The sequence below is a fragment of the Fibrobacter sp. UWH5 genome (assembly GCF_900142505.1).
Lineage (GTDB): Bacteria > Fibrobacterota > Fibrobacteria > Fibrobacterales > Fibrobacteraceae > Fibrobacter.
On record NZ_FRBB01000001.1, the window covers coordinates 634,388 to 687,022 of the forward strand.

The 52,635-nt window shown below is 50.6% G+C and carries 39 protein-coding genes, 3 tRNA genes, 1 other RNA gene and 1 pseudogene (1 of these 44 running past the window's edge); 22 read left to right on the forward strand and 22 right to left on the reverse strand.

Annotation, left to right across the window (positions count from 1 at the left end; all coding sequences use genetic code 11):
- Positions 1 to 21, reverse strand: the beginning of a protein-coding gene (locus BUB38_RS02660; RefSeq protein ID WP_139258169.1) for a hypothetical protein. 561 nt of this gene lie to the left of the window's left edge; 21 of the gene's 582 nt are visible here — the first part of the coding sequence; its start codon is at positions 19 to 21; its stop codon lies beyond the left edge, outside the window.
- 227 nt (positions 22 to 248) lie between these two features.
- Between BUB38_RS02660 and BUB38_RS02665 the strand changes: the two genes are divergently transcribed.
- The 7 genes from BUB38_RS02665 to BUB38_RS02695 all read left to right on the forward strand — a co-directional run bounded on the left by BUB38_RS02665 (position 249) and on the right by BUB38_RS02695 (position 8,806).
- Entirely contained in the window at positions 249 to 686 is a 438-nt protein-coding gene (locus BUB38_RS02665; protein ID WP_073156600.1) for a hypothetical protein, read from the forward strand.
- A 3-nt stretch (positions 687 to 689) separates the two neighbouring features.
- Entirely contained in the window at positions 690 to 1,763 is a 1,074-nt protein-coding gene (locus BUB38_RS02670) for an NAD-dependent epimerase/dehydratase family protein (RefSeq protein WP_254794856.1), read from the forward strand.
- Entirely contained in the window at positions 1,763 to 2,590 is an 828-nt protein-coding gene (locus tag BUB38_RS02675) for a glycosyltransferase family 2 protein (RefSeq protein ID WP_073156602.1), read from the forward strand. The genes BUB38_RS02670 and BUB38_RS02675 overlap by 1 nt, the downstream gene beginning before the upstream one ends.
- Before the next feature lie 514 nt (positions 2,591 to 3,104).
- Entirely contained in the window at positions 3,105 to 4,016 is a 912-nt protein-coding gene (locus BUB38_RS02680; protein WP_073156605.1) for an AAA family ATPase, read from the forward strand.
- A 345-nt stretch (positions 4,017 to 4,361) separates the two neighbouring features.
- On the forward strand, positions 4,362 to 5,582 hold the full coding sequence (locus BUB38_RS02685) for a DUF58 domain-containing protein (protein ID WP_073156607.1): 1,221 nt from the start codon (positions 4,362 to 4,364) through the stop codon (positions 5,580 to 5,582).
- A complete protein-coding gene (locus tag BUB38_RS02690) occupies positions 5,579 to 7,606 on the forward strand; it encodes a DUF4129 domain-containing transglutaminase family protein (RefSeq protein ID WP_139258171.1) in 2,028 nt (675 codons plus the stop codon). The genes BUB38_RS02685 and BUB38_RS02690 overlap by 4 nt, the downstream gene beginning before the upstream one ends.
- Before the next feature lie 54 nt (positions 7,607 to 7,660).
- On the forward strand, positions 7,661 to 8,806 hold the full coding sequence (locus BUB38_RS02695; RefSeq protein WP_073156612.1) for a phosphoglycerate mutase family protein: 1,146 nt from the start codon (positions 7,661 to 7,663) through the stop codon (positions 8,804 to 8,806).
- A 169-nt stretch (positions 8,807 to 8,975) separates the two neighbouring features.
- Here BUB38_RS02695 and putP read toward each other — a convergent pair whose 3' ends face one another.
- On the reverse strand, positions 8,976 to 10,517 hold the full coding sequence (gene putP / locus BUB38_RS02700; protein ID WP_073156614.1) for a sodium/proline symporter PutP: 1,542 nt from the start codon (positions 10,515 to 10,517) through the stop codon (positions 8,976 to 8,978).
- Positions 10,518 to 10,604: 87 nt separating this feature from the next.
- Between putP and tsaA the strand changes: the two genes are divergently transcribed.
- A complete protein-coding gene (tsaA, locus tag BUB38_RS02705) occupies positions 10,605 to 11,339 on the forward strand; it encodes a tRNA (N6-threonylcarbamoyladenosine(37)-N6)-methyltransferase TrmO (RefSeq protein WP_073156617.1) in 735 nt (244 codons plus the stop codon).
- Between the two features lie 18 nt (positions 11,340 to 11,357).
- Here the strand turns inward: tsaA and BUB38_RS02710 are convergent, their stop codons facing one another.
- A complete protein-coding gene (locus BUB38_RS02710) occupies positions 11,358 to 11,675 on the reverse strand; it encodes a T9SS type A sorting domain-containing protein (RefSeq protein ID WP_158236587.1) in 318 nt (105 codons plus the stop codon).
- A gap of 235 nt (positions 11,676 to 11,910) precedes the next feature.
- On the opposite strand from BUB38_RS02710, the gene BUB38_RS02715 reads away from it, so the two are divergent.
- Positions 11,911 to 12,441 carry a hypothetical protein gene (locus BUB38_RS02715; RefSeq protein ID WP_073156622.1) on the forward strand — a complete coding sequence of 177 codons (531 nt, stop codon included), beginning with the start codon at positions 11,911 to 11,913 and terminating at the stop codon, positions 12,439 to 12,441.
- 74 nt (positions 12,442 to 12,515) lie between these two features.
- Here the strand turns inward: BUB38_RS02715 and BUB38_RS02720 are convergent, their stop codons facing one another.
- The 3 genes from BUB38_RS02720 to BUB38_RS02730 all read right to left on the reverse strand — a co-directional run bounded on the left by BUB38_RS02720 (position 12,516) and on the right by BUB38_RS02730 (position 16,963).
- Positions 12,516 to 15,128: a VPS10 domain-containing protein gene (locus tag BUB38_RS02720; RefSeq protein ID WP_073156625.1), complete on the reverse strand. Its 2,613-nt coding sequence runs from the start codon at positions 15,126 to 15,128 to the stop codon at positions 12,516 to 12,518.
- A 160-nt stretch (positions 15,129 to 15,288) separates the two neighbouring features.
- Positions 15,289 to 16,050, reverse strand: coding sequence for a hypothetical protein (locus tag BUB38_RS02725; protein ID WP_254794857.1), 762 nt, complete (start codon positions 16,048 to 16,050; stop codon positions 15,289 to 15,291).
- A 283-nt stretch (positions 16,051 to 16,333) separates the two neighbouring features.
- Positions 16,334 to 16,963 carry a lytic transglycosylase domain-containing protein gene (locus BUB38_RS02730; protein ID WP_073156630.1) on the reverse strand — a complete coding sequence of 210 codons (630 nt, stop codon included), beginning with the start codon at positions 16,961 to 16,963 and terminating at the stop codon, positions 16,334 to 16,336.
- 298 nt (positions 16,964 to 17,261) lie between these two features.
- On the opposite strand from BUB38_RS02730, the gene rpsO reads away from it, so the two are divergent.
- The 5 genes from rpsO to BUB38_RS02755 all read left to right on the forward strand — a co-directional run bounded on the left by rpsO (position 17,262) and on the right by BUB38_RS02755 (position 24,919).
- Positions 17,262 to 17,534 (forward strand): 30S ribosomal protein S15, encoded by a 273-nt coding sequence (gene rpsO / locus BUB38_RS02735; protein WP_073156633.1) that lies wholly within the window; start codon positions 17,262 to 17,264, stop codon positions 17,532 to 17,534.
- 62 nt (positions 17,535 to 17,596) lie between these two features.
- A complete protein-coding gene (gene pnp / locus BUB38_RS02740) occupies positions 17,597 to 19,834 on the forward strand; it encodes a polyribonucleotide nucleotidyltransferase (RefSeq protein WP_371328336.1) in 2,238 nt (745 codons plus the stop codon).
- Between the two features lie 212 nt (positions 19,835 to 20,046).
- Positions 20,047 to 21,738, forward strand: a complete 1,692-nt coding sequence (locus BUB38_RS02745; protein ID WP_073156639.1) for an HD domain-containing phosphohydrolase — start codon at positions 20,047 to 20,049, stop codon at positions 21,736 to 21,738.
- A gap of 133 nt (positions 21,739 to 21,871) precedes the next feature.
- A complete protein-coding gene (ispG, locus tag BUB38_RS02750) occupies positions 21,872 to 23,623 on the forward strand; it encodes a (E)-4-hydroxy-3-methylbut-2-enyl-diphosphate synthase (protein ID WP_073156641.1) in 1,752 nt (583 codons plus the stop codon).
- 129 nt (positions 23,624 to 23,752) lie between these two features.
- Positions 23,753 to 24,919, forward strand: coding sequence for a phosphoglycerate dehydrogenase (locus BUB38_RS02755; protein ID WP_073156644.1), 1,167 nt, complete (start codon positions 23,753 to 23,755; stop codon positions 24,917 to 24,919).
- A 741-nt stretch (positions 24,920 to 25,660) separates the two neighbouring features.
- Here BUB38_RS02755 and BUB38_RS02760 read toward each other — a convergent pair.
- Positions 25,661 to 27,430, reverse strand: a complete 1,770-nt coding sequence (locus BUB38_RS02760) for an AMP-dependent synthetase/ligase (protein WP_073156647.1) — start codon at positions 27,428 to 27,430, stop codon at positions 25,661 to 25,663.
- A gap of 256 nt (positions 27,431 to 27,686) precedes the next feature.
- Here BUB38_RS02760 and BUB38_RS02765 point away from each other — a divergent pair, with 256 nt between their 5' ends.
- Positions 27,687 to 30,260, forward strand: a complete 2,574-nt coding sequence (locus tag BUB38_RS02765; RefSeq protein ID WP_073156650.1) for a pectate lyase family protein — start codon at positions 27,687 to 27,689, stop codon at positions 30,258 to 30,260.
- A 226-nt stretch (positions 30,261 to 30,486) separates the two neighbouring features.
- Here BUB38_RS02765 and BUB38_RS02770 read toward each other — a convergent pair whose 3' ends face one another.
- Positions 30,487 to 31,926 carry an NAD(P)-dependent oxidoreductase gene (locus BUB38_RS02770; protein ID WP_254794858.1) on the reverse strand — a complete coding sequence of 480 codons (1,440 nt, stop codon included), beginning with the start codon at positions 31,924 to 31,926 and terminating at the stop codon, positions 30,487 to 30,489.
- 107 nt (positions 31,927 to 32,033) lie between these two features.
- Entirely contained in the window at positions 32,034 to 33,170 is a 1,137-nt protein-coding gene (gene tgt, locus BUB38_RS02775) for a tRNA guanosine(34) transglycosylase Tgt (RefSeq protein ID WP_073156654.1), read from the reverse strand.
- Between the two features lie 217 nt (positions 33,171 to 33,387).
- Here tgt and BUB38_RS02780 point away from each other — a divergent pair, with 217 nt between their 5' ends.
- Positions 33,388 to 35,667: a family 43 glycosylhydrolase gene (locus tag BUB38_RS02780; protein ID WP_112132552.1), complete on the forward strand. Its 2,280-nt coding sequence runs from the start codon at positions 33,388 to 33,390 to the stop codon at positions 35,665 to 35,667.
- 261 nt (positions 35,668 to 35,928) lie between these two features.
- On the opposite strand, the gene BUB38_RS02785 is transcribed toward BUB38_RS02780, so the two are convergent.
- The 4 genes from BUB38_RS02785 to BUB38_RS02800 form a co-directional block, all read right to left on the reverse strand.
- Positions 35,929 to 36,012, reverse strand: a tRNA-Leu gene (locus BUB38_RS02785).
- A gap of 166 nt (positions 36,013 to 36,178) precedes the next feature.
- Positions 36,179 to 36,262 (reverse strand) — tRNA-Leu (locus BUB38_RS02790).
- Positions 36,263 to 36,343: 81 nt separating this feature from the next.
- Positions 36,344 to 37,708 carry a UDP-N-acetylmuramoyl-L-alanine--D-glutamate ligase gene (gene murD, locus BUB38_RS02795; RefSeq protein ID WP_073156657.1) on the reverse strand — a complete coding sequence of 455 codons (1,365 nt, stop codon included), beginning with the start codon at positions 37,706 to 37,708 and terminating at the stop codon, positions 36,344 to 36,346.
- 171 nt (positions 37,709 to 37,879) lie between these two features.
- Positions 37,880 to 38,110, reverse strand: coding sequence for a hypothetical protein (locus tag BUB38_RS02800; protein ID WP_073233760.1), 231 nt, complete (start codon positions 38,108 to 38,110; stop codon positions 37,880 to 37,882).
- Positions 38,111 to 38,516: 406 nt separating this feature from the next.
- Here BUB38_RS02800 and BUB38_RS02805 point away from each other — a divergent pair, with 406 nt between their 5' ends.
- Positions 38,517 to 39,098 (forward strand): hypothetical protein, encoded by a 582-nt coding sequence (locus BUB38_RS02805; RefSeq protein ID WP_073156662.1) that lies wholly within the window; start codon positions 38,517 to 38,519, stop codon positions 39,096 to 39,098.
- Positions 39,099 to 39,148: 50 nt separating this feature from the next.
- Here BUB38_RS02805 and BUB38_RS02810 read toward each other — a convergent pair.
- From BUB38_RS02810 to BUB38_RS02825, 4 genes are all read right to left on the reverse strand, one after another.
- Positions 39,149 to 39,232, reverse strand: a tRNA-Leu gene (locus tag BUB38_RS02810).
- Between the two features lie 66 nt (positions 39,233 to 39,298).
- Complete coding sequence (secG, locus tag BUB38_RS02815; protein ID WP_083538013.1) at positions 39,299 to 39,682, reverse strand: preprotein translocase subunit SecG; 384 nt, start codon at positions 39,680 to 39,682, stop codon at positions 39,299 to 39,301.
- Between the two features lie 46 nt (positions 39,683 to 39,728).
- Positions 39,729 to 40,490 (reverse strand): triose-phosphate isomerase, encoded by a 762-nt coding sequence (gene tpiA, locus BUB38_RS02820; RefSeq protein ID WP_073156664.1) that lies wholly within the window; start codon positions 40,488 to 40,490, stop codon positions 39,729 to 39,731.
- A 120-nt stretch (positions 40,491 to 40,610) separates the two neighbouring features.
- Positions 40,611 to 41,051 (reverse strand): hypothetical protein, encoded by a 441-nt coding sequence (locus BUB38_RS02825; protein ID WP_073156667.1) that lies wholly within the window; start codon positions 41,049 to 41,051, stop codon positions 40,611 to 40,613.
- A 128-nt stretch (positions 41,052 to 41,179) separates the two neighbouring features.
- On the opposite strand from BUB38_RS02825, the gene BUB38_RS02830 reads away from it, so the two are divergent.
- Positions 41,180 to 42,172, forward strand: a complete 993-nt coding sequence (locus tag BUB38_RS02830; protein ID WP_073156670.1) for a hypothetical protein — start codon at positions 41,180 to 41,182, stop codon at positions 42,170 to 42,172.
- Here the strand turns inward: BUB38_RS02830 and BUB38_RS02835 are convergent.
- The 3 genes from BUB38_RS02835 to BUB38_RS02845 form a co-directional block, all read right to left on the reverse strand.
- Positions 42,092 to 42,856: a hypothetical protein gene (locus tag BUB38_RS02835; protein WP_139258174.1), complete on the reverse strand. Its 765-nt coding sequence runs from the start codon at positions 42,854 to 42,856 to the stop codon at positions 42,092 to 42,094. The genes BUB38_RS02830 and BUB38_RS02835 overlap by 81 nt on opposite strands.
- Positions 42,857 to 42,988: 132 nt before the next feature.
- Positions 42,989 to 44,095 (reverse strand): recombinase RecA, encoded by a 1,107-nt coding sequence (gene recA / locus BUB38_RS02840; protein WP_073156676.1) that lies wholly within the window; start codon positions 44,093 to 44,095, stop codon positions 42,989 to 42,991.
- A 41-nt stretch (positions 44,096 to 44,136) separates the two neighbouring features.
- Positions 44,137 to 44,658 carry a CinA family protein gene (locus BUB38_RS02845; protein ID WP_199505699.1) on the reverse strand — a complete coding sequence of 174 codons (522 nt, stop codon included), beginning with the start codon at positions 44,656 to 44,658 and terminating at the stop codon, positions 44,137 to 44,139.
- A 171-nt stretch (positions 44,659 to 44,829) separates the two neighbouring features.
- Between BUB38_RS02845 and BUB38_RS02850 the strand changes: the two genes are divergently transcribed.
- Positions 44,830 to 45,831 carry a DUF5683 domain-containing protein gene (locus tag BUB38_RS02850; RefSeq protein WP_139258176.1) on the forward strand — a complete coding sequence of 334 codons (1,002 nt, stop codon included), beginning with the start codon at positions 44,830 to 44,832 and terminating at the stop codon, positions 45,829 to 45,831.
- Between the two features lie 33 nt (positions 45,832 to 45,864).
- Here BUB38_RS02850 and BUB38_RS02855 read toward each other — a convergent pair whose 3' ends face one another.
- The gene (locus BUB38_RS02855; RefSeq protein WP_073156681.1) at positions 45,865 to 46,482 is read right to left on the reverse strand and encodes a histidine phosphatase family protein; all 618 of its coding nucleotides are present in this window, start codon (positions 46,480 to 46,482) and stop codon (positions 45,865 to 45,867) included.
- 180 nt (positions 46,483 to 46,662) lie between these two features.
- Positions 46,663 to 46,759: signal recognition particle sRNA small type (gene ffs / locus BUB38_RS02860), an RNA gene on the reverse strand.
- Between the two features lie 163 nt (positions 46,760 to 46,922).
- On the opposite strand from ffs, the gene BUB38_RS02865 reads away from it, so the two are divergent.
- The 3 genes and pseudogenes from BUB38_RS02865 to BUB38_RS15935 form a co-directional block, all read left to right on the forward strand.
- On the forward strand, positions 46,923 to 51,542 hold the full coding sequence (locus BUB38_RS02865; protein ID WP_073156683.1) for a cadherin repeat domain-containing protein: 4,620 nt from the start codon (positions 46,923 to 46,925) through the stop codon (positions 51,540 to 51,542).
- A gap of 190 nt (positions 51,543 to 51,732) precedes the next feature.
- Entirely contained in the window at positions 51,733 to 51,909 is a 177-nt protein-coding gene (locus BUB38_RS16220) for a hypothetical protein (protein WP_175547629.1), read from the forward strand.
- A 118-nt stretch (positions 51,910 to 52,027) separates the two neighbouring features.
- Positions 52,028 to 52,635, forward strand: a pseudogene (locus BUB38_RS15935) (hypothetical protein); the annotation flags it as partial.

The window sequence follows — 52,635 nt, forward strand, 5'->3', positions numbered from 1 at the left end:
CAAACCGAAAGCTTCATACAAGGAGTCAAGACCTGCAAAGTAAGGCCTGGGGCGTAAACCGCTTCGTTGAAGCCGATTTCGCCGCACCCCAAAAAAAATAATGAAATTAGAACGATTTGCAAAAATGCAATCTTCATAACCTCAACACCTAACAATTATAGGACGGTAATATAGCATCTTTTTATGGTATTATAGTTCTTGAAGGCATTCAAATTTTATATATTCCGTTTAGTAATTGGAGGTTTTTTATGAAATTTTCCCGTGTGATTTCCCTGGCCGCTCTGTTTGCTGCATCTTTCGGCTTTGTCGCCTGTGATGATTCCTCTTCTGCTTCTAGCGACGAAAAGGCTGGCTACGACTGCTCCGTTAAAGGCGGCGTAAAGGTCGTCTACCCGGCCGGTGGCGAAAAGTTCAAGATGGGCGAAACCATTACCGTTATTTACGGCTCCGACATTCAGGGAACGGGTTTCCGTTTCGTGTACAAGGTCGACAAGGATGACCTGGGCGACGATATGTTCGAAGAATCCATGGGCCCGGAACATCCGGATGGCAAGACTTGCTACGAACAGAAGGTTGTTCTCGATAGCAATTATTCTGAACCTTCCGATGAAGCTATCATCCGCGTGATTCCTTACGAAAATACCAGTAAGGCCGGTAATTCCGGTACTTTCAAGGTTTCTAAGTAATCCTTGAGAATCCCGCACTTAAATCCTAAAGACAATTCGATCACCGTGGCCATTGTCGGCTGCGGTGGTTTTATTGGTAGTCACCTGCTTAAAGCTGTGCTGCAGCGTACCTGCTGGCGGGTGTTTGCCGTAGACCTTGAATCTTACAGGATCCAGCAGCACTTGGCTGACCCGCGGGTGGAATTCTACTGCGGCGATCTGGCGAACCCTTCCGTGGTGCAGCGCATTGCGCAGTTCCCCGTGGTGGTGAACTTGGCTGCCATTTGCGTGCCTAGCCGTTATATGTCCGAGGCGACAACCGTCATTCGCAGCAATTACGATCACCCGGCCCGCCTGGCCGACGCCTGCGCCAAGAGCGGGTCCTGGCTAATCCATTTTTCTACCTCCGAAATTTATGGAAAGACCGCGGCGGATTCCGGCCTGCTGGAAGAAGATTCTGCAGACCTTGTCTTTGGGTCGGTGGCTGCAAGTCGCTGGAGCTACGCTACCGCAAAACTTCTGGCGGAACGCTATATGGCAGGGCTTACGAACCTGCAATGGACCGTGGTGCGCCCCTTCAACTTTGTTGGCCCCTACATGGATTTTATGCCCGGCGTCGATGGGGAAGGAATCCCCCGGGTGCTGGCGAATTTTTCTACGGCCCTGGTGCGGGGCGAACCCATTAAGCTTGTGAATGGCGGACTTGCCCGACGGACCTTTACCTCGGTTCATGACGCCATTGATTTTATCTTCTGCCTCTTTGAAAATCCTGCGGCTGCAAAGGGCCAGGCCTTTAACGTTGGAAATCCTGACAACGAAATTTCCATTGCGGAACTGGCACGGATCATGACCGAAATCTATGCCGATGTAAAGCACATTCCCGTAGAAGAAATCCCTGGGGCACAGATTGTGGACGGCGTTGAATACTATGGCGTTGGCTACGAAGATTCCCTCCGCCGCATGCCCAGTGTCGAAAAGGCGGAACGGCTGGTAGGCTTTAAGGCTTCGACACCCTTGCGTGAAGTCTTGCGGGAATCGCTGACCTGGTTTGCGGAACATTACAGCACTTCGGATTGCCTTGAAAAGTTGGCGGAATAATGCCCGCGGAATTCAACACCTTTATTTTTGTGCCGGCCTACAATGTGGAAAAGACCTTGGCCGGTGTGCTGGATAAAATTCCCCAAAGCGTGTGGCGCAAATCCAGGATTCTTGTGATAGATGATGGATCGCAGGACGGGACCCGCAAACAGTTTGATAAATATGTAGAAGGTTTTCGGGAAGGTCCCGCTGAAAAATCGCAGGAAGGAACTGTTGAAAAATCTCGGAACGGTTCCGCCCCCCGCCTCGAATATTTTCGTTTTGAAAAGAACAGCGGCTATGGCGCTGTCGTCAAAAAGGGCTTAAGCGAAGGACTCTCCTCGGGCGCCAAGTTCATCGTCTGCCTTCACGGCGACGGACAGTACCCCGCTGATTTGCTGGACCAGTTTCTAGACCATCTGGAAAATTTCAGAACCGTAGATGGCCACGGTAACGAGTCTGCGCTCGCTCTATTGCAGGGCTCTCGCCACGCAGTGACCGGTGGCGCCAAGGCTGGGAACATGCCCCTGCACAAGAGAATTGGCGGAGCCTTCTTGACCGCCCTAGAAAATCTGGTGTTCCGTCAGAAGCTGACTGATCGCCACAGCGGATTCATTCTCTACTCCGCCGACTTCTTGCGCACCGTGGAACTATCTCGCCTGAGCCCCTCCTTTGACATCGACCTGGAGCTGATTTCCATTGCGGATGCCCGAGGCTTTGCCATAGGTGAACTTCCCATTCCCACTGTTTACGCCGAAGAAAAATCCAACCTGAACGTAGTGACCTACGGCCTTCGCTGTTTAAGACAAATTGCTAGAAGATTTTGCTTTACGTTAAAAGTGAAATGAAAATTCTATACCCATTGCGTTAAAAAAAATCTTTTTTGTATTTTCCTCATACCTCATACCTCATACCTCATACCTCATACCTCATACCTCATATCTCATACCTCATACTTCATACCTCATATCTCATACCTCATACCTCATACCTCATAACTCATACCACATACCACATACCACATACCACATACCACATACCTCATACCACATACCTCATATCTCATACCTCATACCTCATACCTCATAACTCATACCTCGTACCTCATATCTCATATCTCATACCTCATAACTCATAACTCATACCTCATACCTCATACCTCATACCTCGTACCTCATACCTCATACCTCATACCTCATACTTCATACCTCATAACTCATACCTCATAACTCATACCTCATACCTCATACCTCATATCACATACCTCATACCTCATAACTGGTATCTGATTCTCGCGCATGAATTCTCATTTATTTTTCCCCTGGTTAGCGCTTTTCTCTCTGACTTACATATATTTAAAGTATGATTAAGTCTTTGATTTCTGCTTTAAATGGGGTGTTGCTGGGGAAGTCCGATACGGTGGAACTTCTAGTGATGGCATTGCTGGCCGATGGCCATGTGCTGATTGAAGATGTGCCGGGTACGGGTAAGACGACTTTGAGTAAGGCCCTGGCGGCGGCTGTGGGGGCGGAATTTTCCCGAATCCAGTTTACGCCGGACTTGTTGCCTGCCGATGTGACGGGTGGCGCGGTTTATAATGCCAAGACCGGTGAATTTGATATTAAGAAGGGTCCGGTTTTTACCCAGGTTTTGCTGGCCGACGAAATTAACCGTGCGTCGCCACGAACTCAGTCTTCGCTTTTGGAAGCCATGGAAGAACGTCAGGTTTCGCTGGAAGGTGAACGCCACAAGTTGCCGGAATTATTCATGGTTCTGGCCACCGAAAATCCGGTGGAATTCCACGGGGTGTTCCCTTTGCCCGAGGCTCAGATGGATCGTTTTATGGTTCGCATTTCTGTAGGTTACCCCACCGAAGAAACGGAGCTTGATATTCTGCGCAGCCATCGTGAAGGTCGGCCTGTAGACAAGGTGGTGGCGGTGACTTCGCCGGTGGATATTCTCGAAGCCCGCAAACAGGTTTTCAAGATTCATATTGATGAGGCGTTGGAACGTTATGTCGTTTCTCTTGTGCAGGCGACTCGTAGTGACGGGGGCGTACGTCTGGCGGCAAGTCCTCGCGCTGGTTTGAACTTGGTCCGAATGGCTCAGGCCTGTGCCTTTGTGGCTGGTCGCGATTTCGTGAATCCCGATGATATTCAGCGGGTGTTCTTCCCGGTCATGGAACATCGCGTGTTTGCCAAGGACAGCGCCAATCCAGAAGCCTGCAAGAACATCCTGCAAAGCATCCTGAAAAAAGTTAAAGTACCGAAGTGAGGTTAGTAATGAGTGATGAGCTGCGAGTGATGAGCAGTGAGCTAAAAGTAAGGCGCCTTTGGCGCGACTATAAAAAACTCATAGCTCACAACTGAAAACTCACCGCTGGTAAGGGCGCCTTTGGCGCAACAATGATAACTCATAACTCATATTTGGTTTCTGATATCTTGATTTGCTAGATCCTTCGACTTCGTCGCTTTGCGACTACGCTCAGGATGACACTCTCCCCTTCCTACCACCTACCGTCTACTGTCTACCGTCTACTCCCTACTCCCTACTCCCATGTCTTTCTTCTCCTGGTTTGTTCGTAGTGTTCCTCGTGCGCCTCGGCGGGCGGGTGTTCTGATGCACGCGTTCTACCTGTGGCAGGAATATTTTACTCCGGCGGGGAAGGCGGCTGCCGCATTGATGCCCTTGTCTATGGCGGTGGGCATGGTCCCTGGATTCTGGGCGGCCTGGGTGTTTTGCGGTCTGGATTTCTTGCTGTTCCTGGGAATGATTCTTTCCCTGTTCTGTTCCAGCAAGCTGAATTACGTTTCTATGGAAAATGTGGTGGTGACTCCCGCTTACGAGGGGGAGGTGGCTACCATCTGGGCCGATGTGGGCGTTGGGGGCGAAGATGCCATAAATGCCATCGGTCGTAAGCGTTCTTCTAATCTGCTGTTGCGATTGTTTGGTCGCGGAGGCGGATCTGCTGATCGTCTGGATTCGGTGCAGTTGGCATCTTACCGTATGGACCCGAGCTTGACTTGGCTTGAATCCGAGATGGTTCAGATTAATGCCGCTGACGGTTTTAAGAAACTGGAATGCAAAATTCAGACGAAGAACCGCGGCGCTTTTCCGCTGAAAAAGATTGCGGCCAACGTTCCCGAAATCATGGGACTTTTGCAGTGGCCTTTTGAATATCGCGGTTCTGCGGAATTGCTGGTTTATCCGAATCCTATAAAGGTGGGTGAATTCCCGTTCTTAACCTCGGGGGCTAGCGGCATGGTGTTTGCCCCGCTGTTGATGTCTTGCCTAAATCGCGGAATGAATTTTGTGGGCGTCCGCGAGTACCGGGAAGGAGATGCTCTTCGAGACTTGCACCACAAGGCTTTTGCCCGCTACGGCAAGCCCTTTACCAAGGAATTTGAAACGGAACGCGGGGCCGGTGCCATTCTGGTTCTGGATACGGCAGCTCCCTCCTTTGGAGAACGTCAGCATCTGGAATTTGCCATCCGCTTGACGGCGGGAATTGGCCTGTGGCTTCTGGAACGGAACATCCTTGGGCGATTCTTTATTGACGATGAAGAAATTCCGCTGGCTGGTAGTGGTGCCGCCCAAGGGGAACGTCGCAAGAACTTGATGGACGCGCTGGCCCGAATTCCTGCGGCGAACTTGATTTCGGCGAGAAAGCCAGGACCTTGGTCTCCTGCGGCACGGCCCATGGATCCGGTGCTTCGGGTGGGACTGTACGCCAAGGAAGAACCTCTGGTCCACAAGCATATTGTGGTGGGCCGTGATCCATCTTCGGATAAGTGCCTGTTCGTGGAGCCCGCTTCCATAAAGTCGGGGGTGTCGCTGTGAAAAAAGAAATAGTAGACATCCGTTATGTAGCCAAATGCTTGTTCTTGATGACAGCCTCCTTTAACTTGGGGCATACTTTCGAGGCGACTTGGCTGGGCCTGCTTTTTGCGATTTACTTTGCCGTGACGGGATTCTTGAACGCCACCAGCCGCAGGGAATTTTCCAAGCGCCCCAAGTACAACAAGATTCCTGCCTATGGGGCCATTGTGCCGCTGGCCTTGTATTGGGTGGTGACTCCCGGTGTGGAGAACGGTGTGAACCCCATGATGATTTTCTTGCCGGGATTGTATTTGCTGTTCTTGGCGGCGTTGCAGGAACGCAGTCGCGGTAATGGCGGCTTTGAAGCTTTCGTGGCTTTTGACGGTGTGGCGGCCTTGCTGTTTGGCATGTTCATGGTGCCTAAGGGTTGGGCTGTTGCTGGTATTGTAGGGTTGCTGCTTTGCCTGTTTGCCTACAGCCGACGGGGAACGGCCTGGTACAAGTATCTTTTGTTTGTGCTGCTGGTGGTTGCCTTGGGCGGAATCGCTTTTGGCGGGTGGCGTTATTGGCGGGCGCATCGCTACGAAAAAGGGGCGCGGTGGGCCGAGGATTATTACCAGCGTGAACGGGTCATGGGCTTTGACCAGGTGGCGGCACTGGGAAGTTTTGGCAGCAATTACAACGGCAAGTATAATAGTCAGGTGGTGCTCCGCGTGTGGGATTCGTTGCCTTCCAATTATCTGAAGGCGGCCAGTTACGAAAAGTACGTGGCGGGAATCTGGAAACTTCCTACGGAACAAGTAAAGACTTTGACGCCGGCCTATTACCAGGTGGACTACGCGGTGATGGAAGTGATGGATTCTGTTACTTCGATGGGGGAGACTCCGGCAGGTTCCGCTAACCATGGAGTACGACAGGTTTGGGTACAGTCCTCCGTAAAGAATTTTGGTTTTGTATTTGCTCCCTATGGTGCGGTGGGCTATGCCGCAAAGGACGTGGATTCATTACAGTATTTTGCCGGGGGCATGGTCCGCGGGCTAGATCAGAACGGCAAACGTTCGGACTGGTACTACTTCGTTTGCGATGCTCAGGAGAATGGAGATGCTCAAGGCGTTGGTGGCTCCCAGAGAAATTGCGTCATCCCGGATTCCCTGCTGGCGTACAGCGAAGGGGACCTGCATGTTGGTGCCCGCTATGAAGCGCTTATGGATTCCGTAGTGGCCGAAATGGGACTGGTCCGTGGCGACAGCATTTCCGGTGAAAATTCCGATGCAGAAAATCTTCAGCGTGTTCTGGCTTATTTCAAGAATCATTTTACTTATTCTTTGCAGATTCCGGGACTGGAACGTTGGCGCAGTGGCGGGAATGTGACCCGGGATCCTCTGTCTGTTTTCTGGCATGCCAAGCAGGGCTTCTGTGAATACTACGCTACCTTGGCGGCTCTCGCTTTGCGCCGCGTTGGAATTCCTGCCCGCTATGCTACCGGCTTTGCTCACCCCGAAGTGGTGGAGGGCCGCCCCTATGCGGTGTTCCGTCGTAAGCATGCCCATTCCTGGGTCGAAGTTTTTGTGGATGGTCATTGGGCTATTTTTGACCCCACGCCTCCTATGTTTTCTCCCTTGGGCACCGAGTCTAGCTGGTTCAGCGTAAAGTGGGAAGGAATCCGCGGTCGCGCCGCCCGTATCATGCATTTCTTAAAGGAAGGTGAATGGAGACGTTCCGTAGACAGCTGGCAGAACTACACCCAGAGCTTTATAGATAGCGGAATCCCTTACCTGCTTCTCGTTTTATTGTCAGCGTTCCTTGTTGCGATCAAAACCCGTGGAGCCCTTAGGGCTCGTCAAAAGCGAATCGTGTCTACGTCGGCCAAGGCGATTCTCTGGGCAAAAAAGTTGGATGCAGCCGAAAAGGAACTGGCTCGTGCAGGCTTCCACCGAGAACCTGGTGAAACGGTGGGCGACTTTTTGAGGCGTGTAGAAGGGCACGAACCTGCCGATGCTGTGGAAATATTGCGGGAATACGAAAGGAATCGCTGGTGTTCGTAGACCCTTTCCTAAAATTTACTTGTCATTTTGGCCCTTTTTGTTAGATTAGAGTCTATGAAAAAACAATTCCTGATTTTGCCTGTCCTGTGCTCATCCCTGTTCTGGGCTTGTGGCGACAGTAGTTCTGCAACAGAACCTTCTAACGATCCTAATCCTCCTGCATCAGAAATCCTTTCTTCCGATTCCGGCATGTCTCCTGAACCGGGTGCGCAGTCTTCGGCCTCTGCCGATCCGTCTGATCCGACTGTTGACCCCACAGTGGATCCGTCTAATCCTACTTTGGATCCGTCTCAGCCTGAATCTTCTAGCGGTGTTGAAGGTCCGACGGAGAATCCCAATGCGGACCCCTATGCTGTTGGAACCGATATCGATGAACCCTCTTATGTACCCGAGGGCTGCGAAGTCAAACCTCTTGACAATGGCATGGGTAACGGCGTCTATTGCCTGGATTCTCTTGGAACGCCCCCTTTTAAGGGAACGATCTTTGCTGATCCCGATGCCGACGTGGCATACGATCCGGCCAATCCGGACCTGACGACTTTCACTAGTGTAGAAAAGGTGTTCAAGGCCCTGCAGCCCGATGAAAAGGTGGTCTTTGTTCTGCGCCATGCCGAACGTAATTCCAGTTCTGGAAAAACTTCTCACCTGACGGAATTCGGTATTTTCTCTGCTCAGTCCGTGGGCCAGAAAATCGCAAGCGATGATCCGGCCTACTACGCTCATTCTGAATATGTCCGTACCCGCGAAACGTTGGAGAATATCGCCAAGGGTCGTGGTGAAACTGGATTCAACCACGATGCTTATGGCGTGTTGAATGGAGGCTGGTTCATCAAGAATGACTCCGCTTTCAATGCTTATGCAGCCTTGTCTACCGATGGAAACTATGTGGCTACAACGGACTGGGCTTTCAATGGCGGTTATGAAGATGCCTTCTATGACCTGGACTCTCGTGCCAAGCAGTTCATTGATGAATTCCTGGTGGGCGTGATTTCCAAGAAGGCTCGTGTAAGCGTGGTGAATACCCACGACATGTTCCTGGCTCCTTTGACAATTTATGCCTCTGGCCGTCAGATTGACCTTAGATACTACGAAAATCGCAGCTGGATTACTTACCTGGCCGGTATTGCCGTGGTAATCGGTGCCGATGGTTCTGTAAAGGTTCTTCCTGTGAAGGGTCTGGATTCTGGAAAGACGACTTAGTTCTGTTAATCTAGAACGTTAGACTATAAAAAAAGAAACCCGGACTTAAAAAGTCTGGGTTTCTTTTTGCTGAAGATTAAATTGAATTCTGCAAATCTTCATTCCGATTTTTTCGGAATCTCACAACATGAGAAATCCATATCTCATATCGTGTATCTGATATCTAATCTTACAGCTTCATATCGCTCAAGCGGGTGTGTTCCACCTGGTCGAATTCGTCCTGGATTTCCTTGGAGGGGGCCTTGGTCAAAAGGCTTACCACGATGATGGTAACCATGCTGAATACAAAGCCCGGAACCAGTTCGTAAATCTGGAAGATTTCACCGCTGAGGCCGGAGAGGTAGAACTTCCAGACGAAGGTGGTGATACCGCCAACCAGCATACCGGCAACGGCTGCGGGCAGGGTGGTGCGCTTCCAGAAGAGGGCCAACAGAACCAGCGGACCGAAGGTTGCACCGAAGCCACCCCAGGCGAAGCTGACCAGACTCATGACCACGTCAAGGAAGCTCTTGCCTTCCTTAGCGGCACCAGCGGAAGGTGCGCCCTGGAGTGCCACGAGAACAGCGATAATTGCGATAACGGCAACCACAACGCGGCTCACCCACATCAGTTCCTTGTTGGAGGCGTTCTTGCGGAAGATGTGCTTGTACATGTCGTTACTGAAAGCGGAAGCAGAAACCAGGAGCTGGGAGTCTGCGGTACTCATGATAGCGGCGAGAATGGCGGCCATGAGGATAGAGGCGATAGCCGGATGGCAGAGGGCCTGGCAGAGGACCATGAAGATTCTTTCAGGGTCCTGGACAGTGAGACCGTTAGCGCTTACATAATAGCGGCCAAGGAGACCGATCATGATCACAGCACCGAGGCAGATGATGACCCAAGTCATGGCGATGCGGCGAGAATGCTTGATTTCTTCAGCGTTCTTGATGGACATGAAACGGACCAGGATGTGGGGCATACCGAAGTAGCCGAGACCCCAGGCCAGGCTGGAAATCAGGGAGATGAAACCGATGGCCTTGCCGGTAGAGGCGTTGGTGAAGAGGCTCATGAGGTAGGGATTCTGTACGTTCACTGCATCCATGGTTGCAGCGAAGCCGCCACCGGAAACGCAGATGATGGTGGGAATCACCAGCACGGCAATGAGCATCATGGAAGCCTGGATGAAGTCGGTCCAGCAAACAGCGAAGAAGCCGCCCATGAAGGTGTAGCTAACAACCACGACGGCACCGATGATAAGGCCGGTGGTGTAGTCAAGACCGAAGATGGTGCCGAAGAGCTTTGCGGAAGCCACGAAGCCGGAAACGGTGTAGAACAGGAAGAATGCCAGGATGAAGAAGGATGCGATCACGCGGATGATGCCCTTCTTGTCGCGGAAACGGTTAGAGAGGAAGTCGGGGAGGGTAATGGAGTCGCCGCAGAAGTGAGAGTACTTGCGGAGACGGCGACCAACGATCTTCCAGTTGAAATAGGTACCGATTACCAGACCGATACCGATCCAAGCTTCGGAAAAACCGCTGAGGTAGATGGCGCCGGGGAGACCCATGAGCATCCAGCCACTCATATCGGAAGCCTGGGCGGACATAGCCACCACCCACTTGTTCATGCCACGATCGCCCAGGTAGTAGGCGTTGAGGCTATTTGCCTTGCGAGAGAAGTAGGCACCGATGCCTAGCATCATCAACAAGTAAAGAATAAAGACGACTACGGTCATTTGTTCCTCTTCTATGTTGCGGCGAAAAAACATTCGCCTGAGTTAAATCATCGGTGGGGCAAGATAGAAATTTTTATATATGGCTCTGTGAACCCAGACTGCGAAACCCCATCTCATTTCCCCTTTAAGGTCATTGCCAGAATCCGGAGTGACTTTCCCGATAAGTTCGGCATTCCCCGCCAGAGTGGATTGCTAAAGGAATTGCGTTCCTCCATTCGCTTTGAACCTGAGTTTCGAGTGGCCGACGCCTTGCGCGGTCTCGAGGGTTTTAGCCACCTGTGGGTCCTCTGGATTTTTTCAGAAAATGTAAGGGTGGGCGAGAACGGCGAAAATCGCTGGAGCCCTACGGTGCGCCCGCCCCGCCTCGGAGGCAACAAGCGTCTGGGAGTTTTTGCCACCCGCAGCAGTTTCCGCCCTAATCCCGTGGCCATGAGCTGCGTAAAAATCGAGGAAATCCGCCTGAACGTGGTTGACGGGGATTATTGCGGCCCCGAAATTATCGTTAGCGGCGCCGACATGATGGATGGAACTCCCATTGTAGACATCAAGCCCTATTTGCCTTATGCCGATTCCGTGCCCGATGCACTGGGCGGCTTTGCGGAACCCCTCCGCGAAAAAAGCCTGAAGGTGGAATTCTCCGTGGACCTTGGGGAGTTTCCGACAGAAAAATTGGATACCCTCCGCGAAATTCTGGCTGAGGATCCCCGCCCGGCTTACCAGAAGGATGCCGACCGAGTTTACGGCTTTAAGTTTGCTGGCTTTGAAGTCAAATTTAAAGTCCAGGATGAAGTGCTTTCGGTCCTGGACTTGATTAAGATTTAGTATAGAGTCGGGTTTAGACTATCTAACATTGATAATGGAACTGCGGTCGGTTCCGTTTGCCCTGATATTGATCACGTAGCGGCCTGAGGGGAGGTTCTGGCTGCATGCCTTGGTAGCTTCGAAGTAGGTGGTGTTCTTACCTAAGGTTAGAACTTCCTTGCCCAACATGGAATAAACCTTGACGCTTGCCTGGTAATTCTTTTCGGCATGGGTGAGGCTAGGGCTCCCCATATTAGAATCGCCCAGCAAGTTGACCTGGAAGTTTGTGCTTGGGGCTGCTTCACTGAGCGACATCAGTGAAGTAGCCAAAACTGCTGCTGTCAGATATCTCTTCATTCTACTATAACTCCACTCGTCTGCTGTTGTTAAGTCGCAGACCTCTCCAAACACGGGCCAAAAATAGCTATTCCTGACCTGTCTGTACATATAAATGGGGGATTTCCGTTGTTCTTTTTTACAACATTATGCTTTTTTGCGTAAAAAAGCCATTGTCTTTTGGTAAAATAAAATCAATACAAAAAAATGTTCGCCACTTTTTCTTATATTCAACCACAAATAACAGAGGTTTTATATGAAAAAGTTTTCTTTGATCGCCCTGGCTGGCGTTTGCTCCCTGGGTCTCCTGTCTGCCTGTAGCGATGATAGCACTCCGGATCCGACCCGTGCAGAACTTTGCGCTAACGGCATTTCCGATGACTGCCTGAATGGTGCATGGAACGCCAATGGTATGGCCAACAAGGCTTCTGGTGAAATGCATTCCATGTTCAATTACACCGCAGCTCCGGGCACGCTGACTTTCGACAAGAATACTCATGAATTCCAGTTTGACGCTCCTGCCCTGGCAGCAGACATTGCTACCGCAGACTGCAATCCTGTTTACGGCGAATGGTCTGTTGCCGCTGGCGTCTTGCACATGAGGTCTTTTACCAACACCATGTGCATGGGACCCAAGACTGTTGAATTGGCCGCCACTGTCGCTCTTGACGAAACCGGTACCCTCGTGACCTTGAATCTGGGTCAGCTGTACTTTATGTACAATTTGACCGATGAAATGGCTATCAAGAACTCCTACACTGAATCTTTCAGTGCTCTCGCCAAGTAATTTTCCCAAAAAATTGCATAAGAAAGGCCCCCGGTTCTAAAAACCGAGGGCTTTCTTTTCTTGCTCCTTAAAGCTTACTTGACCAGGATGGCCTTGGAAAGCAGATTGTTTCCGTTGGCGTTGGTCAATCGGGCGATGTACTTACCCATGGGAATTCTGTTCAGGCTGACGTTTGCATTGCCGCCAACTTGCTGAGAAAGGACAATCTTTCCGTTTGCGGAATACAGCTTGAGAACGGCTCCCTCGGGGGCTGCGATCTGGAGGCTGCGTCCTTGCTGGTTCATGCTGGCGGAACGTCCGATGTTGATGATTCTGGGGTTGTTCATGACAATGTTGGTTCCTTCCGGTGCGCCAACAATCAGGCCACGGCCAACGGTACTCATATACACCACGCCGTAGTTGTTCATGTCGCCCTGGACGAACTTGCCGTTACCCGGACCACCGAACTGATGCATGTCATCGTTGATGCGTTCGAAAGTCTTGCACTTGTCGGTACTGCGGTAGAGGCCGACGGTGGAGTACTTGTATTCCTTGCCGCCCCACTGGCCTTCGCCTACATATTCCCTGGTGCCGCCCCAGATGTAGATGGTTTCGTAGTCGGCGCCTTCTTTTGCCTTACCGATACCTACTGCAACGGCGGTACCTACGATGTCGCAATCATTCCAGGTCTTGCCACCGTCTTCGGTATAGCTGAGACCGTTATGAGTGTAACCGTCTTTCTGCCAGATCTGATTCTGGTCGCGAGCCACCCAGATGTGGCCTTCTCTGCCGGGAACGGTACGGATGGGGTTACCATCGCCAGAGAAGTTTTCGTTGGTCTTGAGAGATGTTACCTGCTTGAAGGTTTCGCCGGCGTCATTGGAAACGATCACTTCTCCGTTATCGCCGATGACGTAGAATACCTTCGGGTTCTCGGGGTCAGAAGCCATACGGCCGTTGCCGCTACCGGTCTTTACTTCTTTCCATGTCTTGCCGTTGTCAACGGAGCGATAGAAGCTGGATCCGTTTTCCGGCTTGTGCATGATGACCTTGCCGTCTGCGGAGAGAGTCAGGTGGCCCTTACGCATGTTCTCCATGGTGCTTGTGGTGTCCATGGGCATCTCGTCCCAGGTTTTGCCCAAGTCGTCGGAACGGTACATCTTCTTGTAGCTCTTGGAATCGTACTGGCCGTAGACCGTTACGATACCGGTACGCATCAAGGTGCCGGTGAGGGCTGCGTAGCCGATGCTTTCTGTAGAACCTACGATGGGGAAGTGGCGCTTGACGGGTGCGTTAATGTCGGTGTAGACTCCACCATCATAGTCGCCGATGGCCGTAACCAGGGGACCGCCCGGAATGCTGACAATATCCAGGGGAACGGTTTCTTCTACGCCCTTGGATTCAAACTTCCAGACAGGAACCTTGGCGGTGATGTCGTCGGTAGTGAAAATACCGTTACCGCTGGTGACCCAGACCTTCTTGTTGTTGAACGGGTCAAATTCCAGGGAGCCTGCCCAGTGGATGGCATTACCCGGAATCCAGTCGGTACCGTTGGCGTCGATATTGGGTACGTCGCCGTAATGCTGACCATGGACCCAGTTCTTGCCGCCGTCTGTGGTAACGTAAATGCGGTCGCCGTAGTTATCCTTTTCGTCCTTGGTTACGTGCCGGCCGGTGTACTTGCCCAGGGTAGAAACTACAATGTGATTCTTGTCCTTGGGGTCGATGGCGATGCCGCCGTAGGAACTTTCGTTCTTCTTGTGCTGAACGGTGCCGCCTTCGTCTTCTTCATCATCATACGGGGTGATGTCGGTCCAGGTGCCGGACTTGAGATTCAGCTTCATCACGGCGCCGCCGCTAATGTTATGGGGGCCGGGGCCATCGGCGTAGGTGATGTACATATCGCCATCTACGATCTTGGCGCGGTGGGGCATGTACTTGGAGGGGCCGCCTTCGATAGTCTTCCAGGTCTTACCGCCATCCTTAGAAACTTGCAGATTGTCCTTGGTGTCGGAAATACCGATGTAAATGGTGGCGGTGCTGCCGTCGGCTAGCTTGCCCTGGGATTCGTCGAACATGACGAAGGCGACACCATTTACGCCGCTCAGGCTGTTTCCCGAGGCGCTGGAAATAGCCACCTTGTAGAGGCTGCTCCAGGTTTTACCATAGTCTTCACTCTTGTAAACGCCTGCAGTACGGCTACCGCAAAGAATAATGTTGGGCATGTTGGGGTCTACGGCCAGCTTTTCGCCAGTTTGGCGGCCCATGCCGTTACCGTGGGCGAGAATACCTTCGCCTTCCTTGTTGCCTACATAAGTGGTGTCCCAGGTGGTACCGTAGTCTTCGGAGCGGAGCACGGCCGTGCGTCCCCAGCTAAAATAGCCGGTACCTGCCAAAACGTAAATGCGCTTGGGATCGGTGGGGTCCAGGGCGAAAGATTCGGTGCCGTAAAGACCCTTGTCTTCTTCGCTGAACTGGTCCATAAGAGGAATCCAGTAGGACTTGGTTGCATCCCAGCGGTAGATGCCGCCCACGTCGGTACGGGCGTAAATCAAATCTTTCTGATAGGGGCTGGGGAGGATGGCGCTCATGAATCCGCCACCATCGAAACGGACGTTACCCCAGTCGTAAGCTTCAGCGTTGGACTGTGTTACACCGGTGGCAACAATGGCTGCCATAATGCCAATCGCCTTGATTTTTCCAAACATATATTCTCCAGATTTCACCAGCGGCACCCTAAATTGTATGAAGTGCCAAATTACCATTATATAAGATATTTCCAAATAGCGAAAAAGGACGCCTTTGGGGCGCCCTTGTTGTTAAAAACGTTTATTTAATCACAACAGCTTGGAATATGCCTATGGGGAACTATTCCTGGGGGTTGTTGTAGTTACAGGCGTTCCTTCGTTTCAGTTCATTGTTCAGGGGAACGTAAATCACGCTGAAGATAATGTAGCCGCTAAGCAGTACCAGCCAATGGTTTAGGCCCAGGCGGGTCTCGATAAAGTGCATCTCCAGGAACATAAAGGGGCCTGCAATCAGGAACAGGGGCAGCTGACGGCACTGGTCACCCAATGAAAAACGGCTTTCGTAGCTGACGATGGAGTTCATCATGGGGAAGCTGGTGCAGAATCCGCCCATGAGTCGCTTGATGAACATGAGGCCACTGACCACGCCGGCAATGGCGGGGGCCTTGATGTAGATGGGCAGGGGTGTCTTGTAGCGGACACCGGCCTTGTATTTTTGCTTCTGGAACATGATGAGGCCAACGATAAAGTCGAAGGCACAGACCCCTACGAAAAAGGCTTCGTTGTCGGGGATGCGGGGCATAAGGAAGGTGCCCATGGCCACGAAACAGGCAAGGCCTATAATGATGGATAGCACGATAGGCACTTTAGCCTTGTAATGGAGGATGCGGACGATGTTCGCATACAGCATGCACATGAATCCGGAAATGGCGTTTGCGGCCCCGATGGGGAGGCCCACGGCGATGTAGGCGAAACCGAAGGGGATGGGAATGGTGGCCGTAACCGCCTTCAGCTGCGGGTCCTTCAGGTAAGCACTCAAGGTTCCAAGCGCAGTCACCATGGCTACCAGCAGGTAGTCGTAGAAGGAAAAGTGAAAATTCAAGGACTCGAACATTTGCGGCCAAAGATAGCAATTGAAAATGAGGTTCGCTACGCTAGAGGTTTCAGGTCGGTTGCTTCGCAACCTAGAGGGGGGGGGGATAGTGAACAGTGGGGACTGTCTCTCTGAACATCCGCAAACTGTTATTCTGAACTTGTTTCAGAATCCCGTGAACGCACAAGATCCTGAGATTCCTCAGGGTGACGTCAGGTCCCTTTGGCGCGATTATCTAGCTCATTGCTCAAGGCTCATAGCTCATCGCTGAAAGGAGCCGTAGGCGACCACCTCATACCTCGTCGCGGGAGATTTTTCGGTAGTTGGTCTTTACTTTTTTCACGTAATTAAAGGTCTCGTACTGCATGGTTATCAGGCGTAAAAATTCAAAATACCTGAATGCCTTGTACAGTTCCGCCTGCCTGTATCCGCCATTGTAGTGGGCCAACATCAGGTTTATATCGCCCTTGTACTCGCTGCGGAGCATCGACAGGAACTTTACGCCAATCTGGATATTGTCTTTCGGGTTCAACAAACTGTACTTGGAAAGCTTCAACTTTTGAGCGACATTTTTCCCGGTGGTTGGCATGATCTGCATAAGACCCAAAGCCCCGACGCGACTTTTGGCGTTGACCTTGAACCTGCTTTCCTGAGCGATAATGGCTGCCACCAACTTGTAATCCATATCATACTGTTTTGAGTAGGTCAGGATGTATCCGGCAAAACGATCCACGTCGGCAACGCTCAAATTTCGGTTCACCGAAACGATGAACTTCTTCAGCTTTTCAGGGGAATCTTTCTTGTTGAAGAAGGTGAGAACTTCCTTACTGTTTGCGATTTCGTCAAGATAATCTTCCACCGCAGGGAGTACGCCCCCGCACAAGAATACAATCGCAAAAATGACCAGTAAAACCTTCTTCAAAATTTATCTAAACCCTTCGCCAACAATGATAGAAAAATCAGTTGTCTTAATTATGAATTACGAAATATGAATTGCGAGTTTTTAAAATCAGTCGCAAACACCCCTTTTGGCCCCTTTTTTCCCTCTTTTCTCTCGTTTCCCGTCTTTCGTCTCTCTTCTTTTTACCTATATTATTCCTCAACGTCATTTCACCTTGGTATTCCCGTCCAGTTATATTCCACTGGGAGTTCAAGTAGAATACTCGGGTGCAAACGTGTAAATAAGTAAAACAAACAAACCAAAAGGAACAGGTAGTAAAATGGCTACTATTACTAAAGAAAAGGCTGCAGAAATCACCGCTAAGTTTGGCGCAAACGAAAAGGACACCGGTAACGTCCGCGTTCAGATCGCTCTCCTGACTGAAAAGATCAAGAACCTCACCGAACACGCCAAGCAGCACAAGAAGGACCACCACTCTCTGCGCGGTCTGTCTATGATGGTTGCAAAGCGCAAGACTCTCCTCAAGTACTACGGCGAAAAGGACATTGTCGCTCAGCGTGCTCTTATCAAGGAATTGGGTCTCCGCGGCTAATTTCTGTGGACTGGAGATAATCTATGTCTATTGATGCTTACAAAGAAAAGTACGGCAAGATGCTGGACCCGAAGGAAGTGTCTGTAACACTTCCCGATGGTCGTGTCATCTCTTTCGAAACCGGCCGTATTGCCAAGCAGGCTCGTGGCGCTGCTGTTGCCAAGATGGGCGACGCATTTGTTCTGTCCACTGTCTGCTACGGCGAAGAAAAGGAAGGTGACTTCTTCCCCCTGACGGTTGAATACCGCGAAAAGGCCTACGCTGCTGGTCGCCTCCCGGGTGGCTATTCCAAGCGTGAAGCTGGTCGTCCGTCTGACGAAGAAACCCTCTCTGCTCGTATTATCGACCGACCGATCCGCCCCATGTTCCCGGAAAACTTCACTCGTGAAGTCCAGGTCATCGTGCAGGTCATGTCTGCCGACAAGAAGTTCGCTCCCGACGTTCTCGGCGTGAGCGCTGCTTCTCTCTCCATTGGTCTCTCTGACCTCCCGTTCGAACAGCAGGTTGCTGCAGTTCGCGTGGCCGTCGTTGACGGTCAGAACGTTGTGATGCCCACTTATGATCAGATTGCATGCGCCGATCTGGACATGGTGGTCGCCGGTACCGAAGACTCCGTCTGCATGGTGGAAGGTGGCGCTTATGAAGTGTCCGAAGACACCATGATCAACGCTATCCTCGCCGGTCACGAAGTCATCAAGCAGCTTTGCATTGCTCAGCAGAAGCTTGTTGACCAGTGCGGTAAGATGCCGAAGATGATCCTCGCTCCGAAGGATCTTGGCGAAGCTCACGAAAAGCTGCTCACCACCGTTAAGGAAGTTGTGAATGACGAACTCCAGAAGGACGTTCATTCCAACATGGTCAAGACCGACTTCTATCCTGCTATGGCAGACCTCTGCAAGCGTATGACTGAAGATCCGCGTATCCTCGCTATCATTGGCGAAGGCGACGCTCAGGACGCAGCTCTCCTTGCTGATGCCAAGGCAATCTTCGGCGATCTGGAACGCACCGCAATGCGCGAAATGATCCTGAACGAACACGTCCGCTTGGACGGCCGTACCACTACCGAAATCCGCCCCATCGAAATTGATATGGGCGTTCTCCCCAGCGCTCATGGCTCTGCCATCTTCCAGCGCGGTGAAACTCAGGGTTTCGTTGTATGTACTCTCGGCACCAAGGCTGACGAACAACGTTATGAAAGCCTTCAGGGTGAAGGCGCAAAGAGCTACATGCTGCATTACAACTTCCCGCCGTACAGCGTGGGTGAATGCAAGCGTCTCGGCACCAGCCGCCGCGAAATCGGTCACGGCCACCTCGCCGAACGTTCTCTGGCTGCAGTTCTTCCGCTGCCCGAAGACTTCCCGTACACCATCCGCGTGGTTTCCGAAATTCAGGAATCCAACGGTTCTTCTTCCATGGCTTCCGTTTGCGGTGGCTGCTTGAGCTTGATGGACGCTGGCGTTCCTATCAAGGCTCCGGTTGCTGGTATCGCAATGGGCCTCATCTCCGAAAAGGGTTCCGTGAAGGAAGGCGGCAAGATCGAAATCTTGTCCGACATTACCGGCACTGAAGACCACCTCGGCGATATGGACTTCAAGGTGACTGGTACCGCTGAAGGTATCACTGCCTTCCAGATGGATATCAAGATCCGTGGTATCACTCCGGAACTGATGCGTCAGGCATTGGAACAGGCCAAGCAGGGCCGTCTCCACATCCTCGGCCGCATGGCTGAACTTGGCCTCGCCGCACCTCGTCCGAAGGTTTCCGAAAAGGCTCCTACCATGATCAAGATGAAGGTGCCCACCAACAAGATCCGTGACGTTATCGGCTCTGGTGGCTCCGTCATTAAGGGCATGCAGGCTCAGACTGGCTGCACCATCAACATCGACGACAACGGTAACGTTGACATCGCTGCTCCGACTGGTAAGGCTGCTGCAGTTTGCCGCCGCATGATCGAAGAACTCACTGCAGAACCGGAACCGGGCCGCAAGTACAAGGGCAAGGTTAAGACGATCCAGCCGTTCGGCGCATTCGTCGAAATCCTCCCGGGTCGCGATGGCCTCGTGCACATCTCCGAACTTGCTGACCACCGCGTCGACAAGGTCGAAGACGTCGTTCACGTCGGTGACGAAGTTGAAGTTCTCTGCCTCGGTGTTGACCCGAAGGGTAAGGTGAAGCTTTCCATGAAGGCTCTGCTCCCCCCGAAGGCTGAAACCCCGGCCGCTGAAGCTGCTCCCGCAGCCGAAGCCGCTCCTGAAGCACCCGCTAGCGCTGCTGCAGAAGCGACCGCAACCGAAGCCTAATCGAAGTACTTCGACAGAGTTCCTAGAACATTAAAAAGCCTGGCTGCGAAAGCAGTCGGGCTTTTTTTGGTTAGCGGTAATTGTTTGCTAAATCACATATTGCAAGTTTTTTGTATGCGTTTGGGGCCCCTTTGGGGGTCTTTGTTTGCGATTAGTTCTAAAGTTGATTATCTTTAAGAGAGACCGCCTGGCCAATTGTAGGGTTTTTGTGTATGATTATTACGTGTTTGTTGGTTTTGTGTATTATTGCCGCCTTGAATGTGGTGGCGATTTGGCATCTGAATCCAAAGTTTAGTGGCAATTATTCGTTCATTAGCTTTTTGGTATTGGTGTCCTGCATGGGGCACTTGATGCTTGGCTTGTCTACCAACGTGGATGAAGCCATTGTGGCCAACAAGTTCAACTATGCGGGTTCCGTATTTCTGCCCCTGTTCATGTTCTATGCCGTCGCCGATGTCTGCCGGGTTAAAATCCACAAGTTCGTGCGCACGATCCTGAATGCCTATACGATGTTAATATTCGGCCTGTCGTGTACGGTAGGTTTCAGCGATATTTATTACACCTCCATTGAGTATGTCCAGACATTCGAAGGGGTGGGTAACTATGTGGCGACTTATGGCTTTGGCCATGATTTGTTCAACCTGATGATTTTTGGGTTCCTGATCGCCAACGTAAGCATTCTTATCTATGCCTTTGCCAAGAAGAAGAACGTTTCCTTTAAGTGCCTTGTGGCCATGTCCCTTATCGATATTGCTACGATTTTGGCGTTCTTCTCTTCGCGCCTTTGGGAAATCGATACCTTGATCATGCCTGCGGTCTATGTGTTTGACCAGCTGGCGCTGATATACATTTGCTTCCGTGTAAAGAGTTATGACATCGGGCATAGCGTTCTATCTGTTCTTGAAAAAAACAATACGGATGGGTATATTCTGGTGTCTTCGTCATACCGTTTTTTGGGATGCAACGAGATTGCCTACGAGATCATTCCTGCCTTAAAAAATTGCCGCGTAGACCACTTGCTGCCTTCGGGTTCTGCTGCCATCGATTTCCTGAGATTGTGGGTGAGGGAAGTGCGGGACGGGGATTATCTGGATACCAAGGAATACCTGTCTAGCGTTCGTCATTATCGCTGTTATGTTCGCAAGGTCAACGTGTTCCGTGATCGTTATGTGAACCTGTTCAAGATTGTGGACGATACGGATTTGCACAACTATGTGCAGATGCTTGGCGACAGCAATACCCGATTGAAGACTGTGGTGAAGAGTAACGCCAACCAGTTGAAGTCTATCCAGGAACAGATGATTGTGGGCATGGCCAACATGGTTGAAAGCCGTGATAGCAATACGGGCGGTCATATCAAGCGTACCAGCAAGGTGGTGTCTATCCTTGTTGATGAACTGCGTAAGGATCGACAGCGCAAGTATGAAGATACCTTCTACGACGCTCTGGTCAGTGCCGCACCTATGCACGACTTGGGCAAGATTGCCATTAACGATGAAATTCTGAGAAAACCTGGAAAGTTCACTCCCGAGGAATTCGAGGAGATGAAAACTCACCCTGAAAAGGGTGCTGCCATTGTCGAGAATCTCCTTTCTCAGATCGAGGTTCCTGCTTTCGTGAACATCGCCAGGAACGTGGCCTGTTTCCATCACGAACGTTATGACGGAAGGGGCTACCCCAGGGGCCTGAGTGGCGAGAATATCCCGTTTGAAGCCCGTGTGATGGCTGTGGCCGATGTATACGACGCCCTGGTCAGTAAGCGTTGCTATAAGGAAAAATTCTCTTTCGAGGATGCCTTTGATATTATCGCCAAGGGCATGGGTTCCCAGTTCGATCCGTCGCTGTGGAAGTGCTTCTATAACTGTCGTGAAAAGCTGGAAGAGTACTACAAATCTTCTACATAAGTAATTTGGAATGTGCCGATAATTGCTGATTTTCCTAAATGGCGCTTTAACAAGCGCATTTAGTGCTTCTCGGTTATGTCAAAAGCGAAAACGCTTTTGCCGCGACGCTCGACTTTTCCTAAATTGCTTATATATGACAAAGTTTTCTGAATTTCCGTATGTTGCTGACCGCTTTAACGCAGTCCGTAGAGAAACTGTACAGGTTCGTGTTGGTGATGCATTGATTGGGGGCGGTGCCCCCATTTTAGTTCAGTCCATGACTACCACCAAGCCCAAGGACGTTGAAAAGACCGTCCAGGAAACCTTGGATCTTGCCAAGGTTGGCTGTGGCCTGGTTCGTATTACCGCTCCCACTCTGGCCGATGCCCAGGGTCTGGAAGAAGTCATGAAGCGCATTCGTGCTGCTGGTTGCAAGGTGCCGGTTTCTGCCGACATCCACTTCCAGCCCAAGGCTGCTTTCGAAGCTCTCAAGTGGGTTGAAAAGGTCCGTATCAATCCGGGTAATTTCGTTGATACCGGCATCCTGACTTTGGAAAATCAGACTGACGCCATGTTCGAAGAAGGCAAGGAGAAGGTGGCTGAACAGTTCACTCCCTTCGTCCAGGAAGCAAAGCGTCTGGGCCGCGTGATCCGCATTGGCGTGAACCACGGTTCCCTTTCTGCCCGTATGATTTACCGCTATGGCGACACCGTGGAAGGCATGGTGGAATCTGTCATGGAATACCTGGCTGTTTGCGAAGCCGAACATTTTGACCAGGTGGTCCTGAGCCTGAAGTCCAGCAATCCTCGCGTGGCTATTTCTGCCTACCGTATGCTGGCTGCCCGTATCAAGCAGGAAAACTACAAGCCGTACCCCTTCCATGTGGGCGTTACCGAAGCTGGCGCCGGTGCCGATGGCCGCATGAAGTCTGCCGCAGGTATTGGAGCCCTCTTGATGGACGGTCTTGCCGATACCATCCGCGTCTCCCTGACCGAAGATCCTGTGGCCGAAGTCCCCGTTGCCCAGGAACTGATCAAGGCTTGCGCCTTGCCCGCAGTTCCGGTAAGCTACGATGTGCCTATTCTCGAAAAGGATCCGTACCACTACGCTCGTCGCGAAACCAAGCCCGTTGTTCTTAACGGTGTGGAAATCGGTGGCGCTCAGCCGGTCAAGGTCGGTGTTCGTTCCGATGCTGCCAGCCTGACTTCTGAAGGTCGCGGTCCTGAATTTGCCGTGGCCAGCCTGGCCGACAAGCCTGTTGTGGCTTTTGACGATCCCATGGATATTGCTGGCTTTGCCGCCAATCCTATTTCTGTTCCGGAAGGTTCCGTGTTCTGCTATACTGGCGATAACATGGTTTCTGGTGTTCGCGCCCTGGTTTCTGCAATGGAAGCCGCTGGCCGCAAGGATCCCATCTTGCTCTATGCCAACATCGGTAGCTCCGAGAAGGATATGCTCCGTGCTTCTGCCGACATCGGTAGCCTGGTCACTGACGGTATCGGTGACGCTGTTGTTATCGAAGGTTTCAAGAGTCCCAAGGAATCTGTGGAACTGGCTTTCGATATTTTGCAGGCTGCCTACTGCCGTCGCAGCAAGACCAACTTTATCAGCTGCCCCAGCTGTGGCCGTACTTTGTACAACATCCAGGAAGTGATGGGTAAGATAAAGGCCCGCTTTGGTCATCTGAAGGATCTGTCTATCGGCATTATGGGCTGTATCGTGAATGGCCCGGGTGAAATGGCAGACGCTGACTTTGGTTACGTTGGTGGTGGTCCCGGTCGCATTACCCTGTTCGAAGGAAAGACCGCAGTCAAGAAGAACATTCCCGAAGAAGATGCCATCGAAGAATTGGTAGCTCTCATCAAGGAACGTGGCCGCTGGGTGGATGCGCCGGAAGCGAAGTGATTAGTAGACAGTGGTTAGTAGACAGTAAAAGTAAGGCGGCTACGCCGCGATTATAAAACTAACCACTAACCACTAACCACTAACCACTAGCCACTAAGAATTTTTAACATAAACTACAAGGAATAAATCATGGCAACTATTAAGACTATGAACAACATCTCCAAGAAGGGCCTCAGCCTGTTTGGAGCTTACTATCAGGTTTCTGATACCGTCGAAAATCCGGACGCAATTCTTGTCCGTTCTGCTCAGGTTGACACTGATCAGTTTGACGGCCTCCTGGCTGTGGCTCGTGCCGGTGCTGGTGTTAACAACATCACTATCGACAAGGCTTCCGCTAAGGGTGTCTGCGTGTTCAATACTCCGGGTGCAAATGCAAACGCTGTTGCTGAACTCGTGATGACCGTTCTCGGTATGGCTGTTCGTAATGTTGCACAGGCTGCAAACTGGGTCAAGGCTCTGGACATCAATGATCCGGATATGGCCAAGACTGTTGAAAGCGGCAAGAAGAAGTTCGCTGGTTCTGAACTGGCTGGCAAGACCCTCGGTGTTATCGGCCTCGGCAAGATCGGCGTTCTCGTTGCTAACTATGCTCGTTGGAAGAACATGCGCGTGATCGCATACGAACCGTATCCCAACGCACTGAACATGCACGAACTTTCCAACAAGGTTGAAATTGCCGATCTCGACACCGTGATCGCAAATTCTGACTTCCTCACCGTTCACGTTCCGTTCATCAAGGGCGTTACCGAAAACCTCCTGAACCGCAAGAACCTGGCTAACTTCAAGGGTACTCATATCCTGAACTTCGCCCGTAACGGTCTGGTTGAAATGGACCCCATTTACGAAATGCTGGACAACGGTACTCTCCAGGGTTACCTCAGCGACTTCCCGGATGCAAAGCAGATTCAGCACGACAAGATCCAGTGCTTCCCGCACCTGGGCGCTTCTACCGAAGAAGCTGAAGAAAACTGCGCAGTCATGGCTGTTGAAGAACTGAAGGACTACATCGAATTCGGTTGCGTCCGTAACTCCGTTAACTTCCCGGCTCTCATGGACAAGCCCCACATGGGCATCAAGACCCGCGTTGTGGTGATTAACGAAGACGTTCCCAACATGATCGCTGAAATCACCAAGGTTGTGGGTGCAGAAGGCATCAACATTGCCTCCTTCTCCAACAAGAGCAACGGCAAGATCGGTTACAACCTGATCGACATCGAAAGCTCCATTGATGATTCCATCAAGGACAAGCTGGCTCAGCTGCCCAAGGTCATCAAGGTTCGCGTGATCCATTTCTAATAGGCAAAGAGGTCGGTCGGCTTCGCCTTCCTTTGAGGTATGAGGTCGGCCTTGCAAAAAAGGCCAGGTGAAAACCTGGCTTTTTTTTAGTTATGAGATATGAGTTGTGAGTTATGAGATATCTAGTTCAAAGGAGCCGAAGGCTCCGCCCTCGTACCTGTCGCCTGAAGCCTGTCGCCTCATACCTCTACTTAAACTGTATGGTTGCCTTTTTGTCGGTGACCTTTATAGAAACCTTTGCTCCCAGGTATAGCGGCCAGTTGGCGGTGTCGTGGCCAGAGCTGATGCCGTAAAGCTTGCATGGCGTCTGCGCGTTCGTCCAGAGTTCCCGAGTAGCGTCCTTCCTCTGCGCTTGAATACAGGTTGCTGGCCTCGATTACCGTTAAGCCCCAGCTCTTAAGTGTTGTACTCGTTTGTGATGTACTCGTTGGTAACGTATTCGTTATTTGTAATATTTAGATATAAGTTATGAGCTTTGAGCTTTGAGTTAAAGTTAGGCGCCTTTCACTGTTCACTATTCATTGTTCACTAATCCAGTTAGAAGTCCCACGTCAAACGTCCAATATCTCATATCTAGTATCTAGATCCTGCTCCTTCGAACCTAAGAATTGTAAGGCAATAAATTGCTAATAATTCTATATCGACTACGGCCTTACATGCCTTCGCTCAGGATGATACCTCAAGCCTCGCGCCTCGAGTCTTTCCGCTCGCAGCACACAGCTCGCTGCTCATCGCTCTCCGCTACTTGTACATTTCTTCGATTTGTTCGCTGTACATTTCTTCGGCGGCTTTGCGACGGATCTTGAGGGTGGGTGTCAGCAAGCCTGATTCAACGGTGAGACTGTCTCCAATGAGGGTCCACTTGCGGATTTGTTCCCAATGGTTCAGCTTCTTGTTGATGCGGGTGATGTGACGTTCCAGAGCCTCGTTGATGTGCTTGGATTCCAGAGCGCGGTTGATATCGAATTCGTCCTTGGTGCGGTTCAGGAAGCGGCGTGCGTTGATGGGGTTCAGGAAGATAAGCACAGAAGCGAACTTACGGTTGTTGGCGATGACAAGGGCTTGTTCCACCAGCGGGTGGCGGCTGATTTCAAGCTCGATGGGGTTGGGGCTTACATACTTGCCGGTGCTGGTCTTCAGCAGTTCCTTGATGCGACCGATCAAGAACAGGTAGCCGTCTTCGTCGAAGGATCCCTGGTCTCCTGTCTTGAGGTAACCGTCTTCGGTAAAGATTTCCTTGTTTACTTCGGGCATGTTGTGGTAGCCCTTGAAAACGCTGTCGCCCTTGGCCAGGACTTCGCTGTTCTCGCCGATCTTTACGTCCAGATAGGCAAGGGGGATGCCCACGCTACCGGGGCGGATGCACTTGGGAGTGTTCACCGTGAGCACGGGGGCGCATTCGGTAAGGCCGTAACCTTCGCAGATGTTGATGCCAACGTTCAGCAGGAATCGGCAGATGGACTTGTTCAGGGCGCCGCCACCGCAGACGATCAGGCGGAACTTGCCGCCGATGGCTTCGCGCATTTTCTTGTAGACCAGTTTGTCGTAAATGCGGCGGGCGATGCTGGGGCGCTTGGTGGGGTCCTCAATCTTTGCAATCTTTACGGCGCGGTTAATCAGCCAACGCTTGAAACCGTGGCACTTTTCGCCGGCGGCCGTCATGCTTTCGTAGACGCGTTCCAGGATGCGGGGGACCACCATCATGACGGTGGGCTTGACTTCCTTCATCAGGAGGGCGGTGTTCTTGGGGGTGTCGGCGAAGAATACCTTTGTGGCGTTCAGGATAAAGAAATAGGTGGTCATGCGTTCCAGCACATGGGCCACGGGCAGCACTACGAGACCTACGTCGTTGTGGTTCAGGGCGACAACATCGCGCCTGATGGTCTGAATCTGCGCCAGCATGTTGCGGTGGCTCAGTTCGGCACCCTTGGGACGTCCGGTGGAACCGCTGGTGTAGATGATGCTGAACAGGTCGTCGGGGTTGATGGATTCCAGCTGACTTTGGATCCAGGCGGAGGATTCGGGCTTCTTGGCCAGTTCCTGGCCTTCGCGGATCAGGTCGTGCCAGTAGACGCCGTTGTCGGGGCAGTCGGATGCCGGATCGATGCAGATGACCACGCTAAAGCGGGGAAGGACGTCCTTGATGGCCTGGTCCAGTTCGTTTACGTTGTTCAGCAGCAGAATCTGGACGTCGGAGTCATCACACTGGAAGTTGAAATTGTCCGAGGAAATGTTGGGAAACAGGGGGACCACCTGGGCGTGATTCAGCTGGGATGCGATGTCCGTCATGATCCATTCCGGGCAGCTGTTGGCTACGATGCCGATACTCTGGTGTTCCTTGATTCCGCGGTTCTTGAACGCAAGGGCCAAGGAGCGGGTATCTCTGGCGAGTTGCTGCCTAGAGAAATAAATCCACTGTTCGTGTTTTCTGTGGTACCAGCCGGGGAAATCCTCTCTGTCGCAGGTAGCGAAGAACATGTGGGCGAGGGACTGGTGCAGCAGCGGTTCCATGGGAACTCCTTGGTTCAAATATGATTGATGCAAAAATAGATTTATGCAGACCTTGAAAAAGAAAGGGCTGGGTAGAAAGGTGCAAAATATGATGCTTTTGAATGATTTTGAGAACATTCTTATATTGAAAATCTTTATTTTTGTTTAAAAATCAGAATTTTTATATTGCTTTTCTAAAAAATAAACATTATATTTGAGAAAGAAAATGAGAACAACGGGATGGTGCCCGTTCTCAAGGTTTAAAAAAGGGATGTTTATGGATTGCAAATTTCTTTCTCTCTCTGCCGCAGTGCTGGGCCTTGCCGCTTCCGCCTCGGCGCTGACTGTCAATACCGCTGCCGGTTGGCTGGAATCCGCCTATGCGGAATGGCAGCCTGTTTCCGGTGCCTCCAGCTACAATGTCTATGTGGACGGAACCAAGATCGATGATCCGCTGATTCGTAGCTACGGTTCCTATATGCGTGCTGACGTGGTCGGCCTGAAGGCAGGCTCACACACCTTGAAGATTGCTCCCGTGGTGAATGGTGCCGAAGGGGCTGCCGAATCCAAGACGGTTTCTGTGAAGGCTCATGACCGCACCGGTTTTGCCTTTAGCAATGGCCGCGTTCCTGGGGCCTACAATACCGACGGTACTCTCAAGAGCGGTGCCGTGGTGGTGTATGTTTCCGAAAATTCCAAGAACAAGGTGACCGCCGACGTGGTGACCAATTCCAAGGGCACGAAGACCACTTGCAAGAGCTTCCAGGGCATTCTGAACTGCATGAAGAAGGGTTACGAAACTCGTCCTTTCGACTTCCGCTTTATCGGTAACGTGACGGACTCCGATTCCCTGGTGGCAGGCGACATGCTCATTGATTTGGGCTCTTCCGAAGATTCCTATGTGACCATTGAAGGTATTGGCGAAGATGCTACCGCAAACGGTTGGGGTATCCGCATCAAGAACGCCCAGAACGTAGAAGTCCGCAATATGGGCGTCATGAACGTGAACAGTTCCGAAGGCGACAACATCGGTCTTCAGCAGAACGACCAGTACATCTGGATCCACAACAACGATATGTTCTACGGCGATGCCGGTTCCGATGCGGACCAGGTGAAGGGCGATGGAGCCCTGGACTGCAAGAAGTCTACTTACGTCACCTTCAGCTACAACCACTTCTGGGATAACGGCAAGTCCAACTTGCTGGGCCTTTCCGAAGGAACTACCGACGGCTACTACATTACCTATCACCATAACTGGTACGACCATTCCGATAGCCGTCATCCTCGCGTGCGTTATTACAGCGCTCACGTCTACAACAACTACTACGATGGCAATGCCAAGTACGGTGCGGGCTCTACCTTGGGTTCCTCTGTGTTCATGGAAGGTAACTACTTCCGTAACTGCAAGTTCCCCATGCTCACTTCTATGCAGGGTTCCGACCTTTATGCCGGTACTACCACCAGCACCACCGTTAACGCTACCTTCAGCAAGGAAGCGGGCGGAACCATCAAGGCCTACAATAACAAGTTTGCAGAAGGCGGTACCTTCATCGCTTACGGCGCAACCACCTACCGCCTGAAGGGCGTTGACGGAACTGCCGTTGGCTCCATCAATACCAAGACCGACTTCGACGCCTACGTGGTGAGCAAGCGCGACGAACAGGTTCCTGCCACTGTTGTTTCTAAGTCTGGTGGCAACAAGTACAACAACTTCGACGTGAATACCTCGGTCATGTACAAGTATACTGCCGATGAACCGGATGACGCCAAGGCTAATGTGATGGCCTATGCAGGCCGTATCAATGGCGGTGATTTCAAGTGGACCTTTACCGCCGAAGACGATGCCCTCTATGCTGTGAACCAGGCTCTGAAAAATAAGCTGGTGGCCTATACCGGTAGCGTCAAGTCTATCCAGGGTGATGGCGCGGTTGTCGTGACTCCGATCGTTCCCAACTCCTCTTCGGGAACCGCATCCAGCCCCTCTTCCAGTGCTTCTGTTGAACCTTCCTCCAGTGCGACTGTGGCCAGTTCCAGCAGTGTCTCTGGCGGCGTTGTTCCTAACAGTTCCTCTGCCACCGTCGAAGCGCCTGCAGACGATCCCGTTGATGAAAGTTCCGACTTGAAGTCTATTTCTGCAGACCTGGTGCATAACTTTACCGAAGAAGGAGCCAGCAGCGACTACTTCGAATTCCTCGGAAACCTTTCTACCAGCAAGGGAACCGTGTCTTACAACGGTGCCGAATTGACCCGCTGCCTCAAGATTGAAACGGCTACATCTGTTGAATTCGTGCTGGCCAAGTCTGCTGAAGTGACTCTGGTTTTCAACGGTGATTTCGCTAAGGGGATCAAGATCGATGGTGAAAAGTATACTGCCACCGCAGGCGTTGTAAAAGTCAAGCTGGCTGCCGGTAAGCATTCCATTACCAAGGGCGATTCCGCTAACCTCTTCCTGATCTCTGTTAAGATTGATGCCTCCGCCGATGAGCCGGGCTCCTCCAGCAGCGACGATCCGGCTTCCTCCAGCGAACCTGCCGAAGACGGTCCCGCCTCTTCCGGCTCCAAGGACGAACCTTCTAAGGATGAACCTTCCGAAGGTGAAGAAACTGGATTCTCTGCCACGGTTGCCGCCAACGGAAACCCCTTGATGTATAACGTCTCGGAATGCCGTCTGGATGTGTTCGCTAGCGAAATCCGCCGACTGGATGTGGTCCGTATGGATGGCCGTAAGGTGCGCCTGAACGGAATGCCCGGCGGGGTCAGCTATGACCTGAGTCATCTGCAGCCTGGCATATACCTGGTACGCCTGGTGGCCGACGGTAAGACGTTCCAACGCAAAATCGTCAAACAGTAAAATCGCGATGCCGTAAAATTTACGCTGCGACAAGTAGCCTAGGGATCGGACGACGCGTAGGGTATGTGAATCCGGTCCCGGGAAAGCGTTCTGCACAGTATGGGGTGCGGTACGCTTTTTTCTTGGCGGCCTAGGATTGGACTGGGCATAAAAAAGAGGCTCCGCCTTTGTGCGGAACCTCTAAAATTTTTTGGGGAACTGCGGGTAGGTCCCGCAAACCTTTTGATTAACCGACGAGAGCCTTATGGATCTGGACTGCAGCGTCACGGCCAGTCTTCATGGCCATCACCACGGTGAGAGGTCCGTGCTTGGCGTCGCCACCGACGAATACTCCGTCAACAGAAGTTTCGCAAGAATCTTCGGCGCGGACGATGTAGGTACCGTTGCGATTGGTGTCGAGACCCGGAGTGGTGTCCTTGATTTCGCTGGAAACTCTGCTGCCGATTGCCAGGACCACGGTATCGCAGTCGATGGTTTCGCTCTGGCCTTCGATCTTCACCGGACGGGGACGGCCAGCTTCATCAGGTTCGCCCAGCTGGAACAGGTCCAACTTAGCCTGCTTGACGTGACCGTTTTCGTCGGCGATAAATTCGGCGGGGTTGTGCAGTTCCATAACCACCACGCCTTCGTTCAGGATTTCGCGGAGTTCTGCCTTGCAGGCGGGCATTTCGTTAAGAGTACGACGGTAGACCACGCGGACGTCTTCGGCGCCCAGACGGAATGCCATGCGGGCTGCGTCCATAGCCACGTTGCCACCACCAACGACGATAACGCGCTTGCCGGATTCAATTTCAACGCCGCGGTTGCCCTTCTTCAGGTATTCTTCGGCGGTGTAGACGCCCTTCAGGTCTTCGCCGGGAACGCCGGTCTTGAGAGCCTGGGCAGCGCCGTTACCGATGAAGATGGCGTCAAAGTCCTTCTTCAGCTGTTCGATGGTGATATCCTTACCGATGGTAACGCCGGTCTTGATTTCGATGCCCATCTTGGGGAGAATGCTGTATTCGTAGTCAACGATGTCCTTGGGCAGACGGAACTGAGGAATGCCGTAACGGAGCACGCCACCCAGCAAGTCGTAGGCTTCAAAAATGGTGACATCGTGGCCCAGGGTACGGAGGTCTACTGCTGCAGAGAAACCTGCAGGACCGGAACCGATAACGGCAACCTTCTTGCCAGTGGAGGGGGCCATGGCAGGAACCTTCTTGCCGCCCATGTGTTCGCGTTCGTAGTCCATGCAGAAACGTTCGGTTTCGCCCATATGGATACCCTTGTTCATATCCTTCAGGGTACGACCCATGGCGCAGCTGGACTGGCACTGCTTTTCGTGGGGGCAGACGCGGCTGCAGATGGAGGGCAGCAGGGAAGTGGCGCGGATCATTTCCACAGCGCCTTCGATGTTACCACCGGCCAGCAACTTCAGGTACTGGGGGATGGGCATGCTGATGGGGCAGGCTGCGGTGCAGAACGGCTTCTTACAGTCCATGCAACGGCTAGCTTCGAGACGAGCCTGTGCCAGAGACATGGTTTTGGTGCTTTCGTCCATGGTTGTGCGGTATTCGCGATGGGGAAGTTCTGCACCACGCTGGGGCGGAATAGCCATCTTGTCTTTCAGAGTCACCGTGGGGAGCGCGTTGATGCGATCCAATTCTGCCTGAGCGGCTTTATCCATTGCGGAAGAGTCCTGCATAATCACCTTCGGGTTTGATGCCTGTTTTCAAATTTTTCGCGGGCAAATATAAAAAATATACGATGCCTATAAAGGTTTTGTCAGTATCGTTATTCCAGATTTCGCTGCAGAACCTCGATCTTGGCCTTGCTCCATTCTTCGAAGTCGTCGGCTGCGATGTGGTCCTTTGCCTCTTGCATCAGGTGCAGATAGAAGTGCAGGTTGTGGATGCTGGCCAGGGTAAAGCCCAAAGATTCGCCGGCGTGGTGCAGGTGGCGCAGGTAGGCGCGGCTGAAGTTGCGGCAGCAGTAGCAGTCGCAGTTTGGGTCCACCGGCTTGTCGTATTCTTCGGCGTGGCGGGCGGCCTTGTAACGCAAGACGCCTTCGCTGGTGAACAGCATTCCGTTACGGGCGTTACGGGTTGGCATGACGCAGTCGCACATGTCTACGCCGCGGCCGATCAATTCCAGCAGGTTCCAGGGGGTTCCTACGCCCATCACGTAGCGGGCATGGTCCTTAGGCAGGTAGTCGGTGCAGAAATCAGCGATTTCGTACATGGTTTCGGTGGGCTCGCCTACAGAGAGGCCGCCCATGGCAAATCCGTCGGGTTCCAGTTCCGCGATGCGCTCTATTGCCTGCTTACGCAGGTGTTTATGCATGCCGCCCTGCACAATTCCGAAGAACTTCTGCTCGTAACCGTGGATTTCCGGGTTGGCCTTGAGCCAATCCATGGCCTCTTTGGTCCATTTCAGCGTGAAATTCAGACTGTGCTGAGCTTCTTTTTCGGTGCTGGGGTAGGGCGTACACTCGTCGAAGGCCATAATGATGTCGGCGCCGATCTCGCGCTGGGCCTTCATGACGGTTTCCGGGCTGAAAAAGTGCTTGGAACCGTCCAGAATGCTTCTGAATTCCACCCCTTCGGGCTTAATCTTGCGTAAATCCTTCAGACTCCATACCTGAAATCCACCGCTGTCGGTCAAAACCGGGCGATCCCAGCTCATGAACTTGTGAATGCCGCCGGCAGCGGCGATTTTCGGCGTTGTGGGACGCAGGTAGAGGTGGTAGGTGTTGGCCAGGATAATTTCGGCCTTCAGGTCCTTCAGCTGTTGGGGCGTTACCGACTTTACGGTAGCTTCGGTGCCCACGGGCATAAAAATCGGCGTATGGATGTCGCCGTGGTCCGTGTGGAGCACTCCCAGACGTGCCTTGGACTTCTTGGAAGTCTTTATGAGTTCAAAACGGTTCATGTCTTACGATTCTTTAACTTTTTTTGTAAAGATAGCTTTTTTTTCCTGATTTCCCATAGTATGGGCGAAGCCGCGTTTCCTATAGCGCTTGTAAATATTTTGCCGTTGTCAATTTGTCCATGACAAGGTGGATTCGAATGTCCATATTCCATTATTATAGAGTATTTTCCTATAAGAATAATTCCAATGGGTGGGATATTCGTGTATGGAGTAAGTTATGAAGATGAATAAGCTCGCGACAGCGGCCCTTCTCTCTCGCAAGTTTGTGGCTGCCGCCGTTTTTGGCCTGGCCGCATCCGCAATGGCGGAAAATCCTATTTCCAGTTATCATTATCTGGCAGACCCTTCTGCCGCTTCTGATGGTGATACCTTCTACATTCTGACTGATACGGACGATATGTGCGTCAGCACTGACCCGTTCCAGTACAATATTATCGGTCTGTATGCTTTCAGTTCCAAGGATATGGTGAACTGGACTGACCATGGCATGGTTTTCCAGTCAAAGCGTGAATTTGGTACTTATCCCGGCAATACCTGGGCTTCCGGCATTGCCGTCCGTAATGGCAGACCCTTTATTGTGTATCCCGACGGCGCAAGTGGCGTGGGTATGATTACCGCTCCTAGCATTGATGGTCCCTATACAGACCCCATTATGGATGCTTATGGCAAACCTCGAATTGCCGGTGGCTCCAATAGCTTCCTCGGCAACTGCGATGACATCGACCACTGCTTTGACCCGGGTATCTTCATTGAAGAAGATGGTACCGGCTATGTGATTTTTGGTGGTGGATCGGCCAGCTCTGTGAAGCGTCCCATCGGTAATAACTTCGATATTATCAAGTTTACCGAAAGTAACGGCAAGGTGACTTTGGACAGGAACTCTCTGACTCGAGTCCAGGCAGAAAAGTCCTTTGAAGCTCCTTACATCCATAAGCATGGTGACTGGTACTATATCAGCTTCAACAATAGCGGTCAGGAAATCGGTTACGGTATGTCCAAGAATCCCCTTGGTCCTTACTCCTACAAGGGTATCGTTATCGAAGCCGTGTGGAAGATTAACGACTGTGAAACTCATAGTTGCGATGGCGGTAACAACCACCAGGGTTTTGCTGAATTCAAGGGCAAGACTTATGCTGTTTATCATGATCGTCGCCTTGTTCGCGCTAAGGAACATCCTGCTTCCCTGGGTGTTGCCGATCCGGAACCGGGTAACCATCGTAGTGTAAGTATCGATGAAATTACCTACGCGGCTGATGGCTCCATGAACAAGCTTGTGTTCACCAAGGAAGGTCCTAAGCAGGTAGGCAAGTTCGATCCGTACAACACCTACAAGGCTCTCACCAGTTCCAAGCAGCGCAATGTCCGTAGCCGTACCGACTGGACCAAGGGCCAGGCTGTTAAGCATGTGCTGACTCCCCTTGCCACCAAGGAATCCTGGATTCGCGTGACTGGCGTGGACTTCGGCAAGGGTGCCCAGAATCTTCGCATCAAGGCTGCTAACGTGGGTAACGACAACAAGGTTGAAATCCATACTGGTTCTGTCACCGGTACTTTGGCAGGTTCCTGCGATTTGGCAAAGACTAGCGGCTGGAATGACTATGCCGATAATGATTGCGAAATGAAGGGTCTTACCGGAGAAGTTGATCAGGTGTTCTTCGTATTCAAGGGTGCAAAGGACTCTACCATGGGTATTCTTGAATGGGAATTCCAGGGAACCAAGCGCGAACCGGAACCCCAGACCGCTCATAATGAGACCCAGACTCCCTGGACTGTTCCTGGAATTGTACAGGCCGAAGACTTCGATGATCCGGGCTACGGCGCAGGCAATGATTCCTACTATGAAGATGATGCGGATAACCACTCTTGTACCGACGCAGGCAAGGAAGCTGAATGCTCCAAGTATCGCGATGGCACTGGTGTTGACATCTACAAGAAGAGCGAAAAGAAGACTGTCGTTGGCTACATCAGAAAGGGCGAATGGCTGGAATACTCTGTGAATGCTGCTGAAGCTGGCGATTACACCATGTACATTGCCGCAGCTTCTAACGGCGGTGCAAGTTTCAGTGTGTCTGTCAATGGTACTGAAGCCGGCGAAGTTGAAGTTCCTGCAGCAACTTCTTCTAGCGATGACGAACAGAACTTCGATGATTACAACAAGATTTCCACTAATGTGGCCTTGAAGGCCGGTGTGAATATCATTCGCATTACTGCAACCGCAGACTGGTTTGACCTTGATTACTTCAACCTGGTGAAGGGCAAGAATGCCGACGATGACAATCCTCTTGGCGAAACAACCGCTATGAAGAAAATCAACTTCGTTGCAGCTTCTGGCATGAACTACGATGTGTTCGATGTTCAGGGCAACAAGGTCGGCCTGGTTAACCTGGCTGGAAAGAGTGCCGCCAAGGCTCTTAACGCTGCCGGCTATGCCAAGGGCGTATACCTGCTGAAGCAGGTGGACGGTGCCAAGAAAATGATGGTGAATACCGTTAAATAATTGATGGAAAAATCAAACGGATGAGCCTCCCGAATCTCCTCGGGAGGCTTTTCTGTTTTGTGCGCGTTTTGTTGATGTTTGACTGATTATAAAACGCGCGTTTGGGATGTGTGCGGAAGTTTGGGGGCGTGGGATGTTTTAGGAGTGCGTGGAATCAGCGTCGGTGTTCTAAAAACGTGGAATCAGCGTCGGTGTTGAAAAAAGCGGAATCTGTGTCGGCTAAATAAAAAAATAACCCGCTTTTTCAAGCGGGTTATTTACTGCGGTCGGACAGACTTGAACTGTCATGGGATCGCTCCCACTAGCACCTCAAGCTAGCGTGTCTACCAATTCCACCACGACCGCGAGGTCCTTTTAATGGAACGGCTCAAAGATAATAACAAATTGCGTTTTTGTAAATGTTTGAACGGAAATTTTTTTGAAAAAAATGAAGAAGTTTTTGGGAGTGAAAGCGGGCGTGAAAACGTCTGACTATAAAAAAATAACCCGCTTTTTCAAGCGAGTTATTTACTGCGGTCGGACAGACTTGAACTGTCATGGGATCGCTCCCACTAGCACCTCAAGCTAGCGTGTCTACCAATTCCACCACGACCGCGAGGTCCTTTAACGGAACGGCTCAAAGTTAGTTATTTCGTTTAATCTTGTAAAGGGTTTTAACCGCTTTTTCTCAAAAAAATTAAACTTCAGAAACTAGCTTGTCAAAAACCTGTCCGCGAACCTTGTAGTTCTTGAACAGACCGAAGCTTGCGCAGGCGGGGCTCATGATAACGGTACCGCCTTCACCGATATTCAGGCTGTCTGCGAAAGCTTCTTCAAGAGTGGGGAAGATGGCGGTCTTGATGCCGGCGGCGTCTACACCAGCCTTCTTCAGGTCTGCAAGCATGCGTTCTGCAGTGGCGCCTATGAGGGCCACGCGCTTCAGGTTGGGGCGTTCCTTCACCAGGATGTTGCTGAGTTCAGTAAAGTCTGCGTTCTTTTCGGAGCCGCCCAGAATCAAAGCGAAGGGGCGCTTCATGCTGCCTGTGGCTGCGATGGTGGCGTCGGGGCGGGTGGCGTAGCTATCGTTGTAGAATTCAATGCCCTTCTTTTCGCCTTTAAATTCCATGCGGAAGGGGAGGGTTTCGTAAGACTTCAAGGCTTCGAAAGCGTCGGCTACCTTGATGCCCAGGGCGGTGCAGGCGAGGGTTGCTGCCGCCATATTTTCCAGCTGATAAATGCCGCGGACCTTGCAATCGCCCAGGAACAGCTTGTCGCTGCCGATGGTCAGCGTAGAGCCTTCGATAACGGCGTTTCCGTCATTGCTTCCGTTTTCGCCGTCGCCGAAGCTAACAGCCAGCTTATTGCGGGCGGGGCTTTCGCTTGCGATCTTTGCGGTAGGTTCTGCATCCTTCAGGTAGACGCAAGTGCCGCTATTCTTCTGCCAGCGAACCAGATTTGCCTTGGCGTCGCGGTATTCCTCGACAGTCTTGTGCCAGTCCAGATGTTCCGTAGACACGCGCAGAACCACGCCTACGTCCGGCGACTTCGAAAGCGTCATCAACTGGAAGCTGGAAAGTTCCAGAATGCTGATTCGGTCTGCGGAATCGTCTTCCAGCAGGTCCAGCGCCGGCACGCCGAAGTTACCGCCGATGATGTTTGCCTTGCCGCACTTGTCGAGAATGTGACTGATCATGCTGACGGTGCTGCCCTTGCCCAAGGTGCCGGTAACGCCCACCACCTTGCTGGACTTGGTCTGTTCCAGGAACAGCTGAATCTGACTAGTCATCATGCCACCGTTCATCTGGAACTTGAACAGTTCCTGACTCATGGGGTATACGCCTGCAGAACGCACTACGGTCACGCAATCCTTGAGGCCGTCCATGTAGCTTTCGCCGCTGCAAACCTTCACGTTTACGCCTGCAGGAACTTCCGGCAAGTTCACCGGATTCTTGTCCATCACGACAATGTCCTTGACGCCTTCACGGAACAGATAACGCAAGGTGCTCTGGCCTTCAACGCCAAAGCCGAGAATGCCTACAGGAGAAACCAAATTGTTGTTCATGTTAAACCTTTATCTTCAAATGTCATCCCGGCCAATGTTATCCTCGACCAGTCATTCTGGAGGACAGCAGGTCCGATAGAATCAAGGATCTAGACGGGATTTCCTTTTTAACGGGGTAAAATTTAGCAACCGTCGGTTCTTTTGTTCAGCGGATTGGCTGCGTTGTTCTGGCTAATTACTGCACTTGTAGGTGCTTTGGTCCTTGCAGAATTCTTCAACGTTAGTCATTGCTTTTTTTGAATATTTCTGGATGCAAGTCTTGTAGGCGTCTTCGTCGATGCAGTTGTTTTGTCGGTCGATATCGTAGTCTAGGCAGAAATCTCTGTCTTCTAGGCACTCACGCTCCGAATCTAATGAGCAACCGCAAATGAAGATAGCTGTCGCGAAAAAAAACTTGATCATGAATCGTCCTCCCTCGATAACCGTAGGGCTAAAATAAAAAAATCCGCCCCCAAAGGACGGACTTCTTGCTGCGGTCGGACAGACTTGAACTGTCATGGGATCGTTTTTTTTGCATTTAGTGATTTGCTAGCTCTTCGGCTTCTTCAAAGTCTTCGCAGAAAGGTTCTTCGGCGTCTTGGAATTTGCTTAGCCAAATATAGTTTGTTTTGGGGCTAGAAAAGATTGTGTTGATGCGGGCTGATTGTTCTGCTGGCTTTAACTCTAATTTTATTTCGTGAATTTTTGCGTTTAATTTATTGTTCTGGCTTAGTTAAGTGAAAGATAAATTTTGCGAATATGTTTTTTGCAAAACTTATTTGTACTTTTGTAACGTTGTTTAACATCTATTATGCTCTAGGAACGTCCCATGTTTTATAGTCTCGTTTGTAAATCCATTTTGTTAATTACGCTGGCGGCTTCGCTTTCTTTCGCTGAGGGGTGTGTTTCTGAAAATGATTCTTCCGAAACGGACCCCATCTTTGCCAATTTCTGTTTTTACAAGGATACCAGCGTCTTTGTTGGTAAGGACAGTGGATTTGTGTTGACGGCCTACGAGATGATTGATGACATTTCTTTTACCATCGATGCTCGAAATAGAGTGACGAAAACGTATTTTGATGTAAGTCTGGTTGGTGTGAGTTCGGATAAGGCTAAGATAAACCCGTTTAGGGGAATGTCGGGGGGGACGTGTTTAGGGGCCCGCTGCAGACACTCTTTAGCTGTTTCGCCTTATGATTTGATTGATTTTTATTTTAGTGCAGCGGATTCTCTTTATGTTAAATCTCTCGCTGGATTGGTTCATCCGCTGAAATGGAAATACGAGCTGGATTTTGGAAGACAGAAACAGTCCGTTTCTGGAGAAAACTATATCTATGTATCAGGTTTTTGTAATCAAATGCAGTTGGAGAAAATTCGAAAACGAGGGATGCAGCCTTCTTTGAATAAGTGATTTTTTTGAAAAAAGAAAAAGGCTCAGTTTTTGAACTGAGTCTTTTTTACTGCGGTCGGACAGACTTGAACTGTCATGGGATCGCTCCCACTAGCACCTCAAGCTAGCGTGTCTACCAATTCCACCACGACCGCGAACCTTGCGCTGCAGCGTCGCAGACGAATCTGCAAGCTTACGCGCAAAAGCTGTTTACCAGGTAATTATTCTGCGGCGGGAGCCGGAACTTCAGCTGCGGGAGCTGCTGCCGGTGCACCGAAGTCAGCGGGGAGAGCCGGGATTGCCGGAGCCTGCTGAGCAGCGTTTTCGCGAGTTGCCTTCTGCATGGCGGATTCTTCGACTGCCTGATCCTGCTTGGCAGTGATGAGGCCGAGGGCGAAAACGACGATGAAGAAGATAACTGCAATGGCACGGGTCAACTTCTGGATGAAGGTCGCAGCACCTGCGGTAGAGAAGGCAGACTGAGAAGTCATGCCGCCGAGACCTGCGAGGCCGCCCATCTTGTCGTTCTGAACCAGAACGAGGAGCATGAGGAACAAGCAGAGGAACACGTGGAGGACGATAAGAATCCAGAAGAGAGTTGCCATAATAGTTATTTACCTTGGTTTTAAATTGTTGTGCTAAAAGCCTTAATTACTTAGCTTCTGCAGCAGCGATGATTTCCATGAAGGTGTTAGCCTTGAGGCCTGCACCACCAATGAGACCGCCGTCGATATCCTTCTGAGCCAGGAGGCCTGCAGCGTTGGCGCCCTTCATAGAGCCACCGTACTGGATGCGCATGCCTTCAGCAACTTCAGCACCGTAGACTTCGGCAACGACGGAACGAACGTATGCCTGGGTGTCCTGAGCCTGTTCGTCGGTAGCGGTAACGCCAGTACCGATTGCCCAAACCGGTTCGTATGCGAGAACGCACTTAGCAGCGTCTTCAGCGGAAACGTCCTTGAAAGCACCCTTAACCTGGAGACCGAGAACTTCCTTCAGGATGCCGCCGTTACGCTGGTCGAGAGTTTCGCCAATGCAGATGATGGGCTTCAGACCGGCTTCGAGAGTCTTCTTAACCTTCAGGTTAACAGTTTCTTCGGTTTCGCCGAAGTACTGACGCTGTTCGGAGTGACCGATGATCACGTATTCTGCACCGATTTCCTTAACCATGTCGATGGAAACCTTACCGGTGTATGCGCCCTGGTCCTTCCAGTGGATGTCCTGGATAGCGAGCTTCACGTTGGTGCCCTTAACGACGTCTGCAACCTTAGCAGCGGCGAGGTAGGTCGGAGCGATGACCACTTCGGTCTTCTTCACGTCCTTGACGGCTTCAACGATGTCCTTAGCGAGCTGAACGGATTCGCTAACGGTCTTGTTCATCTTCCAGTTACCAGCAATGATATACTGACGCATAATTAACTCCTTGAGAGGTTTAAAATTTAACGCGGGTAAATTTAGTAAAAAAGGACTGCCTGTGGTAGACCGAATAAAAAAATAGCCTCAAGTTGTGGGCTTGAGGCTGAAAAATACCGATTAGTAGTTGCTAGAATGCTTGGAAACCGGTGCCGGAGAGCCGCCATAACGGTCGCCTTCGATCTTGTCCAGGATCCATTCGCCTTCGTAACCCTTCAGACGGGCCTGGTCGGGGTGCTTCCAGATAAGGCGGGTAATCAGCTTACCTTCGCGGGTGTAGTATTCCCAAACGCTGCTGGAAGAAGTTTCCTTTTCGTGGTCGGGAGGGCCCCACAGGAGGTTGACCATGTCGTTGGTCATGCCTTCTTCGATATAGCCCTGCTTGAACACGTCCTTCAGGCGCTTGTCGATACCCATACTTTCCTTAATGGCAAAGTATTCACGTTCATATTCCTTGCGACCTTCGCCACGTTCGATAAGAATGGGGGAAGAGTAACGGCTGGCGCAGGCCCAGAACATCAGGGCGCTAACACCGAGCAGGCAAATATGAGAGAGCTTCATAATTTCTCCTCTAATTTTATCTATAAAGTCAGCTTTTTAGTCGTCTGATTTTATCATTTCGTTTTGTTGACCACAAAATAAGAACTTTATTAGGCAAAAGATGAAAATATTTTTAATTTTACACTGAAATGAACGGTTTTGGAAAGAAATTTGGCGCTGTAGCCACTCTGTGTGCTCTGTTTGCGGTTGCAAACCCCGTTGATGCCTATGCTGATGGCTATAACGAGAGCTCTCAGACAGCCTTTCGATATGGTGCCAACCTGGCTTATGGCTTGAGTGGCAATACTCCCTTTGTTTTGGGGCAGTGGTTGCCTCAGCTGTTCGGGACGCTCCATTATACTTGGCTGGAACCTCTGGGCATGTTGCCCTACGGCGAACGACTGGGACGTAATCCCAGCTACCTTCGCATGGATGGCGGGCTGGAATTGACTCCCTTCTATGGAGGTTACTCCGCAGGTCTTGGACTGCGCCCTTTCAAGATCAATCCGTCCTTTGAACTGAATTTCAATTATGAAAGCTACCTGTACTTCAAGTCTAACCTGGAAATGGTGACTTCTGATGTGACAGGCAGTGGAAGGATTGCGGAAACATGGAACGCCGATTACGTTCTCGATAACGTGGGCGGCGAAGATGCTGAATTTGACTATGCCCAGTTGTTTGACTTCGGTCTAACGATGAACTATGAATTCCGTGGTGGTTCCGATTTAGGATTCACCTTGCATTACATTCTTTCGGATGTAAGCACGGATTTCGATGGCAAGAGTTACGATTACAAGCGTAACATTCCTGTGTTCAGTCGTGACTTCCTGATTGTTGTAGAAACGTTCGGGCGTATTCCCCTGGACGAAAATTTTGCATTGCTGTTTGAAAATAACTTCTACAGAACAGGTTACCTGCGCAGCCACAATACCGTAGAAAAAGAGGCTTTGAGCTATGTCAAGTCTATGGCTGGCGTTCATTTTTCATGGAATGAGGGGCTCCAGAACCTGACCTTGGAAGTGGGTGGCTGGAGCCGCATCAGGAAATCCTTCTACGATGGATCACTCGCGCAGCAGTTCTTGATTCAGCTTGAGTATCAGGGGTATTTTTCTTTCCCCTTTCATTGGAATTTTGCGGAATAGCTCAGGCTGCTGAGGCTGTGCTTTCTTGGCGACGTTCTTCTTGAGCGGGTCGGATTGCAGTGCCTGGATAGGATAGGCGGAACGGATCCAGATTTCTCCGTTGTACTGTTCGCTTTCTAGTTTGACCAGAGTGGGCAGTGTGGATCCCGAATAATTTCTCCACTGACGGATGGTGAATGTTCTGGTTTCCTTGCGGGCTCCTCGCATGGTTACACTCTGCGGAGTGGGGAGCGTGTCTGCAGTAAGACTCCACCAAGTCATAGACAGGGCGGTAGAAAAAACGTTCGACTTCTGTTCTGTGGGATTCTTGCACAGGAACTGCCCGTTGGCCAGCAATTCCATATCGTCTAACTTTAGCGGAGTGTCGCCAATAGTTTCTTTTAGATGGTGGGTGCCCAGCTGGCGCTTTATCTTGGCGTCGGGAAATTCCATATAGCGGTAACTTCCTGCAGTAATGAAGTTGAACTGCGGACGGTTAGATGCATTGACAAAAAACGTGTCTAGACTTTCGGGGTGGTGACGCCATTCCACATCAATGCTTTCGCGGGAATTCTTTACGTTAATAAAATGACCTTCGATGTTTACGACCATGGGCGCTTCTAGAATAAAGTGTGGGCAGGATGTCTGGGCTGACGCTGCTGTCAGTGCCATCGATATTGCCAAAGTCCACAAGCGCTTATTCATAAACCGTAAGATAGTTAAAATTCAAAAAAATTGGACGTTGCTTCCTCTAAAAAAGTAAACTCCGGCCCATCCCAATGGCTAAAGGATCGGTCGGAGTTTTGCTTTAGGAAGAAATTTTTGAAAATCTACGAATTAGGCTTCGTCGGTGATTTCCAGAGTTTCGTCGTCTGCGGCCAGCGCGTCACCGTCGTTCAGCTTGAAGAGTTCTACATCCTTCATGCTTTCGCGGATCTTCTGTTCGATCTCGTTGCAGAGTTCTGCGTTGTCCTTCAGGAACAGGCGGGTGTTTTCGCGACCCTGGCCAATACGTTCGTTATTGTAGCTGAACCAGGAACCGCTCTTCTGGATGATATCCAGTTCGGTAGCCAGATCCAGGATGGAGGCTTCGCGAGAAATGCCGCAACCGTAGAGAATGTCGAATTCGCACTGGGTGAAGGGTGCTGCAACCTTGTTCTTTACAACCTTCACGCGGGTACGGTTACCGATGACATCTTCGCCGTCCTTGATGGCTGCGATGCGGCGGATGTCGATACGCTGGGTGGCGTAGAACTTAAGGGCGTTACCGCCGGTGGTGGTTTCGGGGTTGCCGAACATGACGCCAATCTTCATACGCAGCTGGTTGATGAACAGCATGCAGGTGTTAGACTTGGAGAGAATGCCGGTAAGCTTACGCAGGGCCTGGCTCATGAGGCGGGCCTGCAGACCCACGTGATTGTCGCCCATTTCGCCGTTGATTTCAGCCTGGGGCACGAGGGCAGCCACAGAGTCAATAACGATGATGTCGATGGCGCCGGAACGGACCAGGGTTTCTGCGATGTCGAGAGCCTGTTCACCGGTGTCGGGCTGGGAAACCAGGAGGGATTCGATATCGACACCCAGCTTGCGGGCATAAACAGCGTCGAAAGCATGTTCTGCGTCGATGAAGGCTGCCACACCGCCAAGCTTCTGAGCTTCAGCAATGGCGTGGAGGGTGAGGGTAGTCTTACCAGAGGATTCAGGTCCGTAGATTTCGATGATACGGCCACGGGGGAAACCGCCTACGCCCAGAGCCATGTCCAGCTGGATACAGCCGGTGGGGATAACGGGGATATCTTCGTTGGGCTGATCGCCCAGAGCCATGATAGAACCCTTTCCATAATTCTTTTCAATCTGTGCGATGGCAGCTTCTACTGCCTTTGCCTTATCTGCGGAAAGGTTGCCGAGAGTGTTGATACCGTTTGTGTTCGTCTTCTTAGCCATAATTGACTCCGTTTTGTTTTTTTCGTTAAAAAATATAACAACTAGTGTTCACTTGTGCAAGTGCTTTTTTGAACTATTTTTTCTAGAAGTACCTGCAATGTTCTATACACGCTTTTTTCGCGGACTTGATTGCGGTTTCCCGAAAAAATTTCGCAAAAAGCTTCATTTTGCAAACTATTGGCGACACCAATCCACACTGTACCAACAGGTTTGCCTGGTTCAGCGCCGCCCGGGCCTGCGATTCCCGATGTGGAAACCGCCCATTCGCAACCAAACTTCCTGCGGGCTCCTTCAGCCATGGCCTTGACGGTTTCTGCAGAAACGGCACCAACGGTGTTGAGGATTTCTGCGGGAACGTCCAGGAGGTTTTCCTTGACTTCGTTCTGGTAGGCGACAATGCCTCCTGCCAGGACTGCGGAACTGCCCGGAATGTCGACCAGGGTGCTTGCGATAAGCCCGCCGGTGCAGGATTCTGCGGTGGCCATCATCTGGCCTTTTGCTTGCAGAGCCTCCTTGACGGCGATTGCCAACTGCTCGAGATTCATTTCGTTTGCGTTGTTCACTTTGTTGTTCCTTTTACGTGTTCAAATATACAAAACGGTTGTGTCATAAAATGTCAATTACGACATTCCCCCAAAAAAATACAAAATAACGTTTTGCGCGACTTTGACGTTCATAGGCGTTGGCGTAAATAAAACCTTGTATAGACTTTTATATATTTGCGCTCAATGTTAATGAGTTGGTTCAAGCCTATCCGGAGTCGCTCCCTGCGGGCCGGAGTCCTGGCCCTGCTGCTGTTGGTGGCCGGGGTCTTTGCCGCTGAATCTCCTCAAGACAGTGTCAATCCCATGCAAAAGGGCGTTACCGGAATTAGGGCCATCGATACCCTCAAGGTAAATGAATGGGATATTCCTACCGAGCGGAATTCTCTTCCCTTGACCATGCTCTTAAGTATCCTGCCGGGTGGTGGTCATTATTACACGGAACATTACGTTCGTGGTGGATTCATTACCGCAATCGAACTTGCTCTTTTTTACGAAGTTGTCTACAATAAGGACTTCCAGTATCGACGAGTCCTGGAACAGGCGGAACCTTTTAGAGATTCCGTCTCCTTCTATACCCGAAAGATCATGGGTTTGCAGTCTAGGGACAGCCTTGAATATTATCAAAAAAAACGTACGGACAACATCAATCGTCTGAGAGCCTACAGCGACAAGAAAATGGAACAGGAAGACCTGCGCAAGGCTGAAACGGCCTGGCTCTATGGTCTGCAGTTGTATAGTATGTTCGACGCCTTTGGTATCTGGTATAAGAACAATTATCGAAGCAATGAATTGAGGAGTATGAAGTCTGCCGCCTTGTGGGCCATTATCCCCGGTTTTGGACAAATGTATAATGGGGAGTTTGGCAAGGCCGGCTTACTATATATGGGACTGATGGGAGCAAGCGTCAGCGTCTGGACTTCGCAGAACATGGTAGAATATTACCTCGACCGCAAGCATATGCAGGCTGGAGAAAGCACGACTAGTGAAGACTACGAACGTGTGGTAGAGCGTGTGACCTATTACCGCAAGAACCGTAACCAGTATATCTGGGCTTCGGCGCTCCTGTATCTGTATTCTATTGGCGATGCGGTGGTGGACGCCCTGTTGAGCGACTTTGACAACCCGCTGCACCTGGCTCTGTTGCCGAATTTCAACGGCGGCGCCCAGGCTCTGTTTACCTTTGATTTTTAAACGGAAAAAAGCTGGCGTTTGCCAGCTTTTGCTTTAACCGATTTTCAGCGGAACCATCTGGATTCCGTCATGAATCTTTGTGTAGGTTCCTCGATAGTGGCCTTCGGCGTTACGCTTGAATTCAAAGCGGGTGACCATGGCGTAACTGAATGCACCTTCTACGAACTGGTCGTCGGGGAGTCCGCAGGCGAAGTGCTGCAATGCGGCGATTACACCTGCGTGGCTGATCCACAGAAATTCTCCATCGTCGTCGAGGCTGTCTAGCAGGCGGCCGGCGCGCTTGTCGATGTCATAGAAACATTCGCCGTTGTTGAACCTGTAACCTCGGAGGTCGTTGGCCCATCCCAGCATTTGTTCGCGAGGAACCTGATCCATCTTCTGACCTTCCCAGTCACCGAAGTTGATCTCGATGATTTCGTCACGCTTCTCGACTTCGAGGCCGGTCACCTTGGCGGCCTTTTCGGCTAGGCGGGTGCAGCGGAGCAACGGGCTTGAAAACAAACGGGTGGGCTTGGCTCCAGCGGCCACCAGGGCCTTCAGGGCGCCCTCGCTTTCTTCTTCGAAAGTAGGGGAAACGTCAAAGTCCAGTCTGCCGTAACAGACATCTTTGGGATTGTAAGGCTTGGTATGGCGGATGGTCCAGAGAATCATGAGAGTAAACAGTGAATAGTGAACAGTGAATAGTGAATAGTTAAGAGTGAATAGTGGTGAGTTAAAACCGGGCGCCTCCGGCGCGATTATTTGGCACAAAGGAGCCGCAGGCTCCGCCCTCATACCTCGTTCCTCTTTCTCAAAAATAAAAAAACTGCCGTTTTCCAGCAGTTTTAAAAAAAATCCTAGGCTACCTGAGCACATAAAAATCCGCAAGTCCGTTGCTGCTTTCGCCCTGGCGAGTTGCCCGCAAATAGTCATTGCGCAGGGCCTAGGAGCCTCAAATATAGAACAATTTTGACATTTTTCAAGAGATTAGGCCGTTTCTATGGATTATTTGACATAAGAAACCGCTTTTAGGTTTCGTTTTGTTAACGTTGTAAATTTTATTTTATTATTTTATGGGATAGGGTATAGGGTTGAATTTGCGGAGGTTTATTATGTTTTTGTATGATTTTAGAAAGATTTGGCTAGTTTTGCTAGTTCTGGGTTGCTGTAGCGCATCTTTTGCAGAGGGACTCCCTCTGGAAGTGCTCCCTTTTAAGTTTACAAAAATTGCCGGGGATTCTGCGTCTCAGACCAATGCATGGAATGACCTCATGAAGTATAAACTTTGGGGTACCGGTCTGTACGAAGGTGATGGCATTGTCGGTAACGGAAAAAATGCCGGCGATGGTATTGTCTTTGATGGTGGAAAAATCCATATTACGGATTCTTCTGGCTATGTTGGTAGTGCCACTGGCGACTTCGTCATGGTAAATGATGTGCATTCTATTGGCGGCCCCCTGGTTTTTGGAGGCTCCTTTAAGGGTGGAACCGGACTGGATTCCATCTTGATCGGACCTTCTCATTTTAGGGGTACTTTTGAGGCTTCCTTTAATGGCCGAAATAACGAATTCTTTGCAGGCATGTATTGTGTAGAAAAAGGCTTTGTCGTAAACAATAATTGTGACGGCGAATATTATTGCGCAACGCAGGGCCTTCGTGATACAAAGGCTACTATTGGGTGTGATGGAGCTATCCCCATTGATGAGGATCTTGATGTTCCTGTTGTTGATTACTCTTTCTTTGACGGTATGGATGCTGATCATTATCTGAAAATTGATACGGTCATTCATGCTTCTTCCACGACTCCCAACGCCTATATTGATGTGCCCCCCGGTGATATTGACGATATGTATAATATCCGTGTTGCGGGTATCAGACTGGAAAATGACAAGCCCTTGTATGTTCGCATGCAGAAGAGCGGTCGTTTGACTCGCGTCTTTTTGGATGGTGGACTTGAAATCACCAACCATAGTAATATTCGCGTAATCCAGGCTTCCGATGATAGTGAATGGGATAGGGAATCTAGAACGTGGACCACATCTGATGAAAATTTGGTTAGCAATAAGGATTATGCCGGCAACCTTTTGTTTTACACTCCCGAAGAGATTAACTGGACTGCTGGCGAAAAGCATCTTCAGGGTACATTCATTTCTGGCAAGACCATTACCATTGCGCAGCAGGCCCGTTTCGCAGGCCAGCTGATTGCCAAGGCTATTTATGTACAGTTTGACTTCAAGGCCGAAGACTTCCGCTATGTGCGCTTCAACCCGTCTGTAATTGACCCGACCTTGTTTGCTACGGTTGAATTCCCCGAAAGCGAAAGAGATACGGTTATTCCCTTGAAGCTGAACAAGAAGACACAGGTGAAGGTGACATTTGATTATTGCTTCAGTGTGTCTTCTGAAACTCCGGTTGATGGAAAGATCAGTGGCGCTCTGGCAGATGCTTCTGACTTTGTGGGGCTTACTCCTATTTGCGGAGATTCTTTGGCTTCCGCAGAAATTGACGTTGATTCTGACACTCTCGATTTGAAAAATCAGATCAAGATTCACGCAAAGCTGGATCAGTTTGTCGAAGCGTATGGCACGAACAATAAAGAAAAATTCCAGTTGAAGATTTCGAATCTTGTCGGTGCCGTTTTGAAGAATGCTTCTGGTGAATACGTTCGCGAAGGTGCCTTTGACATGTACATCATCGATCAGGATGTTGTCCCTGTGACTAGGGACACGGTTATTGTCGCCGTTGAAGATTCTGTATTCACCTTTGCGGCTGATATGTTCCCCTATGAATCGCCCCTTGATCGAGAAATGGGTGGTGTCGTTATCGAAGCTGTCCCTGCAAAGGGCTCGTTGACCTATTTTGGAAAAACGTTGACTAAGAGTGATGTGGGTAAGAAGATCCCGGCTGATTCCCTTGGTCAGTTGAAGTATGTGCCCGTGGCTGATAAATATGGTGATTCGCTGTCGAATTATGAATACACGACTCTGAAATTTGCAGTCTATGATTCTCAGAATTCCGTAAGCTCCAGTGATAAAAAGGAAGGCTCCAAGACTCTAACCGTTGTTGTCACTCCGGTGAACGATGCTCCGATTACTGGCCCTGCCACTTTCACTATTTCTGGCCATGTGATTAATGGCGGCGATAAGGCAATCCTTGACGGATCCATTTCTGTGAAGGATGTCGATGACGATACATTTACCTACGCCTTTGATCCTGATGATCCGAACTTCGCCGTTGTGGATTCCCTCTTTGTTATCGATGAAAATACTGGCAAGATCCATGTGAAGGATGGCATTGAGCTGAATGAAAACGTCTCTAAGTCCAAGTACGAAATCAACGTGATTGTAAGCGACAAGAGTGCCTCTACCGGTAAGGACGAAGATATTCTTACTGCAAGTTCCAAGGTGACCATCGAAATCGACTTCAATAACAATCCGCCGACTATCGTGACGGATACGGTCCACGTGGTTGAAAATTCCAAGTCCGGAACTTCTGCAGATTCTTCGCTGAAGTCTATCGATAAGGATGCTGGCGATACCGTAAAGACTTATACCTTGGTTGGAACTTCTAATTGGTTTGAAGTTTCTAAGTCTGGCGTAATCACCGTAAAGGAAGGTGCCAAGATTGATTACGAAAAGTCTAAGAATGAGACTCTTACCATTCAGGTTTGCGATGAATACAATGGCTGCTCCGAAAAGAACGTGGTGGTTGCCATCGTGGACGTGCCCAATTCCAAGGTGAAGATTGTTGAAGGTAAAAATGAACAGGGCGAGTGGCCGAACCCCACGACCATTTATACCAACGTTCCGAACATCGAGTTGAGCTGCACCTTCGATAACAGTCCTTCAGCCGAGAAATGCAAGGAAGCTAACTTGAAGGATGGTTGCCAATACGTTACAGTTGAGTATGACAATCCGGATCTGGATGGTGCAGCCCGCGATTCCGTCAAGGTATGCTATAGCTCTGCCGCTCCGATCGTGACTGTTGGCGCCGGAGACAACGAAGTTGTGGCCGACAACATTTATACCATCGTTGAAAGTTTGGATGAAGATGATGCCAACACTTATGTGAATGCAACTAAGAACAAGATTCATGTAACGGTATCTGATCCTGTTTCCAATGTGAAGAAAGACTACTACATAGAGATTGACCTGGATACTACGGGAATTCCCAGTTCCACTCTTTCTACTATGGGAACGGTGGAAAAGGCCAATATCCTTCTTGACGAAACGAAGGTGACCGAACGTACTCCTGTGAATGGCGATGTGGTGGTTCTCTCTTACAAGGAATCTTTTGCGGGTCGCGATTCTGTAACGGTTTCTTACGAGGTGGACAAGAACGGCGACATTATTAAGGTGCCGGTCATGAATTCGAAGGGCAAGTACGACTCTGTTGAAGTTTATACGGTTTCTTACGAAACAGTCGTGAACGGCAGAACCGTAACCATTTCCTATAAGGCTGACGCAGCTACCGGAGCGGTTTTGCTGGTGGACGCCAATGGTAACCTGATGACGGAAAGTGCCGCTTCGAAGAAGGACATTGATGCAGTCCCGTATACTGTATCTTATGACTATGTGGATGCCAACGGCAACTCCGTCAATATTGCCTACGGTGTCAATCGTAAGGGCGAACTGGTTCGTAGCGATGTTGGCGATATCGGCTATTCCGTTTCTTACACCTATGTCAACGTTTATGGCAATGGGGCTACCCAGTCCGTGTTCATTGTGCTAGACCGCGTTGGTCCCAAGGTTGAAATTACCTATCCTCAGACAGGTGATCTCGTCCGCGCAAACTTTGTAGAAGTAACCTGGAAGGTGAACGGCGTGGTGCAGGATACCCTGGTTCTCCAGAGTCTGGAAAAGGGTACCAATCCGATTATCCGTTTCTATAAGGATAAGGCCGGCAACATGGGTGCTGATACCGTCTGGGTTGTGATGAAGGACGCCAAGGATGTCGAGATTTCTGTTGAACAGCCTGTGGCTGTCGTGACCAAGGAAAAGGTCGAAGAATACTATGCCTCTAATCCTCCCAAACCTGGTGAAACCTTTGCTGTTAGTCTTCGCAATCCCTCTACCGGCAAGGAAGCGGAAACCCTGATCGGTGGCAGCTTCAAGAACGAAAATGGCAGCGGCAAGGTTCCCTACGAAGGCGTTGAAGAAGGAACTCACCTTGGTCCTACATTGGTCATGGACGTGAAGGTTCCTGTGGTTAGTGGCGTTGGTGGCCTGGCTACCTTGGATGACTTGGTCGGTTCTGATGGCCTTGTGGCCATTGAAGGTGTGAGTGCCGCAAACAGTGTAAAGCTGACGGTTAGTGATTACGTTAATCAGTACTGCGAAGACGGATTTGATTACGTCAATGCTTCCAACGCTAACCTGTACGACATCAAGATGGATGTGAAGATCTGGGTGTACACGACCTTGGGCAACTTTGTGGATTACTATCGATTCACTCAGGAATTGAACGATCCTTCCTTTGTCAACGAGGCTGGCTTGCTTCAGATGTTCTTTGAACTGAAACCGGACAAGGATGGCTATGTGCGTGCTGAATCCGGCAAGCTGTTTGCTACGGGTGCCTATGTCTACAAGGTTGATGTTGGCATGAAGTCTGTTCTGAAGTGTACCTTGCCGCCGGTGAACGATCTTACTGCCAAGAAGAAGGGCGATATCATCAAGACTAGCGACGATATGCTGAAGTCCTTCGGCTACAAGCGTCCTAGCAACAAGAAGTAATATTTGATATGGCTATGTTCTTTCAAAGTGTAGATGTAATATAACTATCTAAAAACTGTATCTTAGATACTTGGTCTAACCTAATTTTTGTTTGGTTAGACCATTTTTTAGTATTTTTTCAGTAAATTCAACATAAAATGGCAGTCCTACTAATTAGTAGAACATAGCCATTTTATTTGGAGCTATTCTCATGAACGAAAAAAAAGAAAATAAAGCGGCCAACTCCCTTCCAGAAGTAGTCTGGAACGACGGCAACATGAAAAGCCTTTACGTGAACGCAACGAACGTCGTGGGCGGCCGTGAAGAAATCATGATGCTTCTGGGCTTGAATCAGGCAGCCCCTGCCGAAAAGCCGAAGAAGGCTTAATTGATTCAAGACAAGCGAAACGACAACTTTACTAGACGTCGTTTTTTTTTGTTTCAATGTAAAGTGAAATTTCCATAACCACCAACTTATTTTTAGTTTATCTCTTTGGAGTGAACAAATGAATCGACTGTTACCTTTTGCCCTGGCCCTGTTCGCGGCAACCATGTTCTTTACCGCCTGCGGTGACGACGACAGCAACAGCTTCGTTGAACCGGAAAAGGAATCCTCCGACAGCGGCGCTACCCTGAGTGGCGACAGCCATGAAGGCTCTAGCCCCTCGTCTTGCAGCAGCAAAGATGACAAATCCAGCAGCAGTGTCTCGTCCTCATCGACGAACAGTTCGTCTTCTGCGAAATCCAGTTCGTCTACGGATTCCAAGAGCAGTTCTTCAAGTGATGATATGTTTTTGTTTAGTTCAAGTTCCTTTCCTAAAGAGTTGATGTGTTTTGTTGAGTGTACGGAAGATTGTGAAGGAGTGACCTATCATCATAAAGATGGTTTCCAGATGATTTGCCGTAGTGGACAATGGCTTAATCTTGATTCCATGGAAAATGCGAATACGTCTAGCAGTAGTTACTTTGATATGACAAACCAGTTTAACGAGAAGGTGTCTTACGGCGAGTTCACCGACCCGCGCGACGGACAGAAGTACCGTACGGTGAATGTGTATGATGGAAAATTTTTTACGGATACATTAATCTTTTTCGCTGAGAACTTAAACTTCGG

Bases quoted from the DNA above. Each gene is read 5' to 3' on its own strand.
- BUB38_RS02665 (WP_073156600.1), top strand. From the start codon at position 249: ATGAAATTTTCCCGTGTGATTTCCCTGGCCGCTCTGTTTGCTGCATCT.
- BUB38_RS02675 (WP_073156602.1), top strand. From the start codon at position 1,763: ATGCCCGCGGAATTCAACACCTTTATTTTTGTGCCGGCCTACAATGTG.
- BUB38_RS02680 (WP_073156605.1), top strand. From the start codon at position 3,105: ATGATTAAGTCTTTGATTTCTGCTTTAAATGGGGTGTTGCTGGGGAAG.
- BUB38_RS02685 (WP_073156607.1), top strand. From the start codon at position 4,362: ATGCACGCGTTCTACCTGTGGCAGGAATATTTTACTCCGGCGGGGAAG.
- BUB38_RS02695 (WP_073156612.1), top strand. From the start codon at position 7,661: ATGAAAAAACAATTCCTGATTTTGCCTGTCCTGTGCTCATCCCTGTTC.
- putP (WP_073156614.1), bottom strand. From the start codon at position 10,517: ATGACCGTAGTCGTCTTTATTCTTTACTTGTTGATGATGCTAGGCATC.
- BUB38_RS02710 (WP_158236587.1), bottom strand. From the start codon at position 11,675: ATGAAGAGATATCTGACAGCAGCAGTTTTGGCTACTTCACTGATGTCG.
- BUB38_RS02715 (WP_073156622.1), top strand. From the start codon at position 11,911: ATGAAAAAGTTTTCTTTGATCGCCCTGGCTGGCGTTTGCTCCCTGGGT.
- BUB38_RS02720 (WP_073156625.1), bottom strand. From the start codon at position 15,128: ATGTTTGGAAAAATCAAGGCGATTGGCATTATGGCAGCCATTGTTGCC.
- rpsO (WP_073156633.1), top strand. From the start codon at position 17,262: ATGGCTACTATTACTAAAGAAAAGGCTGCAGAAATCACCGCTAAGTTT.
- BUB38_RS02745 (WP_073156639.1), top strand. From the start codon at position 20,047: ATGATTATTACGTGTTTGTTGGTTTTGTGTATTATTGCCGCCTTGAAT.
- ispG (WP_073156641.1), top strand. From the start codon at position 21,872: ATGACAAAGTTTTCTGAATTTCCGTATGTTGCTGACCGCTTTAACGCA.
- BUB38_RS02755 (WP_073156644.1), top strand. From the start codon at position 23,753: ATGGCAACTATTAAGACTATGAACAACATCTCCAAGAAGGGCCTCAGC.
- BUB38_RS02760 (WP_073156647.1), bottom strand. From the start codon at position 27,430: ATGGAACCGCTGCTGCACCAGTCCCTCGCCCACATGTTCTTCGCTACC.
- BUB38_RS02765 (WP_073156650.1), top strand. From the start codon at position 27,687: ATGGATTGCAAATTTCTTTCTCTCTCTGCCGCAGTGCTGGGCCTTGCC.
- BUB38_RS02770 (WP_254794858.1), bottom strand. From the start codon at position 31,926: ATGGATAAAGCCGCTCAGGCAGAATTGGATCGCATCAACGCGCTCCCC.
- tgt (WP_073156654.1), bottom strand. From the start codon at position 33,170: ATGAACCGTTTTGAACTCATAAAGACTTCCAAGAAGTCCAAGGCACGT.
- BUB38_RS02780 (WP_112132552.1), top strand. From the start codon at position 33,388: ATGAAGATGAATAAGCTCGCGACAGCGGCCCTTCTCTCTCGCAAGTTT.
- murD (WP_073156657.1), bottom strand. From the start codon at position 37,708: ATGAACAACAATTTGGTTTCTCCTGTAGGCATTCTCGGCTTTGGCGTT.
- BUB38_RS02800 (WP_073233760.1), bottom strand. From the start codon at position 38,110: ATGATCAAGTTTTTTTTCGCGACAGCTATCTTCATTTGCGGTTGCTCA.
- BUB38_RS02805 (WP_073156662.1), top strand. From the start codon at position 38,517: ATGTTTTATAGTCTCGTTTGTAAATCCATTTTGTTAATTACGCTGGCG.
- secG (WP_083538013.1), bottom strand. From the start codon at position 39,682: ATGGCAACTCTCTTCTGGATTCTTATCGTCCTCCACGTGTTCCTCTGC.
- tpiA (WP_073156664.1), bottom strand. From the start codon at position 40,490: ATGCGTCAGTATATCATTGCTGGTAACTGGAAGATGAACAAGACCGTT.
- BUB38_RS02825 (WP_073156667.1), bottom strand. From the start codon at position 41,051: ATGAAGCTCTCTCATATTTGCCTGCTCGGTGTTAGCGCCCTGATGTTC.
- BUB38_RS02830 (WP_073156670.1), top strand. From the start codon at position 41,180: ATGAACGGTTTTGGAAAGAAATTTGGCGCTGTAGCCACTCTGTGTGCT.
- BUB38_RS02835 (WP_139258174.1), bottom strand. From the start codon at position 42,856: ATGAATAAGCGCTTGTGGACTTTGGCAATATCGATGGCACTGACAGCA.
- recA (WP_073156676.1), bottom strand. From the start codon at position 44,095: ATGGCTAAGAAGACGAACACAAACGGTATCAACACTCTCGGCAACCTT.
- BUB38_RS02850 (WP_139258176.1), top strand. From the start codon at position 44,830: ATGAGTTGGTTCAAGCCTATCCGGAGTCGCTCCCTGCGGGCCGGAGTC.
- BUB38_RS02855 (WP_073156681.1), bottom strand. From the start codon at position 46,482: ATGATTCTCTGGACCATCCGCCATACCAAGCCTTACAATCCCAAAGAT.
- BUB38_RS02865 (WP_073156683.1), top strand. From the start codon at position 46,923: ATGTTTTTGTATGATTTTAGAAAGATTTGGCTAGTTTTGCTAGTTCTG.
- BUB38_RS16220 (WP_175547629.1), top strand. From the start codon at position 51,733: ATGAACGAAAAAAAAGAAAATAAAGCGGCCAACTCCCTTCCAGAAGTA.